The organism is Glutamicibacter sp. M10 (genome assembly GCF_025452055.1).
Lineage (GTDB): Bacteria > Actinomycetota > Actinomycetes > Actinomycetales > Micrococcaceae > Glutamicibacter.
On the sequence record NZ_CP104918.1, the window covers coordinates 1 to 57,671 of the forward strand.

Consider the following 57,671-nt stretch of genomic DNA (forward strand, 5'->3'; position numbering starts at 1 on the left):
GGAAAAAGGGGGTCGAGCTTCAGCTCAACCCCCTACCAACCAGCAACCAACCCACCGTTGGTGGTTAAACAGGTGAGGCCCCAACCAAAAGGTTAGGGCCTCAAACCAACATTCATCTTTATTAAGTTAAGTCCGGCGGTGACCTACTCTCCCACACCCTCACGAGTGCAGTACCATCGGCGCAGTGGGCCTTAGCTTCCGGGTTCGGTATGGGACCGGGCGTTTCCCCCACGCTATGACCGCCGTAACAATCACGAAGCACACAAACCAATTTTCTGGTGTTGTATGAAACGATGCGACAAAAACTACTTGTCAAGTCTCATGTTTAGTTTCGGTTGTCGAGTTGTTGTCTCGTAACCGCATAGTGAACGCGAACAGCAATGATCTTATTAGTCATTATTGTATATATTGTGTGTTGAAAGTCATCGGCCTATTAGTACAGGTCAGCTACACAAGTCTTTAGTCCTTGCTTCCACATCCTGCCTATCAACCCAGTGGTCTAGCTGGGGGCCTCACACACTCAAGGTGCATGGAAATCTCATCTCGAAGCAGGCTTCCCGCTTAGATGCTTTCAGCGGTTATCCCTTCCCAACGTAGCTAATCAGCGATGCACTTGGCAGTACAACTGACACACCAGAGGTTAGTCCGTCCCGGTCCTCTCGTACTAAGGACAGCCCTTCTCAAATTTCCAACGCGCGCAGCGGATAGGGACCGAACTGTCTCACGACGTTCTAAACCCAGCTCGCGTACCGCTTTAATGGGCGAACAGCCCAACCCTTGGGACCTACTCCAGCCCCAGGATGCGACGAGCCGACATCGAGGTGCCAAACCATGCCGTCGATATGGACTCTTGGGCAAGATCAGCCTGTTATCCCCGAGGTACCTTTTATCCGTTGAGCGACGGCCCTTCCACGAGGTGCCGCCGGATCACTAGTCCCGACTTTCGTCCCTGCTCGAGCTGTCACTCTCACAGTCAAGCTCCCTTGTGCACTTACACTCGACACCTGATTGCCAACCAGGCTGAGGGAACCTTTGGGCGCCTCCGTTACATTTTAGGAGGCAACCGCCCCAGTTAAACTACCCATCAGGCACTGTCCCTGAACCAGATCATGGTCCGAAGTTAGGTGACCGGTACAGCCAGAGTGGTATTTCAACGATGACTCCACCTGAACTAGCGTCCAAGCTTCACAGTCTCCCACCTATCCTACACAAGCTGCACCGAACACCAATACCAAACTATAGTAAAGGTCTCGGGGTCTTTCCGTCCTGCTGCGCGTAACGAGCATCTTTACTCGTACTGCAATTTCGCCGAGTTCATGGTTGAGACAGCGGGGAAGTCGTTACTCCATTCGTGCAGGTCGGAACTTACCCGACAAGGAATTTCGCTACCTTAGGATGGTTATAGTTACCACCGCCGTTTACTGGGGCTTAAATTCTCAGCTTCGCAACAAGTTGCTAACCGGTCCTCTTAACCTTCCAGCACCGGGCAGGAGTCAGTCCGTATACATCGTCTTGCGACTTCGCACGGACCTGTGTTTTTAGTAAACAGTCGCTTCCCCCTGGTCTCTGCGGCCCACACCCGCTCACAACTGCAAGAGCTGATCACGGGGCAGGCCCCCTTCTTCCGAAGTTACGGGGGCATTTTGCCGAGTTCCTTAACCATGATTCTCTCGATCGCCTTAGTATTCTCTACCTGATCACCTGTGTCGGTTTGGGGTACGGGCGGCTGGGACCTCGCGCCGATGCTTTTCTAGGCAGCATAGGATCACCGAATCACCCACCAAAGTGGGCGCCTATCAGGTCTCAGACATCATGAACCGCGGATTTACCTACGACTCGTCCTACACCCTTGGACCAGGTCAATTCCATTGCCTGGCTCGGCTACCTTCCTGCGTCACACCTGTTAATACGCTGACCTCACTGCATCGGTTCCCACCACATCAACCAACAAAAACACCCGAAGGCATCAACAATTGGAATCCATCATGGTTAGCATCAACAGCTCAGTATGGGCGGTCCTTCGCCGGTACGGGAATATCAACCCGTTATCCATCGACTACGCCTGTCGGCCTCGCCTTAGGCCCCGACTAACCCAGGGCAGATTAGCTTAACCCTGGAACCCTTGATCATTCGGCGGACGGGTTTCTCACCCGTCATTCGCTACTCATGCCTGCATTCTCACTCGTATAGCGTCCACCGCTGGTTTACACCGCGACTTCACCCGCTATACGACGCTCCCCTACCCATCCAAACGCCCAATCCGAAGACCAAGCAAATATTTGAATGACGCAACTTCGGCGGTGTGCTTGAGCCCCGCTACATTATCGGCGCGGAATCACTTGACCAGTGAGCTATTACGCACTCTTTCAAGGGTGGCTGCTTCTAAGCCAACCTCCTGGTTGTCAAAGCAACTCCACATCCTTTCCCACTTAGCACACGCTTAGGGGCCTTAGTTGGCGTTCTGGGCTGTTTCCCTCTCGACTATGAAGCTTATCCCCCACAGTCTCACTGCTACGCTCTCACTTACCGGCATTCGGAGTTTGGCTAACGTCAGTAACCTTGTAGGGCCCATTAGCTATCCAGTAGCTCTACCTCCGGTAAGAAACACGTAACGCTGCACCTAAATGCATTTCGGGGAGAACCAGCTATCACGAAGTTTGATTGGCCTTTCACCCCTACCCACAGCTCATCCCCTCCATTTTCAACTGAAGTGGGTTCGGTCCTCCACACGCTCTTACACGCGCTTCAACCTGGCCATGGGTAGATCACTTCGCTTCGGGTCTAGATCACGCCACTCAAACGCCCTATTCAGACTCGCTTTCGCTACGGCTTCCCCACACGGGTTAACCTCGCGACGTAACACTAACTCGCAGGCTCATTCTTCAAAAGGCACGCCATCACCCAGGAACAAGTCCCAGGCTCTAACGGATTGTAAGCGCACGGTTTCAGGTACTATTTCACTCCCCTCCCGGGGTACTTTTCACCATTCCCTCACGGTACTGATTCACTATCGGTCATCAAGTAGTATTCAGGCTTACCAGGTGGTCCTGGCAGATTCACACAAGGTTTCACGGGCCCCGTGCTACTCGGGTATCAACACTAGAACGGCAGACACGCATTACACCTACGGGACTATCACCCTCTATGGTCCGGCATTCCAACCGATTCACCTATACGCCTGCACCTCATCCCACCAGCAAGATAGCGCTGGTACATGTCAACCCCACAACCCCGATGATGCAACGCCTATCCGCTATCACACACCAACCGGTTTAGCCCCATCCGCGTTCGCTCGCCACTACTAACGGAATCACTATTGTTTTCTCTTCCTGCGGGTACTGAGATGTTTCACTTCCCCGCGTTCCCTCCACACAGCCTATACATTCAGCTGCAGGTCACACCACATAACATGGTGCGGGGTTCCCCCATTCGGAAATCCTGGTCTCAACGTCCGGTTATCGACTCCACCAGGCTTATCGCAGATTCCCACGTCCTTCATCGGCTCTTGATGCCAAGGCATCCACCGTGCGCCCTTAAAAACTTCAACACAAAACAAAGTTCTCAGAATTGAGCAATAAAACAATCTAACAAAATCACACAGACAAGACTCAAACACCCCACAACCCAAGGAAAAAGGGTCATAAGACTCATCTCATCTGCAAGATGCTCGCGTTCACTATACAGTTCCCAAACAACAACCCCACACCCCCACAAACACACCCACCAACAACAACCCAAAAGGACCATTGCTCGTACCGAGCATGCCTGCAGCAAACACAGGACAAACACCGAAACACCAAGAACCCCGCCACCCAAGAAGACAATCAACCAACCATCACAACACCAACCCCAAAAGGCCAGCACCGCAACACTTGATCAAATCATCCACCAGGGACGGAGGCTTGTTGCCTCAAAACCCAACAGCATGCCAAACCATACAAACCACACACCATCAACACCCACATTCCAACACCACCACCACACACCAACAAACCCACCCAAAAGGACGGATTCATTCATGTGAAGTAACAATGCGTACTCGCAAGCACCAACACCATACAGCCACAGCCAATACCCCGACACACACCCCAACCACTCATAATGAGGACCAGCGTGCACACGTTTTCCAGTATTGAGTTCATTGATATTCCACCCATGAGCAACCCACCCGTACAACACTCGTGCACAGACATGGGCAACCATAATAATGGTTAGCTCCTTAGAAAGGAGGTGATCCAGCCGCACCTTCCGGTACGGCTACCTTGTTACGACTTAGTCCCAATCGCCAGTCCCACCTTCGACGACTCCCCCACACAAGGTGGTTAGGCCATCGGCTTCGGGTGTTACCAACTTTCGTGACTTGACGGGCGGTGTGTACAAGGCCCGGGAACGTATTCACCGCAGCGTTGCTGATCTGCGATTACTAGCGACTCCGACTTCATGGGGTCGAGTTGCAGACCCCAATCCGAACTGAGACCGGCTTTTAGGGATTAGCTCCACCTCACAGTATCGCAACCCATTGTACCGGCCATTGTAGCATGCGTGAAGCCCAAGACATAAGGGGCATGATGATTTGACGTCATCCCCACCTTCCTCCGAGTTGACCCCGGCAGTCTCCCATGAGTCCCCACCACTACGTGCTGGCAACATGGAACGAGGGTTGCGCTCGTTGCGGGACTTAACCCAACATCTCACGACACGAGCTGACGACAACCATGCACCACCTGTGAACCAGCCCCGAAGGGAAACCCCATCTCTGAGGCGGTCTGGCACATGTCAAGCCTTGGTAAGGTTCTTCGCGTTGCATCGAATTAATCCGCATGCTCCGCCGCTTGTGCGGGCCCCCGTCAATTCCTTTGAGTTTTAGCCTTGCGGCCGTACTCCCCAGGCGGGGCACTTAATGCGTTAGCTACGGCGCGGAAAACGTGGAATGTCCCCCACACCTAGTGCCCAACGTTTACGGCATGGACTACCAGGGTATCTAATCCTGTTCGCTCCCCATGCTTTCGCTCCTCAGCGTCAGTAAATGCCCAGAGACCTGCCTTCGCCATCGGTGTTCCTCCTGATATCTGCGCATTTCACCGCTACACCAGGAATTCCAGTCTCCCCTACATCACTCTAGTCTGCCCGTACCCACCGCAGATCCGAGGTTGAGCCTCGGACTTTCACGGCAGACGCGACAAACCGCCTACGAGCTCTTTACGCCCAATAAATCCGGATAACGCTTGCGCCCTACGTATTACCGCGGCTGCTGGCACGTAGTTAGCCGGCGCTTCTTCTGCAGGTACCGTCACTTTCGCTTCTTCCCTACTGAAAGAGGTTTACAACCCGAAGGCCGTCATCCCTCACGCGGCGTCGCTGCATCAGGCTTTCGCCCATTGTGCAATATTCCCCACTGCTGCCTCCCGTAGGAGTCTGGGCCGTGTCTCAGTCCCAGTGTGGCCGGTCACCCTCTCAGGCCGGCTACCCGTCGTCGCCTTGGTGAGCCATTACCTCACCAACAAGCTGATAGGCCGCGAGTCCATCCCCCACCGATAAATCTTTCAACAACCCACCATGCGGTAAGAAGTCATATCCGGTATTAGACCCAGTTTCCCGGGCTTATCCCAAAGTCGGGGGCAGGTTACTCACGTGTTACTCACCCGTTCGCCACTAATCACCCGTGCAAGCACGGGGTCATCGTTCGACTTGCATGTGTTAAACACGCCGCCAGCGTTCATCCTGAGCCAGGATCAAACTCTCCATAAAAAAATAAAAAGCCATCAGCAACCCCTCGGAAAATAAGGGCGAAACCAATGAAGTCCTGGCGAATAAAAAACACTCAAGAACATCACACGGGGGTGCAATGCCTCAAGCAAATGTTATGTATTCACCAAATAAAATAAATATTCGGTATCAACAAACTTGGCACACTATTGAGTTCTCAAACAACAAACACTTACCGGTTCTCCATAAATCCATAATTGGATTATGTTATCGTCCAGCGTTATATTTTTTCAGAAATTAGACGCTCAAAAATACTTGAGCTTTTTCTGAGTGATTGTCGCCCGAATCGGTACCAGCTTTGAAGCTAACCTCGTTGCGGCGACAGATAAAAACTATACACGGGAATCCGAGAGGTTACAAATCGGATGGCTTGTTTTTAAGGTGACTGTGGTTACATCCGTTCGTGCCCGTTTCTGACGCACCCGAACTTGCCCGCCCTTGATACTTCTTCGAAGCAAAATGTGCCTACATCAGCTTGTGCCACTGCACGCAAAGATCGTCATTATTAGCCGGCCTCTAGCAGTCGACGTAAAGCGAACACGGCTGAAGCTTCATTCGCTCATGGTCTCTCACTACAAACCAGGGGCATCCCTAAAAAGCAGAAGTTGATGTTAATTCGTTGCCGCAGAGCTCGTTTAGTGACATGCGCGGTTCTTTAGCGGACATCAGGATCAACTGGCTCCTGCTCCATCATCGACAGTTGGGCTACACACAGTGGTGCTCACCGGTGGCCAACTTGTCTCAGCAGCTGCTGGCATTACGGTCCGTACACATCAATTCAATTCCGAGCGAGTAGAACGTGCGTACCTGTCGGTTGGCCGACCGCTGGAATATCTGATCTAGCCATACTCATAAAACGCCGGCTTAGCGCGGCCCGATCCGATAGACCCGACGGCCCGAGCATGGCGCCACAAGTGCTTCTGGGTAAGAGGGTCTGCCCCAACGAAGTTGAAGCAGACTTAGAACAGCAGGACTCCATTGAAGTTAGATTCTCTACTGCAACAAACTGGCTGATTGGTTCCGCAAATCCTGTCAAGCCAATCTTGAGTCACTTACCGCTGCTTGAGAAACACATACTCTCTAGCGCAGCGACTTAGCGTAATCATAAAAAGAGTGCCACGTGCCTAAGGGTTCTTACACGACAACGAGTCAGAGACAGGATGTCTGTCTCGACAACTATGCGCCAGACTTTTCCTGTATGGATCCACTTCAGTGCTTACGGCTTACGGCTTACGGCTTACGGCTTACGGCTTACGGCTTACGGCTTACGGCTTACGGCTTACGGCTTACGGCTTACGGCTTACGGCGCAAGCTATCAACGGCAAGAGCCCTGGGGCAACGAATCTACAATTCTGATTCTTCAGCAACAGCCAGCGAGAACGAATCTGGGGAGGAGAACAAATCTGGGGAGCAAAGGTCGTCATTCTTCGCTTCACCCTATATCTGGCGCAATAGTTTCCACTCTGCTGCAAAGCTCTAGACGCAGGATATGTATCTTCGATTCTGAAACCCCTCAGAGTATTAGCTTTCCCGTAGCGAGGCCCTCCGCGTTTCAAAGATGAACGGAGGCTCCGCTTGGGGGCAGCCACTGCCATCGATACAAGCCATAAACGTTAGCGACGTTCTAGCCTTCCACAGGAAATTCAGCTTCTCCGGACAAACATCTCGCCGCTACTAGACTGCGGTGGAACTACCGGTCTGCTTTCACCTATATACGAGCGCCAAACACATCAGTGTCCGACATCGTTGCCTTCATGCGGCGCTGCATTGCCGGGGCACCATACGGTGGGGATCAATTTCCCAAAGGGCTGATTAAGTGCCAAAAAGGTGTACAGAAAGCACCTAAAACATATAACCACTAGGAATAACACGACGAACACATGTTCTACGGCTTACACCGGCAGCGTAGCTCCATTGATTTACCGGGCCAGACGCCCAATCTGGCCCTTGGGTCGGGCTATAGGCCCCGTTACCGATGCCTCAACCGTCAGTGCTTAAACAAAAATATCGCAGAGCATCTGCTCTGCGATATTTGATATGTGACCCCAACGGGATTCGAACCCGTGTTGCCGCCGTGAGAGGGCGGAGTACTAGGCCGCTATACGATGGGGCCGTATGCTGAAGACGCATCTTCAACTCACCAAATTGCTTTGGTGAAGCGCTGGGATACCAGGACTCGAACCTAGAACGACAGAACCAGAAACTGCTGTGTTGCCAATTACACCATATCCCAATGTGCTTTAGTCTTCGTTGGTTGATCAGGAAGACCTGCCAACAACGAATGCCTTAGCACGAGATATAACTATACCTAAAAACTTCCACGAACGCACATTCTGAGGGGGCCAACCTCGAGTGATCTGCAGCTCGTTGGCTTGTCACTTACCCTGCGCCACCGTTTCATCCGCGGCTCACTCGCTCGACGATCCACCGTTCTAGAGCAGTGGGACCCAGTTCAACTGAACTGGGTCCCACAATCTTGCCTTTAGTCGGGATAACAGGATTTGAACCTGCGACCTCGTCGTCCCGAACGACGCGCGCTACCAAACTGCGCCATATCCCGTGATCAAGATCGTTTTTACTCTACACCTCGAGCATCCTGGACACATAATCAATTCAGCGGTTCAAACTAGGTGTATATACTCCTAATTCTCGATCGAGGACTGCGACTAAATCCCCTTGCCTGGATTGAGAATATTCAATGGATCCAACAGCGCCTTGATCGATCGTTGTAGCTGGATAACCTCAGCAGACTGTTCCCACGGAAGCCAGTCTTTCTTGATCAAGCCGATGCCATGCTCACCGGTAATGGTGCCGCCAAGTTCGAGAGCAATTCGAACGGAGCTCTCAACTGCACGTTCAAGACGTTCCAACGGATTTTCCCCTCGTCGGGGTCTACGGAAAAAGTAGGGTGCAGATTGCCATCACCAACATGAGAAATCATGCGCATATCTACATGTTCGGCCTGTGCAACGGCTTGTAATCTGTGCACGTACTCGACCATCTTGCTCTTTGGAATGGCGACATCCTCGCCGGTACGGTAGGCATCATCCTTAGTATCGCCTCGACTAGTTCGACGCATCTCAATTAGCTTGGTAGCTACCTCCGCACCCGAAAGGCTCAACTCGACGTTGTTTCCGTGGAACACCTTACGGATCGCATCCTCCTCGCGGATAGCACCGTAGCCATCTAGCCGGGCGAGCACCATCGCCCCGCCGGCCTTCGCATAGTCAGTTGAATACTGCTTATCTAGTACTCGAAGAGTCGAATTGTCTACCAGTTCAAGAATCGCCGGCTGAATCCGTGCGCGTGCAATGAGTTGGACACCATGAACCGCCTCCTCGAGAGTTGGAAAGAGCAGCGAGATGTCGCGTTCATCCACGGGAAGATAGCGCAATCTGAGAACTGCCCGCACTACAACTCCAAGGGTTCCTTCGGAACCAGTGAATAGAGCCGTTAGATCATATCCGGCTACACCTTTGAAAGTATTCTTGCCTACCCGAATCAGGCGTCCGTCTGAGAGCACGATATCTAAGGAAAGAACCGAGTCTCGGGTTACCCCATACTTAGCGCACCGCAAACCGCCAGCATTCGTTGCAATGTTGCCACCTAAGGTCGACATCTTGTAACTCGCTGGATCTGGAGCATACATCAGTCCGAACTGCTCAACAGCAGAATTCAGTTCATGGTTGATAACACCAGGTTCAACGATGGCCACTTCATCGTCGGGACGGACTTCGATAATCTTGTTCATCCGAGCCAGGTTCAGAATTATGGCATCCCCACGAACATGAACGCCTCCCGAGACACCAGTACCAGCACCACGGCTGATGACTGGAACGCGCAACTCTGTCGCTACACGCATCACATCCTGAACGTGTGAAACTTCCGTAGGGAAAACAACGACTAGTGGCAATGTTGGTTGTACTGCTAGCTGTCCGAAGTCTCTTGAATTCTCAAGCAGCGCTGCATCGTCCAGAACTACCAAGCCTGGAGGCAACGCTGTTTGTAGCATCTCGATCAATTTCGTTTGAACATCAGACATCATTGTCTCCATAGCAGTGGGGGTTTCTAACCTACCCAGAGGCTACGGCCAAAGACAATTGCTCGTTAAGTTCGTGACTGGACGTGTCAGCATTAGCCGTTGTCGAAAGTCCAGGACATCAATCCATTGAGACATACATTCTGGTTACGTACGCGATGAAAGCAAATCGCTGCGCACTCATGGAACCGAGTGGAAAATCTGTCGTCTGCTTCCTGGCACCGGTCAACTAGCCGCCATTTGCAATAGACCTGTGGTTCCTTGAACCTGCCGGCCCCTCAGCCTCGTCGGCTGCTGTAGCCGGAAGCCGTCACCAGTTCGTTAAACAGGAAAAAGGGGTCGAGCTTCAGCTCAACCCCTACCAACCAGCAATCAGCGGCCGACAATCAGCAACCAACCCACCGTTGGTGGTTAAACAGGTGAGGCCCCAACCAAAAGGTTAGGGCCTCAAACCAACATTCATCTTTATTAAGTTAAGTCCGGCGGTGACCTACTCTCCCACACCCTCACGAGTGCAGTACCATCGGCGCAGTGGGCCTTAGCTTCCGGGTTCGGTATGGGACCGGGCGTTTCCCCCACGCTATGACCGCCGTAACAATCACGAAGCACACAAACCAATTTTCTGGTGTTGTATGAAACGATGCGACAAAAACTACTTGTCAAGTCTCATGTTTAGTTTCGGTTGTCGAGTTGTTGTCTCGTAACCGCATAGTGAACGCGAACAGCAATGATCTTATTAGTCATTATTGTATATATTGTGTGTTGAAAGTCATCGGCCTATTAGTACAGGTCAGCTACACAAGTCTTTAGTCCTTGCTTCCACATCCTGCCTATCAACCCAGTGGTCTAGCTGGGGGCCTCACACACTCAAGGTGCATGGAAATCTCATCTCGAAGCAGGCTTCCCGCTTAGATGCTTTCAGCGGTTATCCCTTCCCAACGTAGCTAATCAGCGATGCACTTGGCAGTACAACTGACACACCAGAGGTTAGTCCGTCCCGGTCCTCTCGTACTAAGGACAGCCCTTCTCAAATTTCCAACGCGCGCAGCGGATAGGGACCGAACTGTCTCACGACGTTCTAAACCCAGCTCGCGTACCGCTTTAATGGGCGAACAGCCCAACCCTTGGGACCTACTCCAGCCCCAGGATGCGACGAGCCGACATCGAGGTGCCAAACCATGCCGTCGATATGGACTCTTGGGCAAGATCAGCCTGTTATCCCCGAGGTACCTTTTATCCGTTGAGCGACGGCCCTTCCACGAGGTGCCGCCGGATCACTAGTCCCGACTTTCGTCCCTGCTCGAGCTGTCACTCTCACAGTCAAGCTCCCTTGTGCACTTACACTCGACACCTGATTGCCAACCAGGCTGAGGGAACCTTTGGGCGCCTCCGTTACATTTTAGGAGGCAACCGCCCCAGTTAAACTACCCATCAGGCACTGTCCCTGAACCAGATCATGGTCCGAAGTTAGGTGACCGGTACAGCCAGAGTGGTATTTCAACGATGACTCCACCTGAACTAGCGTCCAAGCTTCACAGTCTCCCACCTATCCTACACAAGCTGCACCGAACACCAATACCAAACTATAGTAAAGGTCTCGGGGTCTTTCCGTCCTGCTGCGCGTAACGAGCATCTTTACTCGTACTGCAATTTCGCCGAGTTCATGGTTGAGACAGCGGGGAAGTCGTTACTCCATTCGTGCAGGTCGGAACTTACCCGACAAGGAATTTCGCTACCTTAGGATGGTTATAGTTACCACCGCCGTTTACTGGGGCTTAAATTCTCAGCTTCGCAACAAGTTGCTAACCGGTCCTCTTAACCTTCCAGCACCGGGCAGGAGTCAGTCCGTATACATCGTCTTGCGACTTCGCACGGACCTGTGTTTTTAGTAAACAGTCGCTTCCCCTGGTCTCTGCGGCCCACACCCGCTCACAACTGCAAGAGCTGATCACGGGGCAGGCCCCCTTCTTCCGAAGTTACGGGGGCATTTTGCCGAGTTCCTTAACCATGATTCTCTCGATCGCCTTAGTATTCTCTACCTGATCACCTGTGTCGGTTTGGGGTACGGGCGGCTGGGACCTCGCGCCGATGCTTTTCTAGGCAGCATAGGATCACCGAATCACCCACCAAAGTGGGCGCCTATCAGGTCTCAGACATCATGAACCGCGGATTTACCTACGACTCGTCCTACACCCTTGGACCAGGTCAATTCCATTGCCTGGCTCGGCTACCTTCCTGCGTCACACCTGTTAATACGCTGACCTCACTGCATCGGTTCCCACCACATCAACCAACAAAAACACCCGAAGGCATCAACAATTGGAATCCATCATGGTTAGCATCAACAGCTCAGTATGGGCGGTCCTTCGCCGGTACGGGAATATCAACCCGTTATCCATCGACTACGCCTGTCGGCCTCGCCTTAGGCCCCGACTAACCCAGGGCAGATTAGCTTAACCCTGGAACCCTTGATCATTCGGCGGACGGGTTTCTCACCCGTCATTCGCTACTCATGCCTGCATTCTCACTCGTATAGCGTCCACCGCTGGTTTACACCGCGACTTCACCCGCTATACGACGCTCCCCTACCCATCCAAACGCCCAATCCGAAGACCAAGCAAATATTTGAATGACGCAACTTCGGCGGTGTGCTTGAGCCCCGCTACATTATCGGCGCGGAATCACTTGACCAGTGAGCTATTACGCACTCTTTCAAGGGTGGCTGCTTCTAAGCCAACCTCCTGGTTGTCAAAGCAACTCCACATCCTTTCCCACTTAGCACACGCTTAGGGGCCTTAGTTGGCGTTCTGGGCTGTTTCCCTCTCGACTATGAAGCTTATCCCCCACAGTCTCACTGCTACGCTCTCACTTACCGGCATTCGGAGTTTGGCTAACGTCAGTAACCTTGTAGGGCCCATTAGCTATCCAGTAGCTCTACCTCCGGTAAGAAACACGTAACGCTGCACCTAAATGCATTTCGGGGAGAACCAGCTATCACGAAGTTTGATTGGCCTTTCACCCCTACCCACAGCTCATCCCCTCCATTTTCAACTGAAGTGGGTTCGGTCCTCCACACGCTCTTACACGCGCTTCAACCTGGCCATGGGTAGATCACTTCGCTTCGGGTCTAGATCACGCCACTCAAACGCCCTATTCAGACTCGCTTTCGCTACGGCTTCCCCACACGGGTTAACCTCGCGACGTAACACTAACTCGCAGGCTCATTCTTCAAAAGGCACGCCATCACCCAGGAACAAGTCCCAGGCTCTAACGGATTGTAAGCGCACGGTTTCAGGTACTATTTCACTCCCCTCCCGGGGTACTTTTCACCATTCCCTCACGGTACTGATTCACTATCGGTCATCAAGTAGTATTCAGGCTTACCAGGTGGTCCTGGCAGATTCACACAAGGTTTCACGGGCCCCGTGCTACTCGGGTATCAACACTAGAACGGCAGACACGCATTACACCTACGGGACTATCACCCTCTATGGTCCGGCATTCCAACCGATTCACCTATACGCCTGCACCTCATCCCACCAGCAAGATAGCGCTGGTACATGTCAACCCCACAACCCCGATGATGCAACGCCTATCCGCTATCACACACCAACCGGTTTAGCCCCATCCGCGTTCGCTCGCCACTACTAACGGAATCACTATTGTTTTCTCTTCCTGCGGGTACTGAGATGTTTCACTTCCCCGCGTTCCCTCCACACAGCCTATACATTCAGCTGCAGGTCACACCACATAACATGGTGCGGGGTTCCCCCATTCGGAAATCCTGGTCTCAACGTCCGGTTATCGACTCCACCAGGCTTATCGCAGATTCCCACGTCCTTCATCGGCTCTTGATGCCAAGGCATCCACCGTGCGCCCTTAAAAACTTCAACACAAAACAAAGTTCTCAGAATTGAGCAATAAAACAATCTAACAAAATCACACAGACAAGACTCAAACACCCCACAACCCAAGGAAAAAGGGTCATAAGACTCATCTCATCTGCAAGATGCTCGCGTTCACTATACAGTTCCCAAACAACAACCCCACACCCCCACAAACACACCCACCAACAACAACCCAAAAGGACCATTGCTCGTACCGAGCATGCCTGCAGCAAACACAGGACAAACACCGAAACACCAAGAACCCCGCCACCCAAGAAGACAATCAACCAACCATCACAACACCAACCCCAAAAGGCCAGCACCGCAACACTTGATCAAATCATCCACCAGGGACGGAGGCTTGTTGCCTCAAAACCCAACAGCATGCCAAACCATACAAACCACACACCATCAACACCCACATTCCAACACCACCACCACACACCAACAAACCCACCCAAAAGGACGGATTCATTCATGTGAAGTAACAATGCGTACTCGCAAGCACCAACACCATACAGCCACAGCCAATACCCCGACACACACCCCAACCACTCATAATGAGGACCAGCGTGCACACGTTTTCCAGTATTGAGTTCATTGATATTCCACCCATGAGCAACCCACCCGTACAACACTCGTGCACAGACATGGGCAACCATAATAATGGTTAGCTCCTTAGAAAGGAGGTGATCCAGCCGCACCTTCCGGTACGGCTACCTTGTTACGACTTAGTCCCAATCGCCAGTCCCACCTTCGACGACTCCCCCACACAAGGTGGTTAGGCCATCGGCTTCGGGTGTTACCAACTTTCGTGACTTGACGGGCGGTGTGTACAAGGCCCGGGAACGTATTCACCGCAGCGTTGCTGATCTGCGATTACTAGCGACTCCGACTTCATGGGGTCGAGTTGCAGACCCCAATCCGAACTGAGACCGGCTTTTAGGGATTAGCTCCACCTCACAGTATCGCAACCCATTGTACCGGCCATTGTAGCATGCGTGAAGCCCAAGACATAAGGGGCATGATGATTTGACGTCATCCCCACCTTCCTCCGAGTTGACCCCGGCAGTCTCCCATGAGTCCCCACCACTACGTGCTGGCAACATGGAACGAGGGTTGCGCTCGTTGCGGGACTTAACCCAACATCTCACGACACGAGCTGACGACAACCATGCACCACCTGTGAACCAGCCCCGAAGGGAAACCCCATCTCTGAGGCGGTCTGGCACATGTCAAGCCTTGGTAAGGTTCTTCGCGTTGCATCGAATTAATCCGCATGCTCCGCCGCTTGTGCGGGCCCCCGTCAATTCCTTTGAGTTTTAGCCTTGCGGCCGTACTCCCCAGGCGGGGCACTTAATGCGTTAGCTACGGCGCGGAAAACGTGGAATGTCCCCCACACCTAGTGCCCAACGTTTACGGCATGGACTACCAGGGTATCTAATCCTGTTCGCTCCCCATGCTTTCGCTCCTCAGCGTCAGTAAATGCCCAGAGACCTGCCTTCGCCATCGGTGTTCCTCCTGATATCTGCGCATTTCACCGCTACACCAGGAATTCCAGTCTCCCCTACATCACTCTAGTCTGCCCGTACCCACCGCAGATCCGAGGTTGAGCCTCGGACTTTCACGGCAGACGCGACAAACCGCCTACGAGCTCTTTACGCCCAATAAATCCGGATAACGCTTGCGCCCTACGTATTACCGCGGCTGCTGGCACGTAGTTAGCCGGCGCTTCTTCTGCAGGTACCGTCACTTTCGCTTCTTCCCTACTGAAAGAGGTTTACAACCCGAAGGCCGTCATCCCTCACGCGGCGTCGCTGCATCAGGCTTTCGCCCATTGTGCAATATTCCCCACTGCTGCCTCCCGTAGGAGTCTGGGCCGTGTCTCAGTCCCAGTGTGGCCGGTCACCCTCTCAGGCCGGCTACCCGTCGTCGCCTTGGTGAGCCATTACCTCACCAACAAGCTGATAGGCCGCGAGTCCATCCCCCACCGATAAATCTTTCAACAACCCACCATGCGGTAAGAAGTCATATCCGGTATTAGACCCAGTTTCCCGGGCTTATCCCAAAGTCGGGGGCAGGTTACTCACGTGTTACTCACCCGTTCGCCACTAATCACCCGTGCAAGCACGGGGTCATCGTTCGACTTGCATGTGTTAAACACGCCGCCAGCGTTCATCCTGAGCCAGGATCAAACTCTCCATAAAAAATAAAAAGCCATCAGCAACCCCTCGGAAAATAAGGGCGAAACCAATGAAGTCCTGGCGAATAAAAAACACTCAAGAACATCACACGGGGGTGCAATGCCTCAAGCAAATGTTATGTATTCACCAAATAAAATAAATATTCGGTATCAACAAACTTGGCACACTATTGAGTTCTCAAACAACAAACACTCTCGACACCACAACCACCACTTCTCAGTGACTGCTTCGCTCCGGAGCAACTTTTCAAGCTTACCACCGCGTCAACCAAAGTCAACTCGATGTTTCCAGCTTGTTTACCCCACTGTTTCTTTCAGACCTTTTCGGCCCGTCCGGATCAGCGGCGCGAGATAAGACTCTACACGGATTCCCGCCCGGCGCAAAATCGGCCAGTACAACCCATTTAGGACCCAAAAACGCCGACATTTCGCGCTTTTAGAGCTCTCCGAGGTGAACTCTGCTCAAAAACAACTGAAATTTGTTGTTATGAAGCGGGTCACCCTACACAAAATGGGTTGTCACTTGTCCTGGACAAGTGACAACCCATTGAGGATCGTGGCAGGCTACTTCGCTTGTGCCTTGCGCAAGCGAGAGACCTCGTAAAGCGAGATGCCTACGGCCATCGAAGCGTTCAACGACTCCATGGCCGAATCGATCGGGATGGAAACGATTGCGTCGCAGTTCTCGCGGACCAGTCGTGAAAGACCCTTCCCCTCAGAACCAACAACGATGCACAGTGGGCCGGTGGCTAACTCGAAGTTAGGCAGATCCATATCTCCGCCGGCGTCAAGGCCGATCACGAAGATACCAGCGGCCTTGATTTCCTTCAGTGCGCTGGTCAAATTAGTGCACTTAGCTACTGGTACGCGAACTGCAGCACCCGCACTGGTCTTCCAAGCGGAGGCAGTCATGCCAACACTTCGGCGTTCCGGAATGATGACACCGTCGGCGCCGAAGGCCGAAGCCGAACGAACGATCGCACCGAGGTTACGTGGGTCGGTGATGCCATCCAAGGCCAGCAACAGTGGCTGCGACGTGGTGTAGCCACGGTCGTAATCCTTGATGGTTTTGGTTGCCAACTGAACGGCGTCCTTGTACTCGTAGGCAGGGATCTGCAGGGCCATGCCCTGGTGGATCGCGCCGTCGGTCATGCGATCAAGCTCTGGCTTTGAAGCTTCCATCAAGGGAATGCCCTGAGCTGCAGCAAGCTTGAGCGATTCGCGCACGCGGTCATCAACCTCGATGCGGATCGCCACGTGCAGTGCCTTGACCGGGATGCCAGCGCGCAGTGCTTCAACAACAGAGTTTCGACCGGTGACAAATTCTGCGTTGACCTTGATGCGGTCGGTGCGCTTGGCCGTGGAGCGCTTAGCGGCCGAACGCTCAGCAAGCTGCTTGCTTCGGTACGCCTTGTGGTACGGACGGTCTTCGGCCTTGGGAGTTGGGCCGCGACCCTCTAGGGAACTGCGTCCCTTGCCGCCACTACCCTTGGTTGGGCCCTTTTTGCTCATGGTGTTTGTCCTTAAAGTTGAGTTTTGGTTCAGCCGTTGAAACGGCTAGTTGTCTAATGTCCAGCGGGCACCGTCTGCTGAGTCAGCAACGATGATGCCAGCGGAGGCCAATGCGTCACGGATAGCATCCGAGCGTGACCAGTCCTTGGCCGCGCGAGCCTGCGCACGTTCTGCCAGCTGCGACTGGATCAACTGATCCAATGCTTCGTGCTCCGCGCTTGCCTGCGAGTTTTTGGTGTTCCCTGCATCGTCTAAGCCCAGAACCTGGGTCATGGCCAACACCTGTCCGAGCGCTTGCTCGGTCGCTGCATTGTCGTGGGCTTCTAGGGATGCGTTGCCCTGACGAACCGCTTCGTGCAGTGCGGCTAATGCCATGGGAACGTTGAGGTCATCATCCATTGCGGCGCCAAAGGCCGTTGGCACTTGCGTAGCCTGAATCGAATCGGCGCCAGCGCCCAAACGATACTGTGCATTGGAGATGAAAGTATCGATCCGTTCCACCGCGGCCCGTGCTTCAGCCAGCGAATCCGGACGGTAGTCCAGCATGGAACGGTACTGTGCTTGCCCAAGGAAGTAGCGCACCACGCGGGCGTCGGCCAGGGCCAGCATTTCTTCGGGCGAGATGGTGTTGCCGATCGACTTGGACATCTTTTCACCCTCGTAGGTGACCATGCCGTTGTGCATCCAGAAGTTCGCAAAACCGTGACCGGCCGCGTTGGACTGCGCCATCTCGTTCTCATGGTGCGGGAATCGTAGGTCCAATCCCCCGCCGTGGATGTCGAATTCGGTGCCGAGGTACTTGCCGGCCATCGCCGAGCACTCTAGGTGCCAGCCGGGACGACCGCGTCCCCATGGGCTTGGCCAGGATGCGGTAGCTGGGTCGGACTCCTTATGGCCCTTCCACAGGGCAAAGTCGCGAGCATCTTTTTTGCCTCGTGGGTCAGCGTCGGTAGCCCCCTGCATGTCGTTGATGTTCTGGCGGGTCAGCGCACCGTAGGGGGCAAAGGAGCGCACATTAAAATAGACGTCCCCGGAGTCATCGGTTGCCGGGTAAGCATGTCCGCGCTCGATCAACGTGGCGATCAGCTCGTGCATTTCGGTGATGTGCCCGGTGGCGCGTGGCTCATAGGTCGGACGACGTACACCCAACGCTTGGTACGCGCGGGCAAATTCTTGTTCAAAGCGGTAGGCCAGAGCGAACCATTCTTCGCGCGGCTGGTAGTACTCATCGGCCTGGAAATCCTCGGCAAAAGACTTCGCCGATTTTTCCAAGATCTTGTCGTCGATGTCGGTCACGTTGCGCACCGTGGTTACTGCGAAGCCACGGTATTCAAGCCAGCGGACCAAAACATCAAAAACGATAGCGCTACGAACATGGCCCACGTGCGGCATTCCTTGCACGGTGGCGCCACAGTAGTACAGCTTGACTTCGCCGTCGTTTAACGGCTGGAAGTCACGTACAGATGCTGTTTTGGTGTCATAGAATCGCAGGCTCACGTCGTTAAGGTTATCCGATGGATGCAGCCTTTGTATTTCACTTGTGATGCGCTCGGTGATATGGCCCGTCAACCAAGCCGACCCAGCGCCGTCCTATCTGGGGTAGACCAGCGCGGTGGCGTAGGCGGTCAACCCGGTGCCTTCACCCTCGTAACCCAGGCCGTCGCTGGTGGTTGCAATGACGCTGACCGGGGCTCCTACCGCAGCGCTGAGCACTTGGCTTGCTTCCTCACGACGTGCTGCAAAGCGTGGTCGGCGCCCCACAAACTGCACGGCAATGTTGCCAATTTCAAACCCTGCTTCGCGCACCAAGCGGGCTGCTTCTGCAATCAGGCTCACACCACTGGCCCCAGCAAATTCCGGTCGATCCACCCCAAAGTGGGTTCCTAAGTCTCCGATTCCCGCTGCCGAGAACAGTGCATCGCAGGCTGCGTGGGCTACCGCGTCCCCATCTGAGTGACCGGAGAGCCCAATGTCATCTGGGAAGTGCAGGCCCGCCAACCACATGGGTCGGGACGGGTCATCGCTGACCGCGTGGACATCGATACCATTTCCGATACGTGGCAGATCCATGGCTTCCCTTGCAATGTGAAGTGCGGGCGTTGTTGGCGTAACCAGTTTGCTGACCACTTCTAGATCTTCTGGGTGCGTGACTTTCAGGGCCTGTTGTTCACCGGCCACCACCTGAACAGTTGTTCCGTAAGCGCGCACGATCGAAGCGTCGTCGGTGACTTTCTCCAGCTCGGCTTCGGTGTAGTGATCAAGTTGAGCATGAGCTGCGCGCAGTACCTCTGCGTCAAATCCCTGGGGCGTTTGCACCGCGCGCAAGGTGGAGCGTGCGGGAGTCTGCTCGATAAATTCGGGGCCATGACCGTCTTGTTGGGCAACAACAGAGATTGTGTCGGTCACTGCCAAGGCAGGGATCACGGCCTTTGTCTCGGGCGCTTCCAGCGCTTGAAGCACACGTTGATACAGTTCCACCGGCGCGAAGGCTCGGGCGGCATCGTGAACAAGAATGGTGGCTGCCTCATCGCTGACCAGTTGAAGGCCGCGGCGCACCGAGTCTGCTCGGCTTGCTCCCCGGGCACGGTGCGAAGTTTGCTTCCATAACCCGCGAGTGCTGATTGCATGCGCTGATCATCTGGTGGGGTAACCACGATGATTTCGTTAATCTGCGCCACTTGCAGGATCCGGTCGATGGCATGTTCCGCCAAAGATTTGCCGGCTACTTGAACCAGTGCTTTTGGCATGCCGGCGCCTAGCCGTGTGCCCATGCCGGCTGCGACCAAGATCAAGCTCGAAGGATGCGATGGTGTTTGCTTCACACCGCTCAGCTTATCGCGTGGATCGGCGCTTCATTGGGGCTTTAACGGCAACAGCCGTGAAACGTTTAAATGTTTCACGGCAAGATGCGCGTAGGAGTTTTGTTTAAGCCGAAGCCAAAACCTCATCCAACAGGCCTTCGGCCTTGGTCTCATCCAGGTCCTTGGCCAGAGCCAATTCGCTGATCAATACCTGACGAGCCTTAGCCAGCATGCGCTTTTCGCCAGCGGACAGACCACGATCATTTTCTCGACGCCATAGGTCACGAACGACCTCGGCAACCTTGATGACATCACCGGAAGCTAGCTTCTCGACATTTGCCTTGTAGCGGCGCGACCAGTTGGTCGGCTCTTCGGTAAATTCAGCACGAAGGACATCGAACACATGGTCCAAGCCTTCCTGACCTACCACGTCACGTACGCCAACAAGATCAACGTTCTCTGCTGGAACTTCGATGGTCAAGTCACCCTGAGCCACCTTGAGCTTGAGATACATTTTCTCTTCGCCCTTGATCTTGCGCATTTTGATCTCTTCGATCATTGCCGCGCCGTGATGCGGGTAGACAACAGTCTCGCCAACCTCAAAAACCATGTGGATAAACCCCTTTCCCATTGACTAGTCTAACATGTTTGCTCTCGACGAACTTGCGTTTGTGCCCGATATAACCGCGAATTCACGGGGAATCACCTCTTCCATTCGCAAGAGAAACATGGTAGGAAGAGAGTACGGCGATCGAAGTTCCATACCTCTTATCCCAAACTTGGTTCTCTACTTCTTGTCGAAAAGCGTGTGTTGCACGTCGCTAAATCGCGTCTTTGTGTGAAAAACAGCTAGGCTTAGAGGTAATCGTGGTCTTTTTCGCGAGTTGCTCCTCACCCTAGGTGGAGTCGATTCGGTAGACCATGAACCGAAGCAACTCATTATTCTCACCGAGGAGTTAGTGTCGTGATCACCGCACGCATGACCGCTGGACGTCGCATTGCCGCGTCCCTCGCTGTGGCTGCCCTGGCATTCGGTGTCACCAGCTGTGGCGCCATCAACGAGCAGGCCACCAACACCGACTACGCTGCCAGCGATGGCATCAACGTCGACGTCGCCAAAGCACAGGTTCGTAACCTGATGTTCGTTACCAACAGCGATGGCAGCAAAGCCCGCCTGATCGGCACCGTGGTCAACGACAGCGATTCTGCTCTGACCCTGTCCGTCAAAGCCGCTAGCGCTACGCCAGTGACCATCTCGGTTCCAACCGACAAGTCCCTGAAGCTAGAAGATGACGCTAACCAGAAGGTCATTTCTGGCCTTGGTGTCAAAGCCGGCGAGCATGCCGAGACTACCTTCACTTCCAACGGAGACACCGTGGACTTCAGCGTCCCAGTCGTAGACGGCACCCTTGCCGAATACCGTGACTTCGTACCAGGCGGTTCCGATGCAAAGGTAACCGAACACCTGAAGGCAACCGAGAGCCACGCGACCTCGGAGCACTAAGCACCAACGATAAAGGGCCTCGGGAAAGAATCTATGGATTCTTTCCCGAGGCCCTTTCGCTTAAGCGGTTACGCGCGGGGTGAGCAGTGCTAGACCACGAACTTGTAGCCCAAACCTCGCACCGTCACCAGATGCTCTGGCGTGGCAGGATCTGGCTCGATCTTTGAACGAAGACGCTTCACGTGGACATCCAACGTCTTGGTATCCCCCACGTAGTCGCTACCCCACACGCGGTCGATCAGCTGGCCACGGGTAAGCACGCGCCCGGCATTGCGCAGGAGCATTTCTAGCAATTCAAATTCCTTGAGCGGCATCGATACCTCGGTGTTATCCACCGAGACCATGTGCCGTTCCACATCCATGCGCACCGGTCCAGCGGTCACCACATTGCTGATCAGTTCTTCGGCCTCGCCCTGACGGCGAAGTACCGCACGGATGCGTGCGAGTAATTCTCGCGATGAGTATGGCTTGGTGACATAGTCATCGGCGCCGAGCTCCAGGCCAACCACCTTGTCGATTTCCGAATCCTTGGCGGTGAGCATGATGACCGGAACCTGAGAGTTCAGGCGAATCTGGCGAATCACCTCGGTGCCCGGTTGGCCCGGCAACATCAAATCCAGCAGCACCAGATCGGCGCCGTGGCGTTCAAATTCAGTGACGGCGACCAGTCCGTCATCAGCGATTCGTACTTCGAATCCTTCGCGTTCCAAGAGGAAAGACAGCGGGTCAGAGAGCGATTCCTCATCCTCTACGATCAATATGCGGGTCATCGTCGTCCTCCTTTGCGGTCTGAGGTTCGAGCCTCGACTGCTTGTTCCTTCATCATCTCATCGGCAAGAGCATTAGATCTGGCCGGTTCTTCATCCGCTAGGGGAAGTCTAAGGGTAAATGTGGAGCCATGGCCGGGCTGCGACCACAGCGATACTTCGCCGCCATGGTTGGCCAGCACGTGCTTGACGATGCTCAGCCCCAGGCCGGTACCGCCGGTTTGTCGTGAGCGGGCCGAGTCGACGCGGTAGAAGCGCTCGAAGACTCGCTCTTGTTCCTCGGCCGAAATGCCTGGGCCTTGGTCGGTGACCGAGATCTGCGCGTAGCCATCACGCTGGCGGATACCAACGCCCACTTTGGTGTTTTCTGGCGAGTAGCGAATCGCGTTGTCGATCAAGTTGCGCACCGCGGTCATCAGCAGGTCCGGGTCGCCAAGAATTGGTTCGCTCAGATGGCCGCCGACGGTAATGTCGATGCCCTTCTCTTCGGCCAATAGGTGGCTGCGGTCCACGGCCTCGGCCACCACACTGTCGATGTTCACTTCCTTGCCCTGCACAATTGCATCGCTGGCCTGAAGCCGGGAGAGCTCAATGATGTCCTGGACCAGCGCGGCAAGCCTGCGTGATTCCTTGTGCATCCGAGTGGAGAATCGAAGCACCGCGGTCGGATCATCTGCTGCTTCGGAGATTGCTTCGGAAAGCAGGGAAATAGCTCCGACCGGAGTTTTCAGTTCGTGGGATACGTTAGCCACAAAGTCATTTCGCATGGCTTCAGTGCGGGTGATTTCGGTGCGGTCATCGGCCAGCAGCAAAATATATTCATCGCCCAGTGGGGCCACTCGCACATGGACGATCAGCTGACCGGCGCCGAGCGTGGAGCGTTGTAATTCATATTGGCTTTCGGCAATCACGCCGTCTGCACGCACCTGGCGTACCAAGGCCAGAAGCTCATTGTGCACGAGGGTGTGCCCGCGCACCAGCCCATAGGCGTAGGAGGCAGGATTGGCCCGCACAACGCCATCTACGTCGTCCAAGATCACGAAGGCGCGACCAATGACGGACAAGACGGCAGCTGCACCTTCTGGGAGTGCAGGCTCGTCAACCTGCGGCAGCCTAGCGGTCCTGCGTTGGGAAATTCGAAAAGCGATCACGCCAACGATTCCTAGGGCAAGACCGAGGACACCGGCTATCAGAGTCGAGATCACATCGTTCACCCTTTTAGCCTAACTTCACCTATGGGTTCCTTCCCGCCTAAATGACGCAATTTTGGCCAAATCGGCGCGCTGTTCACCAAACGTTCACGTTTAGTGGCATATTCGTTAATCACCCGCTGACAGGGTGGAGTAAGACCCTCCACCATGCCATAAATCTGTTTTGGGGCGGTTGGCCCGTGCATGCAGGCCACCGATTGGCATGGGACCGACACTCGAAAGGAACTGCTATGCGCAAGGTTTTTCAGGCAGATCTACAACAAATCGGCGAAGAACTCATTGAGATGGCCAATCAGGTCGCTACCGCTATGGATCACGCATGGGATTCGTTGGCCAATGCCGATGTGGATCTAGCCCAGGAAGTCATCGCGGCTGACGCGAAAATTGATTTCCTCCAGAACCAACTAGATGAACGTGCCATCGATACCCTCGCACTTCAGGGACCGGTAGCCAGCGATCTACGCATGATCGTCGGCTCGCTGCGAATGAGCGCTTCGCTTGAGCGCATGGGTGACCTCGCACGCCACTTGGCTCAGCTAGCCCGCTTGCGCTTCCCACAGCCAGCGATCCCAGAGAAGATTTCTGCAACCTTTGCTCAGATGGCTGCGATTGATATTCAGATCGCCAAGGAAGTTGCCACGCTTCTTGATACTCGTGATTTGGCCATTGCGGCCAAGATTATTGAGCTGAACCATGAGGTGGACCGTTTGCACTCCAGCGTCTTCACGCAGATTGCTGCCGATGATTGGGACGCCACCGCACCAACCACCGTGGATGTTTCGTTGACCAGCCGCTATCTAGAGCGCTTCGGCGATCATGGTGTCTCCGTGGCCCGCAAGGTCACCTACCTGGTGACCGGCGAATGGGATCCGTCCGACGCCTAAACAGCGTATTTGCCTAAAAGCGAAGGCAGCCCACCAATTGGTGGGCTGCCTTTAGCATTCCGGCGCATTATTAGCGCCAGCGTAGAGCGGCTTTTAGCCTTCGCACTCTACGCAGAAACCTACGTTGCCTTCTTCGCGTACCAGCTGGGAGCGGTGGCGAATCAAGAAGCACGAGCCACAAATGAACTCGTCCTCTTTCTGTGGAATGACGGTGACCGTCAATTCCTCGTTGGACAAATCTGCACCTGGCAGATCCATTCCATCAGTGTGATCGGCTTCGTCGAGCTCGCGCACCACGGACTTTGCGTCCGGTGCGTTTGCGGACTTAACCGCATCCAGAGAAGCCTTACGTGCCTCAGCAACGTCTGGGCGGACTTCATCGTAATCAGTTGCCACGAATTGCATTCCTAACGTGAGCCATTGAGCCTATTCGAAATAGGAGATTACAGCATACTAATGCCAAAAATACAATCGTGTGCAGTTGTTTCGCTCACAGCCGTTGTTCCGCACCTCTTGCCGATCTTAAAGTCAGAACGGCGGCACCGAAGTTCAAAAGCCTAAGCCCTTGAGTTTCGGTGCCGCCGAAAAGTGCGTTTTACTTGCGACCCTGGTTCGCGACTGCCTTGATGGCGTCAGCTGCTGCTGCAGGATCGAGGTAGGTTCCTCCAGCGGTGACCGGCTTGAAGTTGTCGTCCAACTCATAAACCAATGGGATACCGGTTGGGATGTTCAGCCCAGCGATATCCGCATCGCTAATGCCGTCCAAGTGCTTAACCAGCGCGCGCAGCGAGTTGCCGTGTGCGGTGACCATGACGGTCTTGCCAGCGCTCAGATCAGCCTTGATGTTTTCTTCCCAGTAAGGAAGCATGCGGTCAAGAACATCCTTGAGGCATTCGGTCCGCGGAGCGTTATCGCCCAGATCGGCATAACGCTCATCGTTGATCTGGCTGAATTCCGAGGAATCATCAAGTACTGGTGGTGGGGTGTCGTAGCTACGACGCCATTCCATGAACTGCTCTTCACCGTATTCTGCCAAGGTCTGAGCCTTGTCCTTACCCTGCAGCGCACCGTAGTGACGCTCGTTCAGGCGCCAGTCGCGGTTCACTGGGATCCAGGAACGGCCAGCAGCTTCCAACGCGAGGTTAGCGGTGACAATTGCGCGGGTGAGCAACGAGGTATGCAGTACCTCTGGCTTGTACCCTGCTTCTGCAAGTAGTTCGCCACCGCGCGAAGCTTCAGCGCGGCCCTGTTCGGTCAGTGATACGTCGTACCAACCGGTGAATAGATTCTTTTCGTTCCATTCGCTCTGCCCGTGGCGAAGCAAGATCAAAGTGTGACTCATACAATCTATCCTAGCCAATACTGGTACCCGGATGCGCCAAGGTTAAGGACTACTCAATAATTGAGAAGACCCGCACCACCGTTTTGACGGGGTACGGGTCTTCAAAAATCTTTGGTTACTCAGCTGGCTCTAGTAGTTGTACCAGCCGCCGCCTTTGCCACTCACGGCAGGCTTTACATCGGCAAGGTAAACACACGCAATGCAGGCACCGATGAGCTGAAGGAAACCGATTCCGCCAGCGCTGAAAACGCCAAGCAAGGAAACTACGACGCTGGCGATGGTCAGCCCGGTCCAGAAGCCCTTGGTTCGTTTGCCTTCTTGGGCAAAGCGCTGTGTACCTTGGCCTAGGCAATCGATGAGCGCCCACAGCGCAAGGACTAAAATAACTACGCTCAGGGCCAACATCAGGTACTGCTCAATGCTTTGAGCGACAAACATCATTGACATACCTTCACTCTACCTTTGGCCTTTGTCGATTTTGGGCACTGCCACACCTCAGAGCTGTTCCAGCGCCTGCGAAAGATCAGCCCAGAGGTCCTCAACATCTTCGATACCCACCGAAAGTCGGATCAGGTTTTCTGGAACACTCACCGGTTCTGAGGCGTGCCGGGCCCGACGTTCAGCCAGGGTCTCCACCCCGCCCAGCGATGTTGCGCCGGTGATCAGCTTAAATGCACCGATGACCTTGTCGGCGCCGTCAGCGCTGCCACCGACTTGGAAGGCGATGACCGCACCAAAGCCACTCATAAGTTTTGCTGCGCGTTGGTGCCCCGGGTCTTGTTTAAGTCCGGGGTAACGCACGGCTTGAACGTTGGGGTGTTCGCTCAAACGTTCGGCAAGGATCTGGCTGTTACTCTGTGAACGATCCAGACGCACCGCCATGGTGCGCACACCACGCAAGGCTAAGAAGGTATCCATCGGTGAAGCGATAGACCCGTGCAGGGTTCGGTAACCGTGCACGGTGTTGTGCAGCTTTTCATCACTGGTGACTACCGCACCCATGATGACATCGGAGTGGCCCGAGAGGTACTTGGTCACCGAGTGGACTACTACATCGGCCCCTTGGGTCAACGGCTGCTGCAATAGCGGGGTGGCAAAAGTATTGTCCACGATGGACAAGATTCCACGCGCCTTGGTTTCTGCAAGAAGTACCGGGAGGTCTGCAACTTCAAGCATAGGGTTGGTCGGCGATTCAACCCAGAGCACGTGCGCGCCTTCCAGCGCGGCGATGACCTCGTCGGTATCGGCGATGTCTACCGGGCGGACGATCAAACGACCAGCGGCCTCCAGCTCGGAGGTTAACGCCAGCGAACCGTTATAGGAGTGCTTTGGCATAACCAGCACTCCCCGGCTGGAACCAAGTTCAAGGCGGCAGCGATCGCGGCCATACCCGAAGAGAAAACCAGAGCCGGTCGCGCGGCAGCTTCCAGCTGACCCAATACTTCTTCAAAGGGATCCCAGCTCGGGTTGGAGAATCGTGCGTAGACACGTTCGTCAGCAGCAGCCAGACCCTGGGAGTGATACGTGGAGGTGAAAGTCACCGGGTAATTCACCGGGGCGTCAACGGCGTGAGCCGGTCGGCCACCTGCAACGATGAGGGTCTTTGGGTCCCACGCTGGGCGGGATGCTGATGGCGTGCTGCTGAAGTTCATGAGAAAAACTTTACGCTCAGCACGGGCACGTCCACGGATCGGTTTCATTACATTTCGAGATTTACCGTCCACAGCATGTGGGCGCATGTCAATGATTGGCTTGACCTTGGATAGGCTAGAGGGGTGAGTAACAAATCGAGCGCGCCGACCCCTGGGCTGTTCATCGTATTTGAAGGTGGCGACGGAGCGGGCAAGTCCACGCAGGTGGCCATGGCCCAGCAATGGCTTGAAGCCCGAGGGTCAAAGGTCATCACCACCCGTGAGCCAGGTGGAACCCAAATTAGCGAGTCACTGCGCTCTTTGGTACTCGAACATGGCCACGGTGAGATCGATTCTCGCACCGAGGCACTGATTTATTCGGCGGCCCGTGCCGCCCACGTACAACAGCTGATCACCCCGGCGCTAACTGCCGGCAGCCACGTTATTTGCGACCGTTTTGTTGATTCTTCCTTGGCTTATCAGGGAATGGGCCGAGCTCTTGGCTTTGAGGCCGTGGCCCAGATTAATGACTTTGCTACCAACGGGCTTAAGCCCGATGTGACGATCATTTTGGATATTTCTGCCGCTGACGGTCGTGCTCGACGGGTCGCTGCCGGTGGTGGTGTGGAGGCCGCGGACCGTCTGGAAGCTGAGCCCGACGACTTCCACGAACGCATCCGCAACGCCTTCTTGGACTTGGCTGCTCGCGAACCAGATCGTTACCTGGTACTAGATGCCACCGGTACCGTCGAAGAGCTGCACCTTGCTATCACCACGTACTTAGCGAGCCTGTTGTGAGTCGGCCGGTATTTGCAGATCTCGCCGGGCAGCAGCGGGTTATTCAGACCCTTACCGCCGAAGTTGACCGAGGTAATCCCACCCACGCTTGGCTAGTCACTGGCCCTCCCGGGTCAGGCCGTACCACCGCCGCTCGCGCCTTTGCCGCTGCGCTGCAGTGCACGAACAGCCCTGCTGGTTGTGGTGAGTGCGAAAGCTGCAAACTAGTGCAGTCTTCGGGACACCCGGACGTGTCCTTTATTTCTACGGACAAGTTCGAGTACCAGATCGCCGATGTCCGTCACCTGATCACCCGGGCGCAGGAAAGCACTAGCACCGGACGCTGGCGAATCATCATCATCGAAGATGCCGATCGTATGTCTGAACGAAGCACCAACGTCCTGCTTAAGGCCATCGAAGAGCCTCCAGCACGGATGATCTGGATCCTCTGCGCTCCGTCCCCGGCTGACGTACTGGTGACCATCAGGTCGCGTTGCCGTGCGGTGAACCTTTCCGTTCCTTCAACCCAAGATGTGGCGGATCTTTTGGTGCGCCGCGATGGGCTCGATGAGCAACAAGCCATGTTTGCCGCCAGGGTTTCGCAGTCGCATATTGGTGTTGCCCGGTTGTTGGCTCGGGACGAGCAGGCCCGCATCCAGCGCGAAAAGGTAGTCACCCTACCGTTGCGCACCACCACCCTGCCTCAGGCAATGGCCGCTGCCGCGGAAATCTCCAAGCTTGCCACCGAGCGTGCCGAAAATATCACCGGCACCGATCTGCAACGCAAAACTGAACAGCTTCGTCACGCCAACGGAATTGGTCCTGAAGAGACCATTCCCCCAGGGTTGCGTAGCCAGTTTAAGTCCTTGGAAGAGGACGCTAAGCGCTTTGCTCGACGTGCCAGTTTTGATGCGCTGGACCGAACGTTGACCGACTTAACTACGTTTTTCCGTGACGTATTGAGCATTCAGCTTGGCACCGGTATTGAGTTGATCAACGAACATCTTCGCGAAAAACTTGAAAACTACGCTCGCGGACAAAACACCGAGAAATCATTAGCACAGCTTGACGCGATCAATCAGACGCGTAGCCGTCTGGCTGCCAACGTTAATCAACTCATGGCACTTGAAGCCTTGATGACCCGGTTGCTACCGCAGCCGGGCCGCCGCTAACCCCACTCAAGGAGACACTTAAAGTGCCTGTACGCTCGCTCAAAATGCAGTTAGCAGCCGTGGGGTCCGTTCTCGCCCTGATCGGTCTAACCAGCTGCTCAGCCGGATCATCCGTTCCAGAAGCCGATGGAACCAACGCAGCACCGAGCGCAAGTAGCGCAGCGGCCCCAAGGGGCTGGAAACCTACTACTCCCAGGAGCTCGACTGGAAAGACTGCGGAGATGTACTTGAATGTGCAACGCTCAAAGTTCCACTGGATTACTCCGACCCCTCGGGTGAGAGCATCGAGCTTTCGTTGAACCGTCGCGCCGCAGAAAACGCCTCGGCGAATTTACTGATTAACCCAGGTGGCCCTGGTGGCTCGGGCCTGGACATGGTCGAATCCTCGGTCCAGTCCATGTTCAGTGAGGATCTGCAGGCCGCTTACAACATCATCGGATTTGATCCACGTGGTGTGGGTAAGAGCTCCCCGGTGACCTGCCAAACCGATGCCGAAATTGATCAGGGCCGCCAAGAGAACTTGCGTGCTTGGTTGCCCGAGGATCAAACCCAAATCATCGAAGAAACCGATGACTACGCGGCGGACTGCACGGCCAACACCGGCGATCTCTTGGGACATGTTGACACCGTTTCGGCGGCTAAAGACATGGACGTCATCCGAGCAGCACTGGGTGATAAGCAGCTGGACTACCTAGGGTTCTCCTACGGGACGTTCTTGGGCTCAACCTATGCGGATCTCTTCCCTAAGAAGGTTGGACGCTTTGTGCTCGACGGCGCCATGGACCCAACCAGCCAGGCATCTGATCTGACCAAGGCACAAGCTGTTGGATTTGAAAACGAGATCGACGCATGGCTTGCCCAGTGTGTTGAGTCGGAGGATTGCCCGTTCAGTGGAAGCGTCGCCGAGGCGAAGGTTCAACTACAGCAGTTCTTCGCTCAGGTGGAAAACCAGCCTATGGTCTCCAGCGATGGCCGCACCGTTCCAATCATCGACTTTGTTAACGGTTTCATCTTGCCGCTCTATGACAATTCAAATTGGCCATACCTGACCGAGGCGATGGCTTCGGCTGTTAATGACGGCAACGTTGATAGCATTCTGGGCTTCGCCGATATAGCTGCTGACCGCCAAATCGACGGAACTTACTCGTCAAATTCTTCAGACGCTTTTACCGCCATCAATTGCTTGGACCGTCCGATGAACGCCAATAGCGATGCCATGAGCGAGGAAGCCACCGAGCTGATGCGCGTGGCCCCCACGCTTGGCAAGTACCTTTCTTACGGTGAAATCGCATGCGACGTGTGGGATCACAAGGCCTCGGGACATGCTGAAGAGCTGAATGCTCCGGGTTCAAATGAGATTCTGGTCGTTGGTACCACCGGAGACCCGGCAACCCCGTATAAGTGGTCGCAGTCGTTGGCCAAGCAGCTAGATAATGCTACGTTGTTGACCTACGAAGGTCATGGTCACACCGCCTACGGTCGGTCCAACGACTGCATTACTGACGCCGTTGATGGCTACCTCATCGAGGGGAAGGGTCCAGCAGCAAATTCTCAGTGCTGATTGGGCATGTTCGTGTCATTCTCGTTTTGACGATCAGACAATTCCTCGGATAAAGTGACGTGGTGCCTGTTTGCAGGTACAGGCCTCCTTAGCTCAGGGGTAGAGCAGCTCCCTCGTAAAGAGCAGGTCGCCGGTTCAAATCCGGCAGGGGGCTCATGTGACGAAAAACCCGGAATCGTGCGGTGCACGATTCCGGGTTTTTCGCTTTCTAAAAGACGTCAATCTCAGACGTTGCTACCGCCAGAAACAGTGTAGTCGAGCGTAATCGCTCCACCGGTTGCGTAGTTGGGAACGTCTGCGGCAACAGCCTGACCTTCAGGAGAACTCATAGCTGCTCGGAAGTCATCTACATCGTTAAACTCGGCCTCAAAAACAGCGAAGTACGGGGCAGGGTTTCCCTTGGCATCTGGCGAAACATTCGTTGTGTAACGCCATGAACGCAACTCCGGAAGCTTCGTAGCTAGTGGCAGGTGAGTCGACTCGTAGTACTCGATGAACGCGGCGCGATCTACCGGCTCGGGATATAGAACGATGAGCTTATGCATGGTGTTTTCTCCTCATGAGCGCTGGTTTGAGCGATGGTGTAAATGTGGTCCTTGGCTTCAGATGAAGCCAAGGACCACATAGTTACTTAGGACTGAGCTTTACTCGAAGTCAGCGGTTGCTGGATCGGCTGCAATACGACCTTCTGCACCTCGGTCCAAGGTAGCAATTGCTTCGATATCTTCAGCGTCAAGCTTCACGTTCAAAGATTCGAAGTTCTCCACGATGCGTGAGTCAGTCACCGACTTAGGGATCACCACGTTACCCAATGCCAAGTGCCAAGCGATGACTACCTGCGCCACCGTTGCTTCGTGCTTTTTAGCGATCTCGGCAAGCAGTGGTTCCTTGAGCAGGTCTCCGCCCTGGCCCAGCGGGGACCACGCCTGGTGCAGGATGCCATGCTCTGCTTCGTAGGCGCGAAGTTCTGCCTGCGGGAAGTATGGGTGGGTTTCAACCTGGTTGATCACTGGGCGAACACCGGTTTCGGTGTACAGCTCTTCAAGTGCTTCCTTGGTGAAGTTGCAAACACCAATGGACTTGGCCTTGCCGTCCTTCTGAAGCTGGATCAGTGCCTTCCAAGTATCCACGTAGGTGCCACGCTTGGGCTGCAACCAGTGAATCAGGTACAGGTCTACATATTCCAAGCCAAGACGTTCCAGCGATGCGTCTGCTGCAGCGATGGTCTTGTCATATCCCTGATCTGCGTTCCAGACCTTGGTGGTGATGAAAAGTTCTTCACGAGCAATTGAGCTAGCGGCAACGGCACGGCCTACGCCGGCTTCGTTTCCGTAGATCTTCGCGGTGTCGATGTGACGGTATCCAGCTTTCAGCGCCTTGCCGACAGCAACTTCTGCTTCCTCGTCTGCAACCTGCCAAACGCCGAAGCCCAGCTGATCGATGGTGTTTCCGTCGAGGAACTTACTTGATGGTATTGATTGGGTCATGAAACCAACTTAGTTCACGAATCGACCCAAATTCTAGGATCACCGCTGAACTGATCGGTAATTCTCAATTATTCATTATTAGCGAACATTTGGGCCGCTCGGCTGACATCTTCCTTAACCAACCGTGCACGGTGTTGCACCGAGTTGATATCAATTTGCCCTCCGGCTTCGGCCTGCATTCTCATCATCGCAATGACCTGTGCGGTGGTGGCCAAATCGTTGGCCGACTTGGTGAGACTGCGGTGAACGCCTGCGGTGGCTTGCGGGATCTGCTCGTCGTCGCTCGGCGTGATTCGCTGAGCGGTAGAACAGATCTGACGAACCGTTGGCAACAGGTCGGCCATCTCATTGGCCTCTTTCACCAGCTGGTTATACACCTGGTCATCTGCAATTCCCTCGATCACTTGGAAGACCCGATCCAATGAACGCTGGAACCGGTCGTGGGCGCGACGCCAGACGCCCTCGCCAAGTTCGCGAGTGGCTGCGCGCTGCGCGCGAAGTCGTGAAAAGAACGCCATGACACTTCTCTACCAGAGATGAACAAAGATCAACGCTTCTAGCCTACCGGGAGCGGAGCACCAGCAAGCTTGTGAAAACGACATAAAACGAAACCGGCCTCGATCCATCCGCCAATGCAGATAGATCGAGGCCGACACGCAGTGCACCTAGCAGCAACGCCCTTCAGGGTTTTTTCTTGCCAGTCGGTGTAGTCCTTCCAGAACTCACGCTCGTTCATTGGTTGCTGATCAGGATGATTACGTTGGTGGTGCTCCAGGTAGTGCTGATACTTATCGGCACCAAGAACCCCATCAACAAATCTTTTGGCCTGTCCCAATCGCTCCAATAACGAGGCCACGACTAGTGTCCGCCGCGCTGAATTTGAGCTTCGGCCGGAACTTGCTTCCAAGCCTTCTCCAGTTCCTTCTCAGCAGGTGAAGAAATCAGACCAGCTGGTGCGTACATCTTCGATGGCACAGCGCGATCTTCGGTATTGTTTCCGCCTCCGTTGCGCTTTGCCTTGATGGTGGTAAGAATCGCAGAAACGATCACAATCGCAGTGAGCAGCAAGAACAATACCGAAAGCCATCCCTGAACTCCGGTGTTGCGTACCACTGCTTCCATGGCTTCAACAGTCTTGGCCGTTCCCAGCGAGGTTTCGCCGTTGGCCAGCGCCTCTTTGTAGGCGTTGTGGTTCGCGAAGTAGCCCACCTTGGTGTTGGTCGAGAAGATCTTCTGCCAGCTCGCAACGAAGGTGACTGCGACGGTGAAGACCAACGGAACAGTAACCACCCATAGGTACTTAAAGTTGTTCTGCTTGGCGATGATCGCCATAACCACTGCCAAGGCAATGGCGGCTAGGAGCTGGTTAGCGATACCGAACAGTGGGAAGAAGGTATTGATGCCGCCCAGCGGATCGGTCACGCCGAGGATAAGGATGTATCCCCAGCCGGCCACCATGATTAGCGTGCAGATCCACACCCCGGGACGCCATGAGGTGTTCTTGAACTTAGGGAAGAAGTTACCGATGGTGTCCTGCAGCATGAAGCGCGCTACACGGGTACCAGCATCCACCGCGGTGAGGATGAACAGTGCTTCAAACATGATTGCGAAGTGATACCAGAAGCCCATCATCGCGGTGCCGCCGAACCACTGATGCATGATGTGCGCAATGCCCACTGCCAAGGTTGGAGCGCCACCGGTACGCGAAACCACGTTGGTTTCACCGACGTTGGTGGCCAGTTCGGTCAGCGTATTGGGCTGCAGGTTGACGCCGGATAGCCCCAGCGAGTTCACAAAAGCTACCGCGGTTTCCACGGTCCCACCGGTGGCAGCCACCGACGAGTTCATCGCGAAGTACACACCACGGTCAATCGAGATCGCAGCGACCAGAGCCATGATGGCAACCATGGATTCCATGAGCATGCCACCGTAGCCCAAGAAGCGGGTCTGCTTCTCCTTCTCGACGAGCTTCGGGGTGGTTCCCGAGGCGATCAACGCGTGGAAGCCAGACAAAGCACCACAGGCGATGGTGACAAACAGGAATGGGAAGATGTGTCCGCTAACCACCGGTCCGTCGGCGCGTCCGGCGTACTCGGAAAATGCTGGAACGGAGATTTCAGGGCGAACAATGATGATGGCCAGAGCCAGCAGACCAATCACACCGATTTTCATGAAGGTGGAGAGGTAGTCGCGTGGAGCCAACAGCAACCATACGGGCAGCACTGCGGCGATAATACCGTAGATGATGATGGCCCAAGCAATGGTGGTGCGATCCAAGTGGAAGAATTCAGCACCCCACGGCGATTCAGCAATCCAGCGACCGGAGACGATTGCGAACATCAACAGCGCAAAGCCGATGACGGAGATTTCCAAAACCTTGCCCGGGCGGATGAAGCGCAGGTAAACACCCATGAACAAGGCAATCGGGATGGTCAGGCCCACAGAGTAAACGCCCCATGCCGATTCGCCTAGTGCATTAACCACAACCAGCGCCAAGATGGCGGTAATGATGATCATGATGGTCAAGGTGGCAATCAAGGCCGCCGTGCCACCAACTAGTCCAAGCTCTTCGCGGGCCATCTGACCCAGCGAACGTCCACCGCGACGCATCGAGAAGAACATCACCAGGTAGTCCTGCACCGCACCGGCGAGCACCACACCAACAATGATCCAGATGGTGCCTGGCAGGTAGCCCATTTGGGCTGCCAAGATCGGGCCGACCAGTGGTCCAGCACCAGCGATAGCCGCAAAGTGGTGACCAAAGAGCACTCGGCGGTCGGTTGGCACAAAGTCACGACCGTTGTTTACGGTCTCCGCGGGGGTCGCACGGAAGTCATCAGGCTTTGTAATCTTGCGCTCGATGAATTTCGAATAAAAACGGTAAGCGATCAAATAGGTAGCAACGGCTGCAAAAACAAACCAGATTGCGTTGATGGTTTCCCCGCGCGAAAACGCGAGGATTGACCAGGCGATGCCACCGACCAGTGCGATAGCGATCCAGACGGCGATCCGCAAAGGAGTCCAACGTTTTTCTTCGTGTTGGGCAACTTCGGGATCAACGCCTGCTGGGGGCAAGGTATTTTGGGCACTCAATGCGAGCATCCTCCTCAAGACTTAGCAAGTGATGTGCGTGACTGCCCTTTATCAGACCGGTCACACCGTTATGGCTACTGTGTCACTTTACGCGCCTGAGGAAGTTTCGGCTAAACCTTAACGACGATTTTTCCGGTGTGCTCACCCGAGTCGAAATACTCATGTGCACTGGTCAGATCGGAGAACTCGAAGGTCTTGGAGACGTTGATAGACAGTTTGTCCGCTTCGACCAACGGCAGTACCCGTGCGACGGTCTGCTTAATGATCTGAGTCTTTTCATCCAGCGGTCGAGCGCGAAGCGTCGTGGCGATCACCCGTGCGCGCTTAGCCAGCATCATCCCCAGATTCAGTTCAGCCTTGGTACCACCCTGAAGTCCGATCACGACTACTCTGCCTCCAACGGCGAGCGCCTTGATATTACTCTCTAGGTACTTGGCGCCGATAACGTCAAGAATCAGGTCCACACCTGCCCCGTCGGTCAGTTCTTTGACCCGCTGTTCAAAATCTTCTTCGCGGTAATTGATTCCCTCATCCGCTCCAAGCTGTGCGCAGTACTCCAGCTTTTCTGCTGAGGATGCGGTAACAAAGACTCGGGCGCCGGCCGCTTTGGCCAGCTGGATGGCCATGGAACCAATGCCGCCGGCCCCGCCGTGGATCAGCAAGGTTTGGCCTTCAGCTAGACCGCCCTCGATGAAGAGGTTAGAAACTACCGTTGCGGCAACCTCGGGTAGCGCCGCTGCATCGGTGCTCGAAAGATTCTCTGGGATATTGATGAGCAGCTCGGCGGGCACGTTGACGTACTGGGCGTAGCCCCCACCTGCTAACAAAGCCGCCACGCGCGTTCCTGTGCTCCAGCCGATGACGCCCTCTCCGAGTTCCACGATCGTCCCGGAGACCTCCAGACCAGGGATGTCACTAGCCCCGGCAGGTGGCGGGTAGACGCCCTTGCGCTGTTGCACGTCGGCACGGTTCAGGCCGAATGCTTCAACCTTGATCAGCACCTCACCTGCGCCTACCTTTGGAATCGACCTTTCGGTGAGTTCGATAACCTCTGGTCCGCCACCACCGTTGTAGATATAAGCCTTCATCGATTCACTCACGGATCTCAATTCCTTTCATCGGGGGTTCATGCCGTATACTTTTTCGGGTTGGATGGTTGTCCGAGCGGCCGAAGGAGCTGGTCTTGAAAACCAGTAGGCGGTAACCCCGTCTCATGGGTTCAAATCCCATACCATCCGCGTATTGAGTGAGGCGGGCTGATCTTAGGATCAGCCCGCCTCACTGTTTAAATTCGTTCTGTCGGCAAGCCTTCGCCTACTAAGAATCCTGCCAGACGCGCTACTTCGTTGGCCACATGGGTGGCATCTTTCAGCGTTCTAGCTGCGGGATTGTTCAGGTCTCCTGCTTGAGCAGCAATCGCTGTCCCCCACTGAGCTGAGGACAATTGCAGGCCCAGCACAAAAATACCGCGGTGGGCGAGGCCTTCGGAGTTGACCAGACGGTACGGTTCGCCGACTACATCAAAGCCGGACCCCGGAAGGGTTTCACCTTCTGAGTTACGCCACGTGTGCACACGTCCCACATGATCGCTAAGCAATTGTTTGATCAGGGGGTGTTGTTTTGTAACACTCTGTTGCTTGGCATCATCGCTTCGCACATAGTTCGGGCAGTATGCACTTCAGCATCAACCCAAGGTGATGACGCGGTGAATTGGCCAGAAACCTCATCAAAGGTGAATTCAGGTTCCGGGCCAACAAAGGTCACGACCCCAGCGCGTGAGAGTGCCAGTAACTGTTCAATACGTTCTAGCGGTGGGCCGGAGGCCAGCCCTCCACCAACGGTTCAAAGTGAGCTTGGATTTCTTCAATTCTGGACTGCTCATCAACTACGCCGTTGACGATCAGTTCCTTGACCAGCATTCGTCCCGCATTCATCGTCATGATCGCGCACGACAATGGATCGTCCAGTCCTCCGGCGCTGTGCTGTGCGTTGTCAACTAGATAGTCTTGTACAGCCTTCTGGTACTCCTCGTTGGAGGCAAACCCGATCTCTTCAAAAGGCTTTGCGAGCTTCGGGACGTCCAACCACTGAATTTCGGGGAATTGCGCAATGAACTTCCGCAATTCTCCCAGCCATACTTGGCTACCTTCTCGGTGTTCGGCAGACAAGATGTTATCTACTTGTTCAATAAATCCTTCGGCCGAGAAACCCTCAGGGACTCCACAACTTTGGGCGCTCTGTTGATAGTAGGCAAAGAGCACATCTCGATGCAGGTTGGGCCAGATATGACGGGAGAACTCCAAAGTGGCCTGCGGATTGGTGGACCTCAGCTCGGCCAGATGACCGATCAAGTCCGGCACGTCAAAGAACCGTAGCTCGATTTCTTCTGGGATGAACTGATCAACTACTGGCTTACCCCAGTACGGAGTGCCACGTCTGGAAGCAACAATTAGTTCTGGTTCTCTTCCCGCGGCGACGTATTCCAACCGGTGACCTGGATCAGTGGAAACCTCACGGAAAAGCCCACCGCGCCCCAGCGTTAGCTCTGCCATGGTGTCAAAGAAATTTAACCCCAATCCGCGGATCAGCGCAGGCTGACCGGGGGCAAATTGATCAAAGTCCATATCGGCAGGAACATTAGGACCAAGGTATACAGCCCCGGATGTAGTTGCTGCTTCTTGCAGCTGCTTCTGCCATGGATTCAGGTCAGCACTTTGGTGCCCCAAAGCAAGGACAACTGCGTCAACCGCCATCATCTGCACTTCAGAACTACCAGCAGTTCTTTGGAACTCCAGCTGATATCCGCTACCTTCTGGCCTCACAGCCAAAACTTCAGCTGCCACATGTTCTACGCTGAACGACTCGTGCGCTTGAAGGGCAGCACAACTGCTGTCAAAAACGTGTTCGAGGTACTCGCCGTAGATGGCTCGTGACGGGTAAGTGCCGGCATCTATGTTCTTGATGCTCTTGGCATGCTCTTCGGTGAGTTTCCGTCCATCACCGTGCAGTTCCACAAACTGTTGAAAGCTCAACCCAGGCTCGACTGAGGTACGTTCTGGAGCCACCGTAGGGAACGAAGCTGGGGTGTTCATCCAGAAGTTCTCGGACTGGTGCGGATTCCAGACGTGCCCTGAGCCGGGACGGAAGGGATCCAAAACCACGATCTTGAGATTGCCGTCTTTGGGCGCTAGCTTCGAGGACAGGTCAGCAAACCTTTCCACGACGCTAGTACCGCGCGGACCGGCCCCGACGACAGCCAGGGTGTACTCATTCTTGAGGTTCTGCATTTTGGTGCTCACCCCTATAGGTTATTACCTTTAGGCCAGCTCACGAGCCCTAACGCATAGACTATGCCCATGACTGACCAAGTTTCTGATGTAACCGGTACCGATCCATATTCTTGGCTTGAGGCAATCCACGACGAGACCGCGCTGAGTTGGGTGCGTGAGCAGACGGCGCGAACTGAATCTGAACTCTATGACACTTCATTCGATCAGCAGGTTCAGCAGATCAAAACGGTGCTCGACGCTCAGGACCGCATTCCCATGGTGAGCAAGCGTGGCGAGTACTATTACAACTTTTGGCGCGCTTCAGAACACCGCTTGGGCTTGTGGCGCCGCACCACTTGGCAGTCTTACCTCAGCGACGAACCACAGTGGGAAATCTTGTTGGATCTTGACGCCTTGGCGATCAGCGAAGGACAGGAATGGCACTTTGCCGGTTCCTCATTGCTGCGTCCCCAGGGCGCGGAACCTTATGAGCGCGCGCTACTGCGTCTGAGCCCCGACGGCGGCGACCAGGTACGCATTCGAGAATTCGATTTGAGCAGCAAGTCTTTTGTTGAAGACGGGTTTGATTTTCCCGTGGCCAAAACTCATGCTTCCTGGATTGACCGGGATACCTTGCTTGTTGGCTCTGCGGGCAGTGAGCAATTCACTACCCGCTCCACTTATGCCAGCACCCTGCGCCGGGTGGGCCGAGGTGTAAGAATTGAAGACGCCCCGGTGATTTTCGAGGTCAAAAAGGACCATGTTGCGGCGTTCGGCTACTTCGATTCCACACCCGGTTTTGAGCGTGTGATCACCACCGACGCCATCGACTTCTACCGTTCGCGCACCGGTTTCATCCTAGAGGGCGCACACCACGTAATTCAGGTTCCCGATGATGTTCAGGTGAGCTTGCACCGCCAGTGGGTTCTGTTCGCGCCGCAGACCGATTGGGAGCACCAAGGCCAGATCTTGGTTGCAGGTTCGTTGGCCATTGCCCGGCTAGAGACATTTCTTGAAGACGGAACCATCGACAAGGTGCTATTCGTCCCTGACGGGAGCAATGCCCTTGAAGGACTGAGCTTCACCGCGAATTACCTTTTGCTTACTGTGTTGCAAGATGTTGCGTCGCAGGTTCGAGTCATCAGCCTGACAGAGAATTTCAATGAAACGCTGATGCCCCTAGCGGACCCGATGCTCAATATTTCCGTTGGAGCCGTTGATGACGAAGATGAGACCGCCGCAGATGACTACTGGATGACCATCACCGGGTTCATCACTCCCACCACCTTGTTGCGTGGGACTGTGGGCTCCCACGGCACCGTAGTGAAAAGATCGCCTGATCGTTTTGATGCAACAGGTCTGGAAGTCACACAGCACTTCGCAACGTCGGCGGACGGGACAAAGGTTCCATATTTCCAGGTAGCACCGGAAAATTTGGTTCTTGACGGGAAAAATCCTGTGCTCATGGATGGCTACGGTGGATTCCAACACAGTATGACTCCGGGTTATGCCGCAGCTATGGGCGTAGGTTGGCTTTCGCGCACGAATGAAACCGACCGCCGTGCGATCTACGTAATGACCAATATTCGAGGAGGCGGCGAATACGGTCCAACGTGGCACCGTGCGGCTCTTCGGGAAAAGCGTCACCGTGCCTATGAAGATTTTGCGGCCATCGCAGAGGACCTAGTGACACGTGGCGTAACCAGCCGCGAGCATCTATCGGCCACAGGACGCTCCAATGGCGGATTGCTGATGGGCAACATGATTGCTGGCTACCCGCAACTATTTGGTGCTATTTCTTGCGGTGTACCGCTTTTGGATATGAAGCGTTACACACAGCTGGCAGCGGGTCATTCATGGATCGCTGAATATGGCGATCCAGAGAAACCCGAGGATTGGGAGTTCTTACGTACTTTCTCCCCGGTGCATCGACTCAGTGACCAACCACATCCGGTTGATGACTATCCAGCGACTTTGATTTGGACCACAACTTCTGATGACCGGGTCGGCCCCTCGCAGGCGCGCATCATGGCCGCCAAGATGATGGACCTAGGCATCAAAAATGTGCGGTATCACGAGCCTGAAGGCGGTGGCCATGCAGGTTCGACGGACAATGAATCAACGGCGAAAATGCTTGCCACAAGTTACGAATTCCTGTGGCGAAAAGTGCATTAGCTCTCTCGTTTTGGAACACTCGCCTATCTTCAGGTAGGCTAGATTCTGCTGGAAACAGCGGATGGACACGTGCCAGAGCGGCCGAATGGACTTCACTGCTAATGAAGGGTCGGGCTAAAACTCGACCGGGGGTTCAAATCCCCCGTGTCCGCCATAAAACCCCTACTTAGGTAGGGGTTTTTTGTTTCTGCAGGGCATCGCGATACCCGCCTGCACCAACAATTACTTGATACCAAAAAGGACGCCTCCGAGCATCATGCTCAGAGGCGTCCTTTGAGGGTTAACGGCTTCGGCCGCCAGTGCCTAAATCAGTCATTGCGCTTCACGAAGGTCTGCAGCATGTTCTGCACAATATCCTTAGGTAGCGAGGTATGACGGACGATAATTTCTGACATGCGATCAAGGTCCGTATCGGCAATGGCTTCAAATAAGGCTTCACGGTCAGCTTCAGGCAGTTCCGCCGCGTCAAAGTGAACGGGACCGTCTGGGCCCTGTCCTTCGAATTTGAAATCAGCAACATTGCCGTTGGCACTGGCACCGGACATTGGCGAGGTCGCTATCATCCGCTCCAAGTCATCAACTGGCAAACCGGTGTAGCCGTGCAAAATCTTTGCCGCTTCTTCAAAGTTTGAATCGCGGAGCATGGAGAAGAGCTGATCATACTCATTGGGCGGAAGCTGTTCGCTGGAGAATTCACGGCTTTCGCCGTCAAGTTCGAAGGCCATTTTGAAGTGAGTCGCACTTGGCTCGTTTTCGGAACCGAACTGTTCACTCCACTCGCTAGGTACAATCCAGGTATCAGCGTCCGAACCTAGTGTGGCCTCTTGCTCATTACCGCTAGCAGCTTCTCGGTCTTCCCGTTCAACCTGAGCTTCCAGCTTGTCGCTCAAGGCCTGAATTTCAGCGTCGTCCGATGGTAGCTCCTTAGCCGGGGCAACCTGAGGGTATTTATCGAGGCTGCGAACCGCGATGACGCAGTCTTTCACCGATTCACCGGTAGCCGCGCGATAGTTTTGCACGGCCCCCATCACGTCGCCTTTAGCAAGATTGCGGTAGACGGAATTGCGGGCAGAATCATCTAGTTTCGCGTTGGCAGCTTCAGCCACTTCACGGGAGATAGCTTGCGCAACCTGCGCAGAGTTTTTCTTCCGTAATGCCTGCAGACCGAAGTAACCCAAGGCAATCACTGCGATGATGACAACGAGCCAGATGATAATTTCCATACCTCCAGACTACTTCTTTTAACTGTGCAATTACCCGGCTACGCCCAAAGTGAAAGGCAGGACACCCGGCGCGCCAGCAATTCGTAAAGCCCGCCCAGCCATAGCGATCGACCAGCGCGAATCAACAAGATCATCCACGAGCAAAACCGGACCCGGCGCACCCGAAACCAATTGTTCCAACGCAGCTGGAAGTTCAAAGGCATCTGCCACCGCAGCAACGCGGAATGCCGAGTTACCTCCGGAGCCATTTTGTGGGCCGGAGCCGCGGTACTCAAGCTGACCTAGATAGCGCAACCGGCCAACCTCGGCCAGGCTCTGAGCCAACGAGGTAATGAGTTGTGGCCGCTTATTTGACGGCATGGCAACCACACCAACGGGCCGTTCTTCCCAATTCCATTCGGCTAGTACCTTGATGCAGGCATCCACCATTGGCTTATCAATGGGATTATCGGTGGGGTCGGCAAATAGTTGACGCAGTCGATTGCCCCACCCGAGGTCGGTAAGACGAGCCAATGCCCGTCCATTGGAGATCTGCTCATCAACCGGAATTTTTCCCTTGAGCGTGTATCCCAAGCGGTCCAAACCCGATGGGTAGAGCTTACGTGGTTCAATCGGGATTCCCACGCGGCCCAGCGCCGCTTGGGCGCTGTCCTTAGAGTCTTCAGGAATATGATCGTCAAACCAGACACCGGCACAGTTATCGCAGCGTCCACATGGTACCGAACGCGGATCATCCAAGGCTTCGGTCAAGAATTGCATGCGGCACCCACGAGTATTTTCGTAGGTGACCATCAGCGTTTGTTCGTGCACCCGGCTCTGGGCCACACGCTTGTATCGTTCCGCGTCGTAGCTCCACGGCATGTCGGTGCGCATCCATCCGCCTGCAACACGTTCCACCGCGCCATCAACTGCTAGTACCTTGAGCAACAGCTCCAGAGGAGAACGGCGCAGATTCACTGCGCTTTCCAACGCCGGCACGCTCATCGCCCCGTCGGTGCCTGCTAGCGCTTCTAGTACTTGGGTGGCACGGACTTGGTCCGGCATGGAACTGGTCGCAAAGTACTCCCAGATCTCCGAGTCATCTGGGCCAGGAAGCAATAGAACATCCGCATTCACACTGCCACGACCGGCACGACCCACCTGCTGGTAGTAGGCCACCGGAGAGCTGGGTGCGCCAATGTGCAGCACAAATCCGAGGTCTGGCTTGTCAAAGCCCATACCAAGGGCGCTAGTTGCGATCAGCGCCTTAACCACATTGTTTTTTAGTGCTTGTTCTAGCCGTTCGCGTTCCTCTAGGTCGGTGCGCCCGGTATAGGCCGCGACTTCATGACCAGCTTCGCGCAACAAGCGAGCAATATCTTCGGCTGCAGAAACGGTCAGCGTGTAGATGATGCCTGAGCCGTTAAAATCATTGATATGGCTGAGCAACCAGGCCAATTGCATCCGTGGAGAAGGCAATCTCAGTACGCCAAGTCGAAGTGAATCTCGCGCAAGGGTGCCACGCAAGGTGAAAACTTGCTCGGTCCCGCCGGCCAGTTGTTCAGCCACATCTTCTACGACGCGACTGTTGGCAGTTGCGGTGGTGGCAAGAACAGGAAGGCCCTTAGGCAACTTGGCAATCAAGTCTCGGATACGCCGATAGTCGGGACGGAAATCATGGCCCCAGTCTGAGATGCAGTGGGCTTCGTCAATAACCAGCAGACCTAGTCGTTGCATCAGCATTGGTAGCTGTTGCTCGCGGAATGATGGATTATTCAGGCGTTCTGGCGACACCAGCAGCACATCAAGTTCGTTGCGTTGCAGCTTTTCAAGAATCTCGCGCCATTCGAGCACGTTGGCTGAGTTGATGGCGGCGGCCCGTACCCCTGCACGCTCGGCCGCGGCCACCTGATCACGCATGAGAGCCAGCAATGGAGACACGATCAAGGTGGGCCCATAACCCTGCTCACGCAAAAGGAGTGATGCGATGAAGTAGACCGCTGACTTTCCCCAACCGGTGCGCTGTACAACCAGGGCACGACGACGTTCGGCCACCAAAGCTTCGATTGCTTCATACTGGCCGTCGTGGAATTGTGCCTCGGGGTTTTGCACCAGAGCGCGCAGTTTCTGCAGAGCCAGGGTTTTCAGATCCACTTGCATTGAGCCATCCATGACTTCAGTATTTCAGTTTCCTCCCCTGAATTAGGATCCAGACGTGGCGATTTGTGCACTAACAACGTTTTGGACAGCATCCAGAGCCCGATTTAGCGGAAGTGTTAGGCATTTCCCATCCACAATCGCCCCATTCTCGCTGATTTGAATCAGTCAAACCGGTAGGCTGAATGATGTGAGTGAAGAAATTGATCTTAATCAGAGCTTTAAGGCCTACGACGTCCGCGGCGTAGTCGGCGAAAGCCTGAACGCCGAAGCAATCGAAGCTATTGGCGCGGCCTTTGTTGATGTCTTGTCCCTGTCGGGCAAGGACGTATTGGTGGGTGGCGACATGCGCCCATCCTCTGCAGAATTTGCCCAGGCGTTCGCCCGTGGTGCTACCTACCGTGGCGCTAATGTCATCATGCTCGGCTTGATCTCCACCGACGAGCTGTACTTCGCTTCGGGCAAGCTTGATGCTGCTGGCGTGGTGTTTACCGCCAGCCACAACCCGGCCCAGTACAACGGCATCAAGATGTCCACTTCTGGTGCTCGTCCGATCTCTTCGGCCACGGGCCTGTTTGATATCCGCGACGTGGCACAGCAGTACCTGAACGAGGGACTGCCGGTTTCCGGCGATACCCCGCAGGGAAGCATCACCGAACGCGACGTCTTGGCTGATTACGCGGCATACCTACGTGAACTGGTTGATATCTCATCCATCCGCCCGCTGAAGATCGTGGTGGATGCAGGCAACGGCATGGGCGGCATGACCACCCCTGCAGTACTTGGCGACACCGTACTTTCAGCACTACCGCTTAATATCGTTCCCTTGTACTTTGAGCTGGATGGCACCTTCCCTAATCACCCAGCCAACCCACTGGAACCAGAAAACCTCAAGGACCTTCAGGCTGCGGTGCTCGAGCACGGCGCCGACATGGGCCTAGCCTTCGACGGCGACGCGGACCGTTGCTTTGTTATCGACGAGCGCGGCCTTCCGCTGTCCCCTTCGGCAATCACCGCCTTGGTTGCTGTTCGCGAAATCGCTCGCGTTCAGGCAGCTGGCGAAGAGAACCCCGTGATCATCCACAACCTGATCACCTCCAAAGCAGTGCCTGAATTTGTCACCAAGTCCGGTGGCACCCCGGTGATGACCCGTGTGGGCCACTCCTTCATCAAAGCTGAGATGGCAAGTCAGGGCGCGGTATTTGGTGGCGAGCACTCGGCGCACTACTACTTCCGCGACTTCTACAACGCTGACACCGGCATGCTGGCAGCCATGCACGTTTTGGCAGCCCTCGGTGAGCAGGATCTGCCACTGTCGGAACTCGGCGCCGAATACGAACCCTACGTTGCTACCGGAGAAATCAACTCCGAGGTAGAAGACAAACAAGGCGCTACCGCTCGAGTTCTGGCCCACTTTGACGGGGGACCTGTTGATGTGATGACCATGGATGGCACTACCATTTCGGCAAAGGACGGCAGCTGGTGGATCAACCTTCGCCCGTCCAACACCGAGCCGTTCCTACGTTTTAACGGTGAAGGCCGCACCGCAGAAATCATTGAGCCCCTCCGCGATACCGTCTTGGCGATCGTGCGCGGAGAGAACGTCACTAACTAGCAAGGGGAAGACATGAATCTCGAATCATTGGATGAGGGCGTCAAGGACGCACTGAATAAAGTCTTGGGCACCGCGCTAGGCGTGGCTCGCGAGCAGCTCGAAGAGCAGGGCGTTTTCCTTCCCTTCGCGATCGCGCTGGAACCAAAAGACGATGAAAGCGAGCCAGAGCTACGTCTGATCGCAGTACCACCAACGGATGATCCAGAAGATCCGGATGCTGACATCGATACCGAAGCCATGGCTGCTGAACTGGTTGAGGTTTTGAACCAGCAGGGCACCCACTTTGATGCCATCGCTATCGCTTCTGATGTTCTACTTCAGGAAAACGACCGCGACGCCATCCACATCGTTGCCGAGCACCGCGTGGGCGCTGCCCTCGCTATCGTTCAGCCATACACGATGCCAGCTGAGCCAGGTGGCGAGTGGATTTTCGATGAGCCTGCTGCCGAATCGGCCGAGGCCATCTGGGCCAACGCGCAGTAGATCTCACTTGGTGATTTCGGGGTCAGCATAGTGACTATGCTGACCCCGAAATGCTTTTCCCACGTAAAGTATGAATTATGAAACTCAGTGCCTTTACCGACGTGTGCTTGCGAACCATTATGGTTTTGGCAACGCCGGGCACCGGGCAATTGACCAGCCGTGAGATTGCCGATTCCGTAGGGGTTCCCTACAACCACGTTGCCAAGGCCGTCCTGGAACTGCGCACGCTGGGAATTCTGCAGGTCGCTCGCGGCCGCAACGGTGGCGCGACATTGAGCAGCCAAGCGCTGAGCTTTTCCCTCGGCGGGCTGTTGCGCAAATTGGACAAGCGCACCGATATTGTGGATTGCTCCGATCATGACGCCCAAACCAATTGTCCGCTCTCGGGCGACTGCCGTTTGCGGGCCGTCTTCCGGCAGGCTCGTGAAGTTTTCTACGCTTCGCTGGATCCAGTGACCATTCAGGACATCTGCCCGACATCATCCGCGATGCCGATCAAGGCGCTTCCCTTCCCGACGGTGCGCAATCTTTCCTGATTCCCCTTCGACCCGGGTGTAGCATCGCCCACTGATGTTACGTATTCCAGCTGGTGAATTTGCAATCCTTTTCTACTAGGCGTAGAAATGGATCATAAATCTTGTATTTCAAATACAAGTTATCGACAACTCCCAAGGAGACCCGATGCTGTCCACCAAGTCCTTCCCGGTCATTGAAGCCACGCTGCCCATCATCGCAGAGCGCATTTCAAGCATTACCCCGAACTTCTACAACCGCTTGTTCGCCGCGCACCCGGAATTGCTCGACGGAATCTTCTCCCGCTCGAACCAGAAGAACGGTACCCAGCAGCAGGCACTGGCCGGATCCATCGCAGTCTTCGCAACGTACTTGGTCAAGCACCCGGGCACCACCCCGGAAACCATGCTCGCCCGCGTAGCCCACAAACACGCTTCCCTCGGTGTCACCGAGGATCAGTACCCCATCGTCTACAAGCATCTCTTTGACGCCATTGCCGAAGACCTGGGCGATGCGCTGACTCAGGAGATCGCCGATGCCTGGACCGAGGTCTACTGGCTGATGGCCCACGCGCTGATCAAGATCGAGAATGGCTTGTACGCACAGCAGGCCAACGCCGAGATCTACACCCCGTGGAAGCTTGTCGAGCGCACCAAAACCGGCGTTGATTCGGTCTGCTTCAGCTTCGAGCCAGCTGACGAAACCCCAGCCACCACCGCCAAACCTGGCCAGTTCGTTTCGGTCCGCATGCCAATGGCCGACGGTCTCCGCCAGGTTCGCCAGTACACTTTGAGCAACGACATCGAGCGGACCAATCGTCGCACCGTCACCGTCAAGTTGGATATGAACGGCGAGTTCTCCCCTGTGATCCACAATGACCTGAAGCTCGGCGACGTGGTCGAGCTATCAAATCCGTATGGCGACCTGGTCATCGATAACGAAGGCTCGCCATTGGTGATCGCCACCGCTGGGATTGGATGTACCCCGAGCGCAGCCGCATTGCAGATATTGGCTGCACGTGGCTCCACCCGCAAGATCACCGTGTTGCATGCCGACCAGGAAGTCACCGCCTGGCCATTGCGTGAGCAGATGCTCGAATCCATCGGCAAGCTACCAGAAGCCACCATCAGCACCTGGTTCGAACGTGGCGAATTGCCAGAGGACCTAAACGCCCAGTCCGGCTACATGAACCTCACTGGCGCACTGACCGAGAATGCCCAGGTCTACCTGTGCGGCCCGTTGCCATTCATGAACGCAGTGCGCAACCAGGCGCTTGAAGCTGGCATCCCCGCCGAACGTATCCACTATGAAGTCTTCGGCCCGGATGTATGGCTCGCCGCCTAGCCTGTGAGTTGCAGAGCGGTGCTGCAGGTGAATCCAGCGAATTCACCTGCAGCACTTTTGTTTCTATTTTCCGGTATCCGCAGCATCTTCCGGCGTATCGCCCCGTTGCGGTCCCTTCTTCTTAAGATCGAACTTCTTCGAGTCCAGCTTTCGAGGATTGCTTTTCCCGGTGAACCTGCCAAGTTTCTTCTGTCCGTCCTCTTGAAGTGGCGGCGTCGATTCTCCGGTTTCTTGGCTCTGATTCACCGGCACTTCAGCGGCCTGTTCCGCTGGTGTTGATTTGGTGTTCCTTGCCGGCTTGGTGGCCTGCGGGTCCAGCAGAATCTGGTGCAGTCCCCCATCGGTGATCCAACGGCGCAGTACCGAATTGAACAGGATGGGATTCTCAATGTTCCACTGGTGATGCATTCCCGGTACCACCCGAGTGATGGCTTGTGGAAGCTCTTCACGCAAGGCAATAAAGGATTTCTGCACCAATTTTGGCTCCTTGGAACCGACTAGCGCCAAGACTGGACCCCGGTAAGCTCCGAGGTTTTTAGGCAGTCCCCGGGATCCAAGTCATTCATGATGGCACGCATATTTTCAGCTTTGAGTTTCACACCATGCTCGGCAAAAAGCTCGCGCTCGTCATCCACCATGCCATAGGCGCCGGCTTGGAAGCGCCAGTACCATTCACTGCCGATCAGCTTCAGCTGCATCCGGTGGAAGGTACGTGCCGCGGTACTTGCACCGGTCACCGGCGTACCGGTGATCAGTACCGAGTCCACCAGCTCCGGGTGCCGCGCAGCTACATGCAAGGCGATCACTCCACCGAGCGAAATTCCGACCAGGTGCACTCCACCTTCTGAAACCTCGTCAGCAATCAGCGCGGCCACGTCATCAGCCGCTGATTCCAGGCCTTCCCAGGTCTCTTCAAACCGCGCACCGAAGGCTGGAAGGTGCAGGGTGAGGACATTAAAGTCGCCAAAGGCCAAGACCTGCGGATCCCAGCTCCAGTTACCCACGTTGCCACCATGAAGGAAGACGATGGTCTGCGGATGGCGTTGGTTTTGCCCGGCACGTCCAGGGTGGACCTCAGGATAATCCGTGGCATCACGCAAAGCGCCCTGCGCAGGCTTTGATGCAGAATCTTTGGCAGAAGTCATGGCAAGTACTCCAATACCGCGTCGAGCCATTCCAGCTGCGCGGCTTGTTGTCGGATTGCATTATCGAGGGTTGCGGCCATGAGGAAGCTTCGTCGGTCAGCAGCAGCTCGCATGTCGATCCCCTCGCGCTGGGAGAGGTAATCGTCGAGAATGAATTGGGTTGCTTCACGACGTTTTACAAGCAACTTTTCGATGTCTTCGCGCTCGAGCTCCGCAGCGAAAAATACCTGCCCCATAAAAGGGTCGCGTTCTGGGGATTCAACCGGACCGTCCGAAAGCCACAGGGTCAGTACTTCGCGACCAGCTTCGGTGATGTGGTGCTCTTGGCGGTCAGGGTAATTGCTTTGAGGCACCGTACGCACAGTGGCGTAGCCCTTATCAACCAGCTGCGCCAAGGTGCGATAAATCTGCGCCTTATCTGCATTCCAGAAGTGGTTAATAGAGGAGTCAAAGTGCTTTTTGAGCTCATAACCAGTCATCGGCGACAAGCATAGGAGCCCAAGGATTAAACGTGCCAAAACCATAGAGTTATCTTTTCACAGTTAGTTGATTTTGCACCCACTTTTGTACGGCGTGGGAAAACTGTGCCCGGATTGTGACAATTGCTTGGCGCGCACCTTCGGCGCTTAAACGACCATGCTCCTGGTTACTGGATTTTCAGTAACCAGGAGCAAGGTCGATGTTGATCTATTCGAGAACTTATGCGCTCAGGCGTTCCTTCAGACCGTCAAGTTCTGCACGCAGTGAAGCTGGCAGTGCATCGCCGAAGTTGGCGTACCATTCTTCGATGCCCTCAACTTCGGCGGCCCATTCGTCCTTGTTGACGGCCACAGCGGCTTCAACTTCAGCCGGAGTGAAGCCTTTCAGGCCGGTCAGGTCGATGGATTCACCGGTTGGCACGTTACCAATGATGGTTTCCTTGGCATCCGCGGTGCCTTCGATGCGCTCGATAGCCCACTTGAGCACACGCGAGTTGTCACCGAAACCTGGCCATGCGAAGCCACCTTCAGCGTTGCGACGGAACCAGTTCACCAAGAAGATCTTTGGCATCTGCTCAGGGTTGAGCTTGGCCGAGATGCTGTCCCAGTGGTTCAGGTAGTCACCTGCGTTGTAGCCGATGAATGGCAACATCGCCATTGGATCGCGACGAATCACTCCGGTAGCACCGGAAGCAGCTGCAGTGGTCTCCGAGGACAGGGTGGAACCCATGAAGATACCGTTGGTCCAGCTGCGCGCTTCGGTCACCAATGGAATGGTGGTCTTACGACGACCGCCGAACAAGATGGCATCAATCTTCACGCCGTCTGGCGAGTAGTAGTCTTCGGAAAGCATGTCGACCTGCGAGATCGGGGTGCAGAAACGCGAGTTAGGGTGCGCTGCTGGACGACCGGACTCCGGAGTCCAGTCATTGCCCAACCAGTCGGTCAGGTGTGCCGGGGTCTCGTCAGTCATGCCTTCCCACCACACGCCACCTTCGTCGGTCAGCGCAACGTTGGTGAAAATGTTGTTGCCCTTGGCGATGGCACGCATAGCATTCGGGTTGGTGGACCAACCGGTACCTGGAGCCACACCGAACAAACCGTACTCTGGGTTCACTCCGCGTAGTTCGCCTTGTTTGCCGATGCGCATCCAGTTGATGTCATCGCCCAAGGTTTCAGCCTTCCAACCTTCGATGGTTGGATCCAGCAAAGCCAGGTTGGTCTTACCGCAAGCCGATGGGAATGCAGCAGCGACGTGGTAGGCCTTGTTCTGTGGGCTGGTCAGCTTGAGAATCAGCATGTGCTCAGCGAGCCAGCCTTCATCACGAGCCATGGCCGAGGCGATACGCAGGGAGTAGCACTTCTTGCCCAGTAGTGCGTTGCCACCGTAGCCCGAACCGTAGGACATGATGGAGCGCTCTTCAGGGAAGTGAACAATCCACTTGTCCTCGTTGCAAGGCCATGCGACGTCTTCTTCGCCTGGCTTCAGCGGTGCACCTACAGAGTGCAGCGCTGGAACGAAGAATGCGTTTTCTGCTTCCATCTTGCGCAGTACTTCATCGCCAATCTTGGCCATGATGCGCATTGAGGTAACAACGTAGGCCGAGTCGGTGATTTCTACGCCGTAGGCAGGGTTTTCAGCGTTCAGCGGTCCCATGACAAAAGGAATGACGTACATGGTGCGTCCGCGCATCGAACCGTCAAATAGGCCGTTGAGCATGGACTTCATCTTCTCTGGGTCTTCCCAGTTATTGGTGAAGCCGGCGTCTTCCTTCTTCTTCGAGCAGATGAAGGTGCGCTCTTCTACACGCGCTACGTCCTTGGGGTCCGAAAAACCAGCGTAAGAATTAGGGAAGTTTGGATCGGTCAGCTTAACCAAGGTTCCGGCTTCAACGAGTTCAGCACTCAGTCGTTCGGCTTCTGCTGCTGAACCATCTACCCAATAAACACGATCCGGCTTCGTCAAGGCGGCCACTTCTTCGACCCAGCTTGCCAACTCCTTGTGCGAAGTTGCTGCGTCGATTACGGTCTGATCCGAGCTCGTGCTCATTATGTGTTCCCTCCATTGGGCTCAACTAGCAATAAATCAAGGCTAGGGTGAACGCTGAGAGCTCACGGTGTGATCGAGACCTCAACAAAGCGTGGGCAGGAAACGCAAAACTTGAAAAATCCCAAGATTCCGGGGAACTTGAAAGTGGAAAACACGAAAAGATGTGATGAAGGTCACGTAGACCGGTACCCTTTTGCTTGCTTCACATAACCGTCTGTTCACCTGAACGCGGTAGCTTTGCCCGCCGATTTGTACATGCTCAAATCCACCTGTATAGTAATTCGAGGTTCGTGAGAACGAGCCAACAACAGAATATGCGCCCATAGCTCAGCTGGATAGAGCGTCTGTCTACGGAACAGAAGGTCAGGGGTTCGAATCCCTTTGGGCGCACAAATTGAAATTCCCACTCAAACGAGTGGGAATTTTTTGTATCCCAAGGAGAAGTTGATGCCCACATTGACCCTCGACTCACGCACGGTCCTTCGTTTGCTCGAAGTTTCGGACGCCGCCCAGCTCGCAGAAGCCTATGTGCGCAACCGCGAACACTTGCGCCCCTGGGATCCGGAACGCGAAGATGCTTTTTCACGCAGGCCTGGCATGCAGAAAATATTTCTCAAACTCTCGCGGCCAATGAACACGGTCTGGCGTATCCATACGGGCTGTTTCGCGACCAGCAACTGATTGGTCGCTTTAATATCGTGTCTGTTGTTCGTGGGCCATTCCAAAGTGCCAGCCTGGGCTACTGGGTTGACCATCGTTTCACCGGGCAGGCACTGGCCTCGCGCGCAGTGGCCGCACTGCGCATTGAAGCCGTGGAGAACGTTGGATTGCATCGCCTGGAAGCCAGCACTCTTTTGCACAACTTTGCTTCGCAGAAAGTGTTGCTGAACAACGGCTTCGCCCAGATCGGGATGGCACCAAACTACCTGAAAATTGCAGGGCGATGGCAAGACCATAATCTCTATCAAACGATCCTTCACAGCTAGTTTCAAACCCGGCCGCGCAGCATTGATCTAAGCCATCTCTATACGCTTCAATGCCCTCACGACCAGACATCTTGTGAATCACGGCACTTTTGACTGATTTGGTTTTTGCTCTGCTGAATTCTCGTGTAAAGTTATTCAAGTCGTCACGACGACAACAACAAAATATGCGCCCATAGCTCAGCTGGATAGAGCGTCTGTCTACGGAACAGAAGGTCAGGGGTTCGAATCCCTTTGGGCGCACAAATTGAAATTCCCACTCGATCGAGTGGGAATTTTTTTGTCTTTCCTTCAACTTCTGTCACAGCCCTATGCGTCGCAATTAATGCGATTGCCTCAGCATCAGCTTGGTATCCATGATGCTCCACGCCGGAACCTTCTCGCCTTGAATCCTTTTGATCAGCAGTTCGGCCATAATCTCCCCTGCCGTTCAGGGAATTGAGCAATAGTCGTGAGCGGCGGGTTTGAACTGCGCGAAAATGAATCGTCATCCACCGTCGTCACGGAGATATCCTTCGGCACATTAATGCCTGCTTCATGCAACGCCTGCAAAGCGCCAAAACCCATCTGCGCACTGGCAGTAAACAAGCCATCAATCGAAACCTGGGACGCAAGTAGCTGTTCCATGATGTGGTGACCACTTGCCGGAGTGAAGTCACCAATTTCGATAGCCACAGGTTCAAGGCCTGCAGCCTCAACTCCCTGCTTGAACCCGACCAACCGGTCAAGGCCCGCACCCATATCCTGTGGTCCGGCGATCATTGCTAATTTGGTTCTCCCCTGAGCGATGATCACCTCAGTTGCCCGACGAGCGGCGGCAATATTGTCGATATCAACCACGTAGATCTCGTTTTGATCTGTGCTCATGGTGCGCCCGCCATAGACCATTGGCAATTTGGAAGCTAGGTCTGCATAGGAACGGTCATCCGCGTGATGCGAAAGAACCAGGGCGCCGTCGACATTTCCACCCTGCAAGTATCGGGTCGTTTTGGCTGGATCAGATTCGGTAGAGAGCAGCAAGGTGAGCATAAATTCGGTGTCGGCCACATATTGAGCGACACCTTGGACGACCTTGGCAAAGTACGGGTCCGCAAAAACTTCGCTGTATTCTCGGGCACCACCAACGCAATGGAGTTGGTTCTGCCCTGCGCTAGTGAGCGGGCAGCCCGATTGGGCACATAGTTCAGCTCTTGGATCGCTTGATCCACAGCCTTTTTGGCGTCAGCCTTAACCCGATCCGAACCGTTGACCACCCGTGAAACCGTAGCTCGCGAGACGCCAGCGCGTTCAGCCACCATTTCCAGTGTTGCTTGCGGTCTGCGCGATTCGTTCATGCTCATTATCTTGCGCCTAGGTATGAGTAGTTAGCGGATCATCGTGCGTGCGTGATGGCCCGTACCTCAGGTAATGAGCTACGGGCCATCATCAACAAGTGCTATGCCATTGTACGATTTGCGGCAATCAGTGAGGCGTAAGCCTTGCCGCTGTTCTTAATGATCCGTTCCTGAGTTTGGTAGTCGACGTGGATAATTCCAAACCGCTTGTCATAGCCCCAAGCCCACTCGAAATTATCGAGCAGCGACCACACGAAGTATCCGCGCAGATCAACACCGTCATCAATCGACTTAGCGACCTGGTCCAAATGGTTCAGGATATATTCGCTGCGCTCGGTATCCTCGATCGTTCCTTCATCACTCACCACGTCGGTATACGAGGCCCCGTTTTCCGTGATGTACAGCGGAGGCAAGTTCTCGTAGTCCTGAGTCAATCGGTTGAGCAAGACGCGTAAACCTTCGGGGTTCACTTCCCAACCCATCGCTGTACGTGGCAGGTCTCGGGCTGGGAATGTCACGTACTCACTGCCCACAAAAGGCGAAGACTTGGCAGCATCTGTAGGCTGCACAGCAGCCGGTTGCCCCTCAGGCAACGGATGACCCGACACGTTGTCATCGTGATAATGATTTACGCCCAAGAAGTCGATGGTCTGATTGATCTGCTCTAAGTCTCCTGGCTGAATCAACTGCGCCAGGCCAAGATGGCTGACATCTTCCAAGAGATCTGCTGGGTAGGAGCCACGCAAGACTGGGTCCAGATACATCCGATTCCACAGGGCATCAACACGACGTGCTGCTTCAAGATCAACTGGATCAGATGGGTCGTTCGGCACCGCATTGGTCAGGTTCAGCGTGATGCCGATTTCCTGCGCACCGAGTTCACGCAGACGCTGTACTGCCAAGCCGTGAGCCAAGTGCTGGTGATGCATCGCAGCCAAGGCTGCTTCGGGTTTTTGCCGTCCTGGAGCATGCTCGCCAGCGGCATAACCAATCAGCGAAGAACACAGTGGCTCATTAAAGGTGGTCCAATGTCGCACCCGGTCACCGAGCTTGTTGTAGACCGCTTCGGCATACTCCAAATACCGGTACGCGGTATCGCGGTTGGTCCATCCCCCGCCCTCTTCCAGAGCCTGCGGAAGATCCCAGTGATAGAGAGTCAGCCACGGCAAAATGCCGTTGTCTAGTAGCTCATCTACGAGGCGAGAGTAGAAGTCCAAGCCTTGCTGATTCACGGTTCGTCCGCCGGGAACCACGCGAGCCCAGCTGGTGGAGAACCTGTAGGAGTCCAGCCCAATTTCTCGCATGAGCTGCACGTCTTCGCGATAGCGGTGATAGTGGTCCACTGCGACTTCAAGGTTTTCTCCGCCGGCAATAGCACCTGACTTTCGTGCAAACGCATCCCAGATGGAGTCTTCTTTGCCATATGCATGGCCGGCGCCCTCAATTTGGGCGGCCGCCGTGGCCGAGCCAAAGACGAAGTCCTTGGGCCACGCGAACTGTTGCGATAGGTGAGTAGTCATTAACCCTTTACAGCTCCTGCCATAATTCCGGATACAAGTTGTTTTCCTGCCAGAACGAAGAGCAACAGCAAAGGAATCGTCGCCATCAAGGCGCCGGTCATCACGATGGTGTAGTCAACGTATCGAGCAGATTGCAGTTGGCTCAGCGCCACCTGCAGGGTTGGTGTTTGTGGGGCTACCAGCATAGGCCACAGGTAATCGGTCCAGGCTGTCATAAAGGTGAACAGCGAAAGGATCGCCATCGCAGGTCGAGCCGCAGGCACGCCCACATGCCAGAAGGTTCCAATCATCGAAGCGCCATCAACCCGGGCGGCTTCAATCAGCTCATCCGGGATGTTGTCCACCAGATACTGTCGCATAAAGAAGACACCAAAAGCGGTCACCAGTGTAGGGATCATAATGGCTCCTAGAGAGCCGGTCCAGCCAAACTGCTTCATCATCATAAACATCGGAATGATGCCTAGCTGAGTCGGGACCGCCAAGGTAGCAACCACAAAAATCAGTAGCCCTTCTCGTCCACGGAAGCGCAGCTTGGCAAAAGCGTAACCCGCCAAGGTTGAGAAAGAAACCACGGAGAAGGTAATCATCGAGGAAACGATCAAACTATTTCCCAACGCCGCCCAAAAATCGACCGAGTCGAATACTTGGGCAACATTTGACCAGAATTGCCCGCCCGGTAACAGTGGTGGCCATGCCGAGGAGAATACGTCACCGGTGGAAGAACCAATAACAAATGAGTACCACAGCGGGTAGGTGCTTCCGATAAGGAAGGCCAGCAAGATGCCATAGGTCAGGAATCCTGGGCGACGGTCCGCGGTGAAGTTTTTGCTAAGCCCTAGCCGAGTGGGCTTAGTGCGTACGGTTCGTTGTAAGGTCGCGTTACTCATCGGTGCTGCTTCCTTTCATTGAACCTGCTGGGCTTTGAATCCGGGCTTGTGGGGCATTGCGGCCGGCACGTTTTGTGGTCACTTTACTCGTGCCTCGTCCCTTTTTCTTTTCTGAAGATGAAGCTATTGATCCGGAGACCAAGAAGTTGATCAGTCCGATAACAATAATGATCAAGAACAGTATCCAGGCCACGGCCGATGCTCGACCAAAGTCACCTCGGTTGAACGCTAGATCCCACAGGTACAGAACGGTGGTTTGATACTGCCGATCCGGCCCTCCCGGTACCGAGCTGCTGGGGTTAAAGAGTTTGGGTTCGGTGAAGATCTGCAGTCCACCAATGGTGGCGGTGATGATTACGAAGATCATGGTTGGACGGATGCTTGGCAACGTGATCGAGAAGAACCTGCGGATCATTCCAGCACCGTCGATGGCTGCCGATTCGTGCAGTTCGCGCGGCACCGCCTGCATTGCGGCCAGCAAGATCAACGCGTTATATCCCGTCCAGCGCCAGTTCACCATGGTCGCGATGGCCATATGGGATGGGAAGACCGAGGTTTTCCACGCAACGGGATCAATGTTTAATGCGCCGAGCAGATTGTTGATCAACCCATACTTTTCGTCAAAAGCACTGGAGAAGATTAGCGTGACCGCTACCGGCGTGACCACGTAGGGAACCAAAACGCTCATCCGCCAGAAAGTCTTGGCACGAAGGTTCTGGTCAAGCATGGCCGCAATGAATGTGGCAATGACCAGCTGCGGGATGGAGGAGAGCAGGAAAATGCTGAAGGTGTTGAACAGCGAATTCCAGAACAGTGGAGAAGTTAGTTCCGCCTTGTAGTTGGCCAGTCCCACCCATTCTCCGGCGCCGCCTAGCAGA

44 protein-coding genes, 8 tRNA genes, 6 rRNA genes and 3 pseudogenes (1 of these 61 running past the window's edge) are annotated in these 57,671 nt (G+C 54.8%); 17 read left to right on the forward strand and 44 right to left on the reverse strand.

Going from position 1 to position 57,671, the window contains the following annotated elements; all coding sequences use genetic code 11:
• Window positions 1–130: 130 nt before the first annotated feature.
• The 18 genes and pseudogenes from rrf (N6V40_RS00005) to N6V40_RS00090 form a co-directional block, all read right to left on the reverse strand.
• Window positions 131–247 (reverse strand): 5S ribosomal RNA (gene rrf, locus N6V40_RS00005).
• Between the two features lie 165 nt (window positions 248–412).
• A 23S ribosomal RNA gene (locus N6V40_RS00010) occupies window positions 413–3,547 on the reverse strand.
• Between the two features lie 329 nt (window positions 3,548–3,876).
• Window positions 3,877–4,203 carry a hypothetical protein gene (locus N6V40_RS00015; protein WP_262198064.1) on the reverse strand — a complete coding sequence of 109 codons (327 nt, stop codon included), beginning with the start codon at window positions 4,201–4,203 and terminating at the stop codon, window positions 3,877–3,879.
• 20 nt (window positions 4,204–4,223) lie between these two features.
• Window positions 4,224–5,748, reverse strand: a 16S ribosomal RNA gene (locus N6V40_RS00020).
• Together the 16S, 23S and 5S rRNA genes form the textbook arrangement of a ribosomal RNA operon.
• Before the next feature lie 2,058 nt (window positions 5,749–7,806).
• Window positions 7,807–7,879 (reverse strand) — tRNA-Glu (locus N6V40_RS00025).
• 48 nt (window positions 7,880–7,927) lie between these two features.
• A tRNA-Gln gene (locus N6V40_RS00030) sits at window positions 7,928–7,999 on the reverse strand.
• 253 nt (window positions 8,000–8,252) lie between these two features.
• A tRNA-Pro gene (locus N6V40_RS00035) sits at window positions 8,253–8,326 on the reverse strand.
• A gap of 106 nt (window positions 8,327–8,432) precedes the next feature.
• Window positions 8,433–8,636, reverse strand: a complete 204-nt coding sequence (locus N6V40_RS00040; RefSeq protein ID WP_262198433.1) for an FAD-linked oxidase C-terminal domain-containing protein — start codon at window positions 8,634–8,636, stop codon at window positions 8,433–8,435.
• Entirely contained in the window at window positions 8,546–9,808 is a 1,263-nt protein-coding gene (locus N6V40_RS00045; protein WP_262198435.1) for an FAD-binding oxidoreductase, read from the reverse strand. The genes N6V40_RS00040 and N6V40_RS00045 overlap by 91 nt, the downstream gene beginning before the upstream one ends.
• 474 nt (window positions 9,809–10,282) lie before the next feature.
• A 5S ribosomal RNA gene (gene rrf / locus N6V40_RS00050) occupies window positions 10,283–10,399 on the reverse strand.
• A 165-nt stretch (window positions 10,400–10,564) separates the two neighbouring features.
• Window positions 10,565–13,698, reverse strand: a 23S ribosomal RNA gene (locus N6V40_RS00055).
• Window positions 13,699–14,027: 329 nt separating this feature from the next.
• Complete coding sequence (locus N6V40_RS00060; RefSeq protein ID WP_262198064.1) at window positions 14,028–14,354, reverse strand: hypothetical protein; 327 nt, start codon at window positions 14,352–14,354, stop codon at window positions 14,028–14,030.
• A gap of 20 nt (window positions 14,355–14,374) precedes the next feature.
• A 16S ribosomal RNA gene (locus tag N6V40_RS00065) occupies window positions 14,375–15,899 on the reverse strand.
• A 560-nt stretch (window positions 15,900–16,459) separates the two neighbouring features.
• On the reverse strand, window positions 16,460–17,407 hold the full coding sequence (gene rlmB, locus N6V40_RS00070; RefSeq protein ID WP_131090389.1) for a 23S rRNA (guanosine(2251)-2'-O)-methyltransferase RlmB: 948 nt from the start codon (window positions 17,405–17,407) through the stop codon (window positions 16,460–16,462).
• A 45-nt stretch (window positions 17,408–17,452) separates the two neighbouring features.
• A complete protein-coding gene (gene cysS / locus N6V40_RS00075) occupies window positions 17,453–18,904 on the reverse strand; it encodes a cysteine--tRNA ligase (RefSeq protein WP_262198437.1) in 1,452 nt (483 codons plus the stop codon).
• A 93-nt stretch (window positions 18,905–18,997) separates the two neighbouring features.
• Entirely contained in the window at window positions 18,998–19,477 is a 480-nt protein-coding gene (gene ispF, locus N6V40_RS17525) for a 2-C-methyl-D-erythritol 2,4-cyclodiphosphate synthase (RefSeq protein ID WP_396268599.1), read from the reverse strand.
• Between the two features lie 114 nt (window positions 19,478–19,591).
• A pseudogene (locus N6V40_RS17530) lies at window positions 19,592–20,178 on the reverse strand (2-C-methyl-D-erythritol 4-phosphate cytidylyltransferase); the annotation flags it as partial.
• A 154-nt stretch (window positions 20,179–20,332) separates the two neighbouring features.
• Window positions 20,333–20,818, reverse strand: a complete 486-nt coding sequence (locus N6V40_RS00090) for a CarD family transcriptional regulator (RefSeq protein WP_022877089.1) — start codon at window positions 20,816–20,818, stop codon at window positions 20,333–20,335.
• A 354-nt stretch (window positions 20,819–21,172) separates the two neighbouring features.
• Between N6V40_RS00090 and N6V40_RS00095 the strand changes: the two genes are divergently transcribed.
• The gene (locus N6V40_RS00095) at window positions 21,173–21,712 is read left to right on the forward strand and encodes a DNA modification methylase (protein ID WP_131090392.1); all 540 of its coding nucleotides are present in this window, start codon (window positions 21,173–21,175) and stop codon (window positions 21,710–21,712) included.
• 89 nt (window positions 21,713–21,801) lie between these two features.
• On the opposite strand, the gene N6V40_RS00100 is transcribed toward N6V40_RS00095, so the two are convergent.
• Both N6V40_RS00100 and N6V40_RS00105 read right to left on the reverse strand, forming a co-directional pair.
• Entirely contained in the window at window positions 21,802–22,482 is a 681-nt protein-coding gene (locus N6V40_RS00100) for a winged helix-turn-helix domain-containing protein (protein ID WP_131090393.1), read from the reverse strand.
• Window positions 22,479–23,693 carry a sensor histidine kinase gene (locus tag N6V40_RS00105; RefSeq protein WP_396268099.1) on the reverse strand — a complete coding sequence of 405 codons (1,215 nt, stop codon included), beginning with the start codon at window positions 23,691–23,693 and terminating at the stop codon, window positions 22,479–22,481. Before N6V40_RS00105 ends, N6V40_RS00100 begins: the two co-directional genes overlap by 4 nt.
• A 227-nt stretch (window positions 23,694–23,920) precedes the next feature.
• On the opposite strand from N6V40_RS00105, the gene phoU reads away from it, so the two are divergent.
• On the forward strand, window positions 23,921–24,574 hold the full coding sequence (phoU, locus tag N6V40_RS00110) for a phosphate signaling complex protein PhoU (protein ID WP_131090394.1): 654 nt from the start codon (window positions 23,921–23,923) through the stop codon (window positions 24,572–24,574).
• A 93-nt stretch (window positions 24,575–24,667) separates the two neighbouring features.
• Here the strand turns inward: phoU and N6V40_RS00115 are convergent, their stop codons facing one another.
• The 4 genes and pseudogenes from N6V40_RS00115 to N6V40_RS00130 form a co-directional block, all read right to left on the reverse strand.
• A complete protein-coding gene (locus N6V40_RS00115; RefSeq protein ID WP_131090395.1) occupies window positions 24,668–24,970 on the reverse strand; it encodes a DUF4193 domain-containing protein in 303 nt (100 codons plus the stop codon).
• Between the two features lie 199 nt (window positions 24,971–25,169).
• Entirely contained in the window at window positions 25,170–25,916 is a 747-nt protein-coding gene (locus N6V40_RS00120) for a phosphoglyceromutase (RefSeq protein WP_131090396.1), read from the reverse strand.
• Between the two features lie 129 nt (window positions 25,917–26,045).
• Window positions 26,046–26,357: a DUF2516 family protein gene (locus tag N6V40_RS00125; protein ID WP_262198443.1), complete on the reverse strand. Its 312-nt coding sequence runs from the start codon at window positions 26,355–26,357 to the stop codon at window positions 26,046–26,048.
• 54 nt (window positions 26,358–26,411) lie between these two features.
• Window positions 26,412–27,655: pseudogene (locus N6V40_RS00130) on the reverse strand (trans-sulfuration enzyme family protein).
• Window positions 27,656–27,691: 36 nt separating this feature from the next.
• Between N6V40_RS00130 and tmk the strand changes: the two are divergent.
• The 4 genes from tmk to N6V40_RS00150 all read left to right on the forward strand — a co-directional run bounded on the left by tmk (window position 27,692) and on the right by N6V40_RS00150 (window position 31,211).
• Window positions 27,692–28,345 carry a dTMP kinase gene (tmk, locus tag N6V40_RS00135; RefSeq protein WP_131090399.1) on the forward strand — a complete coding sequence of 218 codons (654 nt, stop codon included), beginning with the start codon at window positions 27,692–27,694 and terminating at the stop codon, window positions 28,343–28,345.
• On the forward strand, window positions 28,342–29,496 hold the full coding sequence (locus N6V40_RS00140; protein WP_262198445.1) for a DNA polymerase III subunit delta': 1,155 nt from the start codon (window positions 28,342–28,344) through the stop codon (window positions 29,494–29,496). Before tmk ends, N6V40_RS00140 begins: the two co-directional genes overlap by 4 nt.
• Window positions 29,497–29,791: 295 nt before the next feature.
• Window positions 29,792–31,057 (forward strand): alpha/beta hydrolase, encoded by a 1,266-nt coding sequence (locus N6V40_RS00145; RefSeq protein WP_262198446.1) that lies wholly within the window; start codon window positions 29,792–29,794, stop codon window positions 31,055–31,057.
• Window positions 31,058–31,139: 82 nt separating this feature from the next.
• Window positions 31,140–31,211, forward strand: a tRNA-Thr gene (locus N6V40_RS00150).
• 70 nt (window positions 31,212–31,281) lie between these two features.
• Here N6V40_RS00150 and N6V40_RS00155 read toward each other — a convergent pair.
• From N6V40_RS00155 to N6V40_RS00180, 6 genes are all read right to left on the reverse strand, one after another.
• Window positions 31,282–31,602, reverse strand: coding sequence for an EthD family reductase (locus N6V40_RS00155; protein ID WP_131090401.1), 321 nt, complete (start codon window positions 31,600–31,602; stop codon window positions 31,282–31,284).
• A 99-nt stretch (window positions 31,603–31,701) separates the two neighbouring features.
• The gene (locus N6V40_RS00160) at window positions 31,702–32,544 is read right to left on the reverse strand and encodes an aldo/keto reductase (RefSeq protein ID WP_131090402.1); all 843 of its coding nucleotides are present in this window, start codon (window positions 32,542–32,544) and stop codon (window positions 31,702–31,704) included.
• A gap of 68 nt (window positions 32,545–32,612) precedes the next feature.
• The gene (locus tag N6V40_RS00165) at window positions 32,613–33,062 is read right to left on the reverse strand and encodes a hypothetical protein (protein ID WP_131090403.1); all 450 of its coding nucleotides are present in this window, start codon (window positions 33,060–33,062) and stop codon (window positions 32,613–32,615) included.
• Between the two features lie 38 nt (window positions 33,063–33,100).
• The gene (locus tag N6V40_RS17140) at window positions 33,101–33,400 is read right to left on the reverse strand and encodes a YbdD/YjiX family protein (RefSeq protein WP_315973731.1); all 300 of its coding nucleotides are present in this window, start codon (window positions 33,398–33,400) and stop codon (window positions 33,101–33,103) included.
• 2 nt (window positions 33,401–33,402) lie between these two features.
• Window positions 33,403–35,646, reverse strand: coding sequence for a carbon starvation CstA family protein (locus N6V40_RS00175; RefSeq protein ID WP_262198450.1), 2,244 nt, complete (start codon window positions 35,644–35,646; stop codon window positions 33,403–33,405).
• A 101-nt stretch (window positions 35,647–35,747) separates the two neighbouring features.
• Complete coding sequence (locus tag N6V40_RS00180) at window positions 35,748–36,725, reverse strand: NAD(P)H-quinone oxidoreductase (RefSeq protein ID WP_131090676.1); 978 nt, start codon at window positions 36,723–36,725, stop codon at window positions 35,748–35,750.
• A 62-nt stretch (window positions 36,726–36,787) separates the two neighbouring features.
• Here N6V40_RS00180 and N6V40_RS00185 point away from each other — a divergent pair.
• Window positions 36,788–36,875, forward strand: a tRNA-Ser gene (locus N6V40_RS00185).
• Between the two features lie 47 nt (window positions 36,876–36,922).
• Here N6V40_RS00185 and N6V40_RS00190 read toward each other — a convergent pair.
• Window positions 36,923–37,234, reverse strand: a complete 312-nt coding sequence (locus N6V40_RS00190; protein ID WP_262198452.1) for a hypothetical protein — start codon at window positions 37,232–37,234, stop codon at window positions 36,923–36,925.
• Window positions 37,235–37,442: 208 nt separating this feature from the next.
• A complete protein-coding gene (locus tag N6V40_RS00195) occupies window positions 37,443–38,936 on the reverse strand; it encodes an FAD/NAD(P)-binding protein (RefSeq protein WP_262198453.1) in 1,494 nt (497 codons plus the stop codon).
• A 57-nt stretch (window positions 38,937–38,993) separates the two neighbouring features.
• Between N6V40_RS00195 and N6V40_RS00200 the strand changes: the two genes are divergently transcribed.
• Both N6V40_RS00200 and N6V40_RS00205 read left to right on the forward strand, forming a co-directional pair.
• Window positions 38,994–41,081, forward strand: a complete 2,088-nt coding sequence (locus tag N6V40_RS00200) for a prolyl oligopeptidase family serine peptidase (RefSeq protein WP_131090407.1) — start codon at window positions 38,994–38,996, stop codon at window positions 41,079–41,081.
• Between the two features lie 63 nt (window positions 41,082–41,144).
• Window positions 41,145–41,235 (forward strand) — tRNA-Ser (locus tag N6V40_RS00205).
• A gap of 154 nt (window positions 41,236–41,389) precedes the next feature.
• Here N6V40_RS00205 and N6V40_RS17535 read toward each other — a convergent pair.
• The 3 genes from N6V40_RS17535 to N6V40_RS00215 all read right to left on the reverse strand — a co-directional run bounded on the left by N6V40_RS17535 (window position 41,390) and on the right by N6V40_RS00215 (window position 44,455).
• Window positions 41,390–41,644, reverse strand: a complete 255-nt coding sequence (locus N6V40_RS17535) for a hypothetical protein (protein WP_396268105.1) — start codon at window positions 41,642–41,644, stop codon at window positions 41,390–41,392.
• Window positions 41,641–41,853: a hypothetical protein gene (locus N6V40_RS17540; RefSeq protein ID WP_396268107.1), complete on the reverse strand. Its 213-nt coding sequence runs from the start codon at window positions 41,851–41,853 to the stop codon at window positions 41,641–41,643. Before N6V40_RS17540 ends, N6V40_RS17535 begins: the two co-directional genes overlap by 4 nt.
• A 481-nt stretch (window positions 41,854–42,334) precedes the next feature.
• Window positions 42,335–44,455 carry a RecQ family ATP-dependent DNA helicase gene (locus N6V40_RS00215; protein WP_131090409.1) on the reverse strand — a complete coding sequence of 707 codons (2,121 nt, stop codon included), beginning with the start codon at window positions 44,453–44,455 and terminating at the stop codon, window positions 42,335–42,337.
• Window positions 44,456–44,630: 175 nt separating this feature from the next.
• Between N6V40_RS00215 and N6V40_RS00220 the strand changes: the two genes are divergently transcribed.
• The 4 genes from N6V40_RS00220 to N6V40_RS00235 all read left to right on the forward strand — a co-directional run bounded on the left by N6V40_RS00220 (window position 44,631) and on the right by N6V40_RS00235 (window position 48,395).
• Window positions 44,631–46,055: a phosphomannomutase/phosphoglucomutase gene (locus N6V40_RS00220; RefSeq protein WP_262198457.1), complete on the forward strand. Its 1,425-nt coding sequence runs from the start codon at window positions 44,631–44,633 to the stop codon at window positions 46,053–46,055.
• A 12-nt stretch (window positions 46,056–46,067) separates the two neighbouring features.
• On the forward strand, window positions 46,068–46,538 hold the full coding sequence (locus tag N6V40_RS00225) for a hypothetical protein (protein WP_131090411.1): 471 nt from the start codon (window positions 46,068–46,070) through the stop codon (window positions 46,536–46,538).
• Between the two features lie 77 nt (window positions 46,539–46,615).
• Complete coding sequence (locus N6V40_RS00230) at window positions 46,616–47,074, forward strand: RrF2 family transcriptional regulator (protein WP_262198459.1); 459 nt, start codon at window positions 46,616–46,618, stop codon at window positions 47,072–47,074.
• Between the two features lie 145 nt (window positions 47,075–47,219).
• On the forward strand, window positions 47,220–48,395 hold the full coding sequence (locus tag N6V40_RS00235) for a globin domain-containing protein (RefSeq protein WP_131090413.1): 1,176 nt from the start codon (window positions 47,220–47,222) through the stop codon (window positions 48,393–48,395).
• Window positions 48,396–48,458: 63 nt separating this feature from the next.
• On the opposite strand, the gene N6V40_RS00240 is transcribed toward N6V40_RS00235, so the two are convergent.
• From N6V40_RS00240 to N6V40_RS00255, 4 genes are all read right to left on the reverse strand, one after another.
• Window positions 48,459–48,872 carry an alpha/beta fold hydrolase gene (locus N6V40_RS00240; protein ID WP_262198462.1) on the reverse strand — a complete coding sequence of 138 codons (414 nt, stop codon included), beginning with the start codon at window positions 48,870–48,872 and terminating at the stop codon, window positions 48,459–48,461.
• A 20-nt stretch (window positions 48,873–48,892) separates the two neighbouring features.
• Window positions 48,893–49,540 (reverse strand): alpha/beta fold hydrolase, encoded by a 648-nt coding sequence (locus tag N6V40_RS00245; protein ID WP_262198464.1) that lies wholly within the window; start codon window positions 49,538–49,540, stop codon window positions 48,893–48,895.
• Window positions 49,537–50,064 (reverse strand): PadR family transcriptional regulator, encoded by a 528-nt coding sequence (locus tag N6V40_RS00250; RefSeq protein ID WP_131090415.1) that lies wholly within the window; start codon window positions 50,062–50,064, stop codon window positions 49,537–49,539. Before N6V40_RS00250 ends, N6V40_RS00245 begins: the two co-directional genes overlap by 4 nt.
• A 175-nt stretch (window positions 50,065–50,239) precedes the next feature.
• Window positions 50,240–52,069 carry a phosphoenolpyruvate carboxykinase (GTP) gene (locus tag N6V40_RS00255; RefSeq protein ID WP_262198466.1) on the reverse strand — a complete coding sequence of 610 codons (1,830 nt, stop codon included), beginning with the start codon at window positions 52,067–52,069 and terminating at the stop codon, window positions 50,240–50,242.
• A gap of 316 nt (window positions 52,070–52,385) precedes the next feature.
• Here N6V40_RS00255 and N6V40_RS00260 point away from each other — a divergent pair.
• The 4 genes from N6V40_RS00260 (at window position 52,386) to N6V40_RS00270 (ending at window position 53,295) form a co-directional block, all read left to right on the forward strand.
• Window positions 52,386–52,459: transfer RNA gene (locus N6V40_RS00260), tRNA-Arg, on the forward strand.
• Between the two features lie 57 nt (window positions 52,460–52,516).
• Window positions 52,517–52,750 (forward strand): GNAT family protein, encoded by a 234-nt coding sequence (locus N6V40_RS17145; protein WP_315973732.1) that lies wholly within the window; start codon window positions 52,517–52,519, stop codon window positions 52,748–52,750.
• Complete coding sequence (locus N6V40_RS17150; protein ID WP_396268601.1) at window positions 52,711–53,055, forward strand: GNAT family N-acetyltransferase; 345 nt, start codon at window positions 52,711–52,713, stop codon at window positions 53,053–53,055. The genes N6V40_RS17145 and N6V40_RS17150 overlap by 40 nt, the downstream gene beginning before the upstream one ends.
• A 166-nt stretch (window positions 53,056–53,221) precedes the next feature.
• A tRNA-Arg gene (locus tag N6V40_RS00270) sits at window positions 53,222–53,295 on the forward strand.
• A gap of 156 nt (window positions 53,296–53,451) precedes the next feature.
• On the opposite strand, the gene N6V40_RS00275 is transcribed toward N6V40_RS00270, so the two are convergent.
• The 5 genes and pseudogenes from N6V40_RS00275 to N6V40_RS00295 form a co-directional block, all read right to left on the reverse strand.
• Window positions 53,452–54,099, reverse strand: a complete 648-nt coding sequence (locus tag N6V40_RS00275; protein WP_262198467.1) for a LacI family DNA-binding transcriptional regulator — start codon at window positions 54,097–54,099, stop codon at window positions 53,452–53,454.
• Window positions 54,100–54,281: 182 nt separating this feature from the next.
• Window positions 54,282–54,392: pseudogene (locus N6V40_RS17155) on the reverse strand (LacI family DNA-binding transcriptional regulator); the annotation flags it as partial.
• 95 nt (window positions 54,393–54,487) lie between these two features.
• Window positions 54,488–55,906, reverse strand: coding sequence for a GH1 family beta-glucosidase (locus N6V40_RS00285; RefSeq protein WP_262198469.1), 1,419 nt, complete (start codon window positions 55,904–55,906; stop codon window positions 54,488–54,490).
• Window positions 55,906–56,793: a carbohydrate ABC transporter permease gene (locus N6V40_RS00290; protein WP_262198471.1), complete on the reverse strand. Its 888-nt coding sequence runs from the start codon at window positions 56,791–56,793 to the stop codon at window positions 55,906–55,908. Before N6V40_RS00290 ends, N6V40_RS00285 begins: the two co-directional genes overlap by 1 nt.
• On the reverse strand, window positions 56,786–57,671 hold the 3' portion of the coding sequence (locus N6V40_RS00295) for a carbohydrate ABC transporter permease (protein WP_262198472.1). The gene runs 239 nt beyond the window's last position; 886 of the gene's 1,125 nt are visible here — the last part of the coding sequence; the start codon falls outside the window, past its right edge — the gene reads right to left on this strand; it ends in the stop codon at window positions 56,786–56,788. Before N6V40_RS00295 ends, N6V40_RS00290 begins: the two co-directional genes overlap by 8 nt.

What these genes read in the sequence shown, in the direction of transcription:
- N6V40_RS17145 (WP_315973732.1), top strand. Translation starts at nt 52,517, where the DNA reads ATGCCCACATTGACCCTCGACTCACGCACGGTCCTTCGTTTGCTCGAA.
- N6V40_RS00225 (WP_131090411.1), top strand. Translation starts at nt 46,068, where the DNA reads ATGAATCTCGAATCATTGGATGAGGGCGTCAAGGACGCACTGAATAAA.
- N6V40_RS00060 (WP_262198064.1), bottom strand. Translation starts at nt 14,354, where the DNA reads ATGGTTGCCCATGTCTGTGCACGAGTGTTGTACGGGTGGGTTGCTCAT.
- N6V40_RS00235 (WP_131090413.1), top strand. Translation starts at nt 47,220, where the DNA reads ATGCTGTCCACCAAGTCCTTCCCGGTCATTGAAGCCACGCTGCCCATC.
- N6V40_RS00215 (WP_131090409.1), bottom strand. Translation starts at nt 44,455, where the DNA reads ATGGATGGCTCAATGCAAGTGGATCTGAAAACCCTGGCTCTGCAGAAA.
- N6V40_RS00255 (WP_262198466.1), bottom strand. Translation starts at nt 52,069, where the DNA reads ATGAGCACGAGCTCGGATCAGACCGTAATCGACGCAGCAACTTCGCAC.
- N6V40_RS00200 (WP_131090407.1), top strand. Translation starts at nt 38,994, where the DNA reads ATGACTGACCAAGTTTCTGATGTAACCGGTACCGATCCATATTCTTGG.
- N6V40_RS00165 (WP_131090403.1), bottom strand. Translation starts at nt 33,062, where the DNA reads ATGGCGTTCTTTTCACGACTTCGCGCGCAGCGCGCAGCCACTCGCGAA.
- N6V40_RS00245 (WP_262198464.1), bottom strand. Translation starts at nt 49,540, where the DNA reads ATGACTTCTGCCAAAGATTCTGCATCAAAGCCTGCGCAGGGCGCTTTG.
- N6V40_RS00285 (WP_262198469.1), bottom strand. Translation starts at nt 55,906, where the DNA reads ATGACTACTCACCTATCGCAACAGTTCGCGTGGCCCAAGGACTTCGTC.
- phoU (WP_131090394.1), top strand. Translation starts at nt 23,921, where the DNA reads ATGCGCAAGGTTTTTCAGGCAGATCTACAACAAATCGGCGAAGAACTC.
- N6V40_RS00015 (WP_262198064.1), bottom strand. Translation starts at nt 4,203, where the DNA reads ATGGTTGCCCATGTCTGTGCACGAGTGTTGTACGGGTGGGTTGCTCAT.
- N6V40_RS00090 (WP_022877089.1), bottom strand. Translation starts at nt 20,818, where the DNA reads ATGGTTTTTGAGGTTGGCGAGACTGTTGTCTACCCGCATCACGGCGCG.
- N6V40_RS00175 (WP_262198450.1), bottom strand. Translation starts at nt 35,646, where the DNA reads ATGCTCGCATTGAGTGCCCAAAATACCTTGCCCCCAGCAGGCGTTGAT.
- N6V40_RS00125 (WP_262198443.1), bottom strand. Translation starts at nt 26,357, where the DNA reads ATGATGTTTGTCGCTCAAAGCATTGAGCAGTACCTGATGTTGGCCCTG.
- N6V40_RS00155 (WP_131090401.1), bottom strand. Translation starts at nt 31,602, where the DNA reads ATGCATAAGCTCATCGTTCTATATCCCGAGCCGGTAGATCGCGCCGCG.
- N6V40_RS00160 (WP_131090402.1), bottom strand. Translation starts at nt 32,544, where the DNA reads ATGACCCAATCAATACCATCAAGTAAGTTCCTCGACGGAAACACCATC.
- N6V40_RS00180 (WP_131090676.1), bottom strand. Translation starts at nt 36,725, where the DNA reads ATGAAGGCTTATATCTACAACGGTGGTGGCGGACCAGAGGTTATCGAA.
- rlmB (WP_131090389.1), bottom strand. Translation starts at nt 17,407, where the DNA reads ATGAGCAAAAAGGGCCCAACCAAGGGTAGTGGCGGCAAGGGACGCAGT.
- N6V40_RS17535 (WP_396268105.1), bottom strand. Translation starts at nt 41,644, where the DNA reads ATGATAGCGACCTCGCCAATGTCCGGTGCCAGTGCCAACGGCAATGTT.
- N6V40_RS00250 (WP_131090415.1), bottom strand. Translation starts at nt 50,064, where the DNA reads ATGGTTTTGGCACGTTTAATCCTTGGGCTCCTATGCTTGTCGCCGATG.
- N6V40_RS00045 (WP_262198435.1), bottom strand. Translation starts at nt 9,808, where the DNA reads ATGTCTGATGTTCAAACGAAATTGATCGAGATGCTACAAACAGCGTTG.
- ispF (WP_396268599.1), bottom strand. Translation starts at nt 19,477, where the DNA reads ATGGATCTGCCACGTATCGGAAATGGTATCGATGTCCACGCGGTCAGC.
- N6V40_RS00120 (WP_131090396.1), bottom strand. Translation starts at nt 25,916, where the DNA reads ATGAGTCACACTTTGATCTTGCTTCGCCACGGGCAGAGCGAATGGAAC.
- N6V40_RS00230 (WP_262198459.1), top strand. Translation starts at nt 46,616, where the DNA reads ATGAAACTCAGTGCCTTTACCGACGTGTGCTTGCGAACCATTATGGTT.
- N6V40_RS00100 (WP_131090393.1), bottom strand. Translation starts at nt 22,482, where the DNA reads ATGACCCGCATATTGATCGTAGAGGATGAGGAATCGCTCTCTGACCCG.
- N6V40_RS00290 (WP_262198471.1), bottom strand. Translation starts at nt 56,793, where the DNA reads ATGAGTAACGCGACCTTACAACGAACCGTACGCACTAAGCCCACTCGG.